Origin of the sequence: Pseudomonas plecoglossicida NBRC 103162 = DSM 15088, assembly GCF_000730665.1 — a bacterium.
Lineage (GTDB): Bacteria > Pseudomonadota > Gammaproteobacteria > Pseudomonadales > Pseudomonadaceae > Aquipseudomonas > Aquipseudomonas plecoglossicida.
Window position 1 is genome coordinate 56,666 of the sequence record NZ_BBIV01000007.1, and the last position, 42,395, is coordinate 99,060.

At 62.0% G+C, this 42,395-nt stretch carries 39 protein-coding genes, 5 tRNA genes and 1 pseudogene (1 of these 45 cut by a window edge); 30 read left to right on the top strand and 15 right to left on the bottom strand.

Going from position 1 to position 42,395, the window contains the following annotated elements; translation table 11 throughout:
* On the top strand, positions 1-493 hold the final stretch of the coding sequence (locus PPL01S_RS05515) for a sigma-54-dependent phenylalanine hydroxylase transcriptional regulator PhhR (RefSeq protein ID WP_028625153.1). The gene continues 1,067 nt to the left of window position 1, outside the view; 493 of the gene's 1,560 nt are visible here — the last part of the coding sequence; the start codon falls outside the window, past its left edge; the stop codon is at positions 491-493.
* 108 nt (positions 494-601) lie between these two features.
* Here the strand turns inward: PPL01S_RS05515 and PPL01S_RS05520 are convergent, their stop codons facing one another.
* The gene (locus PPL01S_RS05520) at positions 602-856 is read right to left on the bottom strand and encodes a DUF2790 domain-containing protein (RefSeq protein ID WP_016393894.1); all 255 of its coding nucleotides are present in this window, start codon (positions 854-856) and stop codon (positions 602-604) included.
* Between the two features lie 416 nt (positions 857-1,272).
* On the opposite strand from PPL01S_RS05520, the gene acs reads away from it, so the two are divergent.
* The 21 genes from acs (at position 1,273) to mgtE (ending at position 22,932) form a co-directional block, all read left to right on the top strand.
* Positions 1,273-3,234 (top strand): acetate--CoA ligase, encoded by a 1,962-nt coding sequence (acs, locus tag PPL01S_RS05525; RefSeq protein ID WP_028625152.1) that lies wholly within the window; start codon positions 1,273-1,275, stop codon positions 3,232-3,234.
* A gap of 527 nt (positions 3,235-3,761) precedes the next feature.
* Positions 3,762-4,550 (top strand): ABC transporter substrate-binding protein, encoded by a 789-nt coding sequence (locus PPL01S_RS05530; RefSeq protein WP_016393892.1) that lies wholly within the window; start codon positions 3,762-3,764, stop codon positions 4,548-4,550.
* A gap of 88 nt (positions 4,551-4,638) precedes the next feature.
* Entirely contained in the window at positions 4,639-5,328 is a 690-nt protein-coding gene (locus tag PPL01S_RS05535; protein WP_016393891.1) for an ABC transporter permease, read from the top strand.
* The gene (locus PPL01S_RS05540; protein ID WP_016393890.1) at positions 5,325-6,023 is read left to right on the top strand and encodes an ABC transporter permease; all 699 of its coding nucleotides are present in this window, start codon (positions 5,325-5,327) and stop codon (positions 6,021-6,023) included. Before PPL01S_RS05535 ends, PPL01S_RS05540 begins: the two co-directional genes overlap by 4 nt.
* A gap of 22 nt (positions 6,024-6,045) precedes the next feature.
* Positions 6,046-6,810, top strand: coding sequence for an arginine/ornithine transport ATP-binding protein AotP (aotP, locus tag PPL01S_RS05545; protein ID WP_016393889.1), 765 nt, complete (start codon positions 6,046-6,048; stop codon positions 6,808-6,810).
* Between the two features lie 100 nt (positions 6,811-6,910).
* Positions 6,911-7,891, top strand: a complete 981-nt coding sequence (argR, locus tag PPL01S_RS05550) for a transcriptional regulator ArgR (protein WP_016393888.1) — start codon at positions 6,911-6,913, stop codon at positions 7,889-7,891.
* Between the two features lie 287 nt (positions 7,892-8,178).
* Positions 8,179-9,399, top strand: a complete 1,221-nt coding sequence (locus tag PPL01S_RS05555; protein ID WP_016393887.1) for an aspartate aminotransferase family protein — start codon at positions 8,179-8,181, stop codon at positions 9,397-9,399.
* 129 nt (positions 9,400-9,528) lie between these two features.
* Positions 9,529-10,548, top strand: a complete 1,020-nt coding sequence (gene aruF, locus PPL01S_RS05560; protein ID WP_016393886.1) for an arginine/ornithine succinyltransferase subunit alpha — start codon at positions 9,529-9,531, stop codon at positions 10,546-10,548.
* A 55-nt stretch (positions 10,549-10,603) separates the two neighbouring features.
* A complete protein-coding gene (gene astA / locus PPL01S_RS05565) occupies positions 10,604-11,632 on the top strand; it encodes an arginine N-succinyltransferase (protein ID WP_016393885.1) in 1,029 nt (342 codons plus the stop codon).
* Positions 11,633-13,096 carry a succinylglutamate-semialdehyde dehydrogenase gene (gene astD / locus PPL01S_RS05570; protein WP_016393884.1) on the top strand — a complete coding sequence of 488 codons (1,464 nt, stop codon included), beginning with the start codon at positions 11,633-11,635 and terminating at the stop codon, positions 13,094-13,096.
* A gap of 23 nt (positions 13,097-13,119) precedes the next feature.
* Complete coding sequence (gene astB, locus PPL01S_RS05575; protein WP_016393883.1) at positions 13,120-14,469, top strand: N-succinylarginine dihydrolase; 1,350 nt, start codon at positions 13,120-13,122, stop codon at positions 14,467-14,469.
* 14 nt (positions 14,470-14,483) lie between these two features.
* Positions 14,484-14,774: a hypothetical protein gene (locus PPL01S_RS05580; RefSeq protein WP_016393882.1), complete on the top strand. Its 291-nt coding sequence runs from the start codon at positions 14,484-14,486 to the stop codon at positions 14,772-14,774.
* A 10-nt stretch (positions 14,775-14,784) separates the two neighbouring features.
* Positions 14,785-15,792, top strand: coding sequence for a succinylglutamate desuccinylase (gene astE, locus PPL01S_RS05585; protein WP_016393881.1), 1,008 nt, complete (start codon positions 14,785-14,787; stop codon positions 15,790-15,792).
* Between the two features lie 377 nt (positions 15,793-16,169).
* Positions 16,170-18,794 carry an alanine--tRNA ligase gene (alaS, locus tag PPL01S_RS05590; RefSeq protein ID WP_028625151.1) on the top strand — a complete coding sequence of 875 codons (2,625 nt, stop codon included), beginning with the start codon at positions 16,170-16,172 and terminating at the stop codon, positions 18,792-18,794.
* An 83-nt stretch (positions 18,795-18,877) separates the two neighbouring features.
* Entirely contained in the window at positions 18,878-20,113 is a 1,236-nt protein-coding gene (locus PPL01S_RS05595; protein ID WP_028625150.1) for an aspartate kinase, read from the top strand.
* Positions 20,114-20,280: 167 nt separating this feature from the next.
* Positions 20,281-20,469: a carbon storage regulator CsrA gene (csrA, locus tag PPL01S_RS05600; protein WP_003254503.1), complete on the top strand. Its 189-nt coding sequence runs from the start codon at positions 20,281-20,283 to the stop codon at positions 20,467-20,469.
* Positions 20,470-20,541: 72 nt separating this feature from the next.
* Positions 20,542-20,632: transfer RNA gene (locus PPL01S_RS05605), tRNA-Ser, on the top strand.
* Between the two features lie 107 nt (positions 20,633-20,739).
* Positions 20,740-20,816, top strand: a tRNA-Arg gene (locus tag PPL01S_RS05610).
* A gap of 72 nt (positions 20,817-20,888) precedes the next feature.
* Positions 20,889-20,965 (top strand) — tRNA-Arg (locus PPL01S_RS05615).
* A gap of 71 nt (positions 20,966-21,036) precedes the next feature.
* Positions 21,037-21,113 (top strand) — tRNA-Arg (locus PPL01S_RS05620).
* A gap of 376 nt (positions 21,114-21,489) precedes the next feature.
* Positions 21,490-22,932 carry a magnesium transporter gene (gene mgtE, locus PPL01S_RS05625; protein ID WP_016393878.1) on the top strand — a complete coding sequence of 481 codons (1,443 nt, stop codon included), beginning with the start codon at positions 21,490-21,492 and terminating at the stop codon, positions 22,930-22,932.
* A 103-nt stretch (positions 22,933-23,035) separates the two neighbouring features.
* Here mgtE and PPL01S_RS05630 read toward each other — a convergent pair whose 3' ends face one another.
* Both PPL01S_RS05630 and PPL01S_RS05635 read right to left on the bottom strand, forming a co-directional pair.
* Positions 23,036-23,272, bottom strand: coding sequence for a hypothetical protein (locus tag PPL01S_RS05630; protein WP_016393877.1), 237 nt, complete (start codon positions 23,270-23,272; stop codon positions 23,036-23,038).
* A gap of 177 nt (positions 23,273-23,449) precedes the next feature.
* Positions 23,450-23,776, bottom strand: a complete 327-nt coding sequence (locus tag PPL01S_RS05635) for an Arc family DNA-binding protein (RefSeq protein WP_003254499.1) — start codon at positions 23,774-23,776, stop codon at positions 23,450-23,452.
* 344 nt (positions 23,777-24,120) lie between these two features.
* Here PPL01S_RS05635 and phnN point away from each other — a divergent pair, with 344 nt between their 5' ends.
* Positions 24,121-24,708, top strand: coding sequence for a phosphonate metabolism protein/1,5-bisphosphokinase (PRPP-forming) PhnN (gene phnN, locus PPL01S_RS05640; protein WP_028625149.1), 588 nt, complete (start codon positions 24,121-24,123; stop codon positions 24,706-24,708).
* Positions 24,709-24,817: 109 nt separating this feature from the next.
* Positions 24,818-24,894: transfer RNA gene (locus PPL01S_RS05645), tRNA-Arg, on the top strand.
* 106 nt (positions 24,895-25,000) lie between these two features.
* On the opposite strand, the gene PPL01S_RS05650 is transcribed toward PPL01S_RS05645, so the two are convergent.
* Both PPL01S_RS05650 and PPL01S_RS05655 read right to left on the bottom strand, forming a co-directional pair.
* Entirely contained in the window at positions 25,001-25,972 is a 972-nt protein-coding gene (locus tag PPL01S_RS05650; RefSeq protein WP_016393875.1) for an endonuclease, read from the bottom strand.
* An 89-nt stretch (positions 25,973-26,061) separates the two neighbouring features.
* Entirely contained in the window at positions 26,062-26,298 is a 237-nt protein-coding gene (locus tag PPL01S_RS05655; protein WP_244212848.1) for an AzlD domain-containing protein, read from the bottom strand.
* Positions 26,299-26,395: 97 nt separating this feature from the next.
* Between PPL01S_RS05655 and PPL01S_RS25610 the strand changes: the two are divergent.
* A pseudogene (locus tag PPL01S_RS25610) lies at positions 26,396-26,752 on the top strand (PAS domain-containing protein); the annotation flags it as partial.
* Positions 26,753-26,996: 244 nt separating this feature from the next.
* On the opposite strand, the gene lpdA reads toward PPL01S_RS25610, so the two are convergent.
* Genes lpdA through PPL01S_RS05680 form a run of 4 tightly spaced genes read right to left on the bottom strand, consistent with a single transcriptional unit; the run spans position 26,997 to position 31,946 of the window.
* Entirely contained in the window at positions 26,997-28,376 is a 1,380-nt protein-coding gene (gene lpdA, locus PPL01S_RS05665; protein ID WP_016393872.1) for a dihydrolipoyl dehydrogenase, read from the bottom strand.
* A 2-nt stretch (positions 28,377-28,378) separates the two neighbouring features.
* Positions 28,379-29,653 (bottom strand): dihydrolipoamide acetyltransferase family protein, encoded by a 1,275-nt coding sequence (locus PPL01S_RS05670; RefSeq protein ID WP_016393871.1) that lies wholly within the window; start codon positions 29,651-29,653, stop codon positions 28,379-28,381.
* A complete protein-coding gene (locus PPL01S_RS05675; RefSeq protein WP_016393870.1) occupies positions 29,654-30,712 on the bottom strand; it encodes an alpha-ketoacid dehydrogenase subunit beta in 1,059 nt (352 codons plus the stop codon).
* Position 30,713: 1 nt separating this feature from the next.
* Positions 30,714-31,946 carry a 3-methyl-2-oxobutanoate dehydrogenase (2-methylpropanoyl-transferring) subunit alpha gene (locus PPL01S_RS05680; RefSeq protein ID WP_016393869.1) on the bottom strand — a complete coding sequence of 411 codons (1,233 nt, stop codon included), beginning with the start codon at positions 31,944-31,946 and terminating at the stop codon, positions 30,714-30,716.
* A 197-nt stretch (positions 31,947-32,143) separates the two neighbouring features.
* Here PPL01S_RS05680 and bkdR point away from each other — a divergent pair, with 197 nt between their 5' ends.
* The 3 genes from bkdR (at position 32,144) to PPL01S_RS05695 (ending at position 35,565) form a co-directional block, all read left to right on the top strand.
* The gene (bkdR, locus tag PPL01S_RS05685) at positions 32,144-32,629 is read left to right on the top strand and encodes a Bkd operon transcriptional regulator BkdR (protein ID WP_012315571.1); all 486 of its coding nucleotides are present in this window, start codon (positions 32,144-32,146) and stop codon (positions 32,627-32,629) included.
* A gap of 220 nt (positions 32,630-32,849) precedes the next feature.
* Entirely contained in the window at positions 32,850-34,091 is a 1,242-nt protein-coding gene (locus PPL01S_RS05690) for a glutamine synthetase family protein (RefSeq protein WP_171817234.1), read from the top strand.
* A gap of 127 nt (positions 34,092-34,218) precedes the next feature.
* Positions 34,219-35,565, top strand: a complete 1,347-nt coding sequence (locus PPL01S_RS05695; RefSeq protein ID WP_016393867.1) for an MFS transporter — start codon at positions 34,219-34,221, stop codon at positions 35,563-35,565.
* Between the two features lie 103 nt (positions 35,566-35,668).
* On the opposite strand, the gene PPL01S_RS05700 is transcribed toward PPL01S_RS05695, so the two are convergent.
* The 4 genes from PPL01S_RS05700 to flgA all read right to left on the bottom strand — a co-directional run bounded on the left by PPL01S_RS05700 (position 35,669) and on the right by flgA (position 38,222).
* Positions 35,669-36,412 (bottom strand): flagellar brake protein, encoded by a 744-nt coding sequence (locus tag PPL01S_RS05700; RefSeq protein ID WP_016393866.1) that lies wholly within the window; start codon positions 36,410-36,412, stop codon positions 35,669-35,671.
* 80 nt (positions 36,413-36,492) lie between these two features.
* Positions 36,493-36,960, bottom strand: coding sequence for a flagella synthesis protein FlgN (locus PPL01S_RS05705; RefSeq protein WP_016393865.1), 468 nt, complete (start codon positions 36,958-36,960; stop codon positions 36,493-36,495).
* A 49-nt stretch (positions 36,961-37,009) separates the two neighbouring features.
* Positions 37,010-37,318, bottom strand: coding sequence for a flagellar biosynthesis anti-sigma factor FlgM (gene flgM, locus PPL01S_RS05710; protein WP_016393864.1), 309 nt, complete (start codon positions 37,316-37,318; stop codon positions 37,010-37,012).
* Positions 37,319-37,469: 151 nt separating this feature from the next.
* Positions 37,470-38,222: a flagellar basal body P-ring formation chaperone FlgA gene (flgA, locus tag PPL01S_RS05715; RefSeq protein ID WP_028625147.1), complete on the bottom strand. Its 753-nt coding sequence runs from the start codon at positions 38,220-38,222 to the stop codon at positions 37,470-37,472.
* A gap of 79 nt (positions 38,223-38,301) precedes the next feature.
* Here flgA and PPL01S_RS05720 point away from each other — a divergent pair, with 79 nt between their 5' ends.
* Together PPL01S_RS05720 and cheR are read left to right on the top strand one after the other, a co-directional pair.
* Complete coding sequence (locus tag PPL01S_RS05720; protein ID WP_016393862.1) at positions 38,302-39,231, top strand: chemotaxis protein CheV; 930 nt, start codon at positions 38,302-38,304, stop codon at positions 39,229-39,231.
* 50 nt (positions 39,232-39,281) lie between these two features.
* A complete protein-coding gene (cheR, locus tag PPL01S_RS05725; protein ID WP_016393861.1) occupies positions 39,282-40,109 on the top strand; it encodes a protein-glutamate O-methyltransferase CheR in 828 nt (275 codons plus the stop codon).
* A gap of 77 nt (positions 40,110-40,186) precedes the next feature.
* Here the strand turns inward: cheR and PPL01S_RS05730 are convergent, their stop codons facing one another.
* Positions 40,187-40,798 (bottom strand): GAD-like domain-containing protein, encoded by a 612-nt coding sequence (locus PPL01S_RS05730; protein ID WP_028625146.1) that lies wholly within the window; start codon positions 40,796-40,798, stop codon positions 40,187-40,189.
* A 17-nt stretch (positions 40,799-40,815) separates the two neighbouring features.
* Positions 40,816-42,156 carry a DUF6861 domain-containing protein gene (locus tag PPL01S_RS05735; RefSeq protein WP_028625145.1) on the bottom strand — a complete coding sequence of 447 codons (1,341 nt, stop codon included), beginning with the start codon at positions 42,154-42,156 and terminating at the stop codon, positions 40,816-40,818.
* Positions 42,157-42,395: the final 239 nt, after the last annotated feature.

The window sequence follows — 42,395 nt, forward strand, 5'->3', positions numbered from 1 at the left end:
CGCCCGTGGCGAGTTTCGCCAGGACCTGTACCACCGCCTCAATGTGCTGTCGCTGCACATTCCCCCGCTACGCGAGTGCATGGACGGGCTCGAAGGGTTGGTGCAGCACTTTCTCGACCAGGCCAGCCGTCAGATCGGCTGCGCCATGCCGCGCCTGGCGCCGGCGCCAATGGACAAACTGGCGCAATACCACTGGCCGGGCAATGTGCGGCAATTGGAAAACGTATTGTTCCAGGCGGTATCGCTGTGTGAGGGAGGGGTAGTCAAAAGCGAACACATTCGCTTGCCGGATTATGGCGTGCGCCAACCGTTGGGCGAGTTTTCCCTGGATGGGGATCTTTCGCAGATTGTCGGACGATTCGAGAAGGCTGTATTGGAAAGTTTGATGGGGGAATACCCAAGTAGCCGGGCATTGGGAAAAAGATTGGGTGTTTCGCACACGACCATTGCCAACAAGTTGCGGGACTATTCCCTTGGCAAGTCGGCTGAGTGAACTAAACAATATCCGTAATTCAGCGCGATTACTGTGGGAGCCGGCTTGCCGGCTCCCACAGAACCACCACAGCTTTCAAAGCCTGTGGTGTGCCTGGGTTGCAAGCGCTTAGCCGTTGGAGCAGCCGTTCCCCATCACGCGGTATTCAAGAGTGTGCTTCTGGCCCTGGGAGTCCTCGTAGGTCATACGGGCAGGCACGACTTCGCAGACATTGGGTACTTCGCTCATGGAGATGACGCGGGCGATGTCCAGGTGCTGCGAGTAACTGTACTGTTCAACCGGAATCTGCTCGACATCGTTTGCCTCGCCGGCCATCGCCGCGCTGCAAAGACCGCCAAGTACCAATACCAGTAAAGCTTTCATTTTCTATTTACCTGTCTAAGGTCGTGAGGGGGCGCGCGGCGCTTGTGGCGCCGCGAATACTGCCAAGTTTTCAACTATCGGGATTAGAGAGGGATTAACGTTGCCTTCGTGGGGGCTGTTACCAGAAGTTAATCGCCTTGCCGTTGCTGGCGGGGTGAATCTTATGCTTCGGTAACTAAGGGAAACAGATAGTGTTTTGATAAAGTTTTTTTGCCTTTTGACAGAATCTGTAACAATCCCCTGGCAAGATCCCTCCCATTTTCCCTTCGCCCAGGCGCCGGCCGCGGGCTAGAGCCATTGCGCCCAATGCGCGCAGATTTTTTCGCCTCCGCTACTACCATCGTCGAATGGTTTTTGCCGCTCTGGTACAGTTACAAACGATTCCATACAAAAACAATTACACCGAGGTAACACAGATGAGTGCGGCTCCACTGTATCCCGTTCGTCCCGAGGTTGCGGCCACCACCCTGACCGACGAGGCCACCTACAAGGCCATGTACCAGCAATCGGTGATCAACCCGGATGGCTTCTGGCGCGAGCAGGCCCAGCGTCTCGACTGGATCAAGCCGTTCACCAAGGTCAAGCAGACTTCCTTCGACGATCATCATGTCGATATCAAGTGGTTTGCCGACGGCACTCTGAACGTTTCCTCCAACTGCCTGGACCGCCACCTCGAAGAGCGCGGCGACCAGCTGGCAATCATCTGGGAAGGCGACGACCCTTCCGAACACCGCAACATCACCTACCGCGAACTCCACGAACAGGTCTGCAAATTCGCCAACGCCCTGCGCGGCCAGGATGTGCACCGTGGCGACGTGGTGACCATCTACATGCCGATGATTCCGGAAGCGGTGGTCGCCATGCTGGCGTGCGCTCGCATCGGTGCCATCCACTCGGTGGTGTTCGGCGGTTTCTCCCCTGAAGCACTGGCCGGGCGCATCATCGACTGCCGCTCCAAGGTGGTGATCACCGCCGACGAAGGCGTGCGCGGTGGCCGTCGTACCCCGCTCAAGGCCAACGTCGACCTGGCGCTGACCAACCCTGAAACCAGCAGCGTGCAGAAGATCATCGTGTGCAGGCGCACCGGTGGCGACATCGCCTGGCACCAGCACCGTGACATCTGGTACGAAGACCTGATGAAGGTCGCGTCCAGCCACTGCGCGCCGAAAGAGATGGGCGCCGAGGAAGCGCTGTTCATCCTCTATACCTCGGGCTCCACCGGCAAGCCCAAGGGTGTGCTGCACACCACCGGCGGTTACCTGGTGTACGCCGCGCTGACCCACGAGCGCGTGTTCGACTACCGTCCGGGCGAAGTGTACTGGTGCACCGCCGACGTCGGCTGGGTCACCGGCCACAGCTACATCGTCTACGGCCCACTGGCCAACGGCGCGACCACGCTGCTGTTCGAAGGCGTACCGAACTACCCGGACATCACTCGCGTGTCGAAGATCGTCGACAAACACAAGGTCAACATCCTCTACACCGCGCCTACCGCCATCCGCGCGATGATGGCCGAGGGCGAGGCCGCAGTGGCCGGCGCCGACGGCTCCAGCCTGCGCTTGCTGGGTTCGGTGGGCGAGCCGATCAACCCCGAAGCCTGGAACTGGTACTACAAGACCGTGGGCAAGGAGCGTTGCCCGATCGTCGACACCTGGTGGCAGACCGAAACCGGTGGCGTGCTGATCAGCCCGCTACCGGGGGCCACGGCGCTCAAGCCAGGCTCGGCGACTCGTCCGTTCTTCGGTGTGGTGCCGGCGCTGGTGGACAACCTGGGCAACCTGATCGAGGGCGCTGCCGAGGGCAACCTGGTGATCCTGGACTCCTGGCCAGGCCAGTCGCGTTCGCTGTACGGCGACCACGACCGCTTCGTCGATACCTACTTCAAGACCTTCCGAGGCATGTACTTCACCGGCGACGGTGCTCGCCGCGACGAGGATGGCTACTACTGGATCACCGGTCGCGTGGATGACGTGCTGAACGTCTCGGGCCACCGCATGGGTACCGCCGAGATCGAAAGCGCCATGGTCGCCCACTCCAAGGTTGCCGAGGCGGCCGTGGTGGGTGTGCCGCACGACATCAAGGGGCAGGGCATCTATGTCTATGTCACCCTCAATGCGGGTGAAGAGCCGAGCGAGCAGCTGCGCCTGGAGCTGAAGAACTGGGTGCGCAAGGAGATCGGTCCGATTGCCTCGCCGGATGTGATCCAGTGGGCGCCCGGCCTGCCGAAAACGCGCTCGGGCAAGATCATGCGGCGGATCCTGCGCAAGATTGCCACCGGTGAATATGATGCGCTGGGTGATATCTCGACCCTGGCCGACCCCGGTGTGGTGCAGCACCTGATCGATACCCACAAGGCGATGAGCCTGGCGACTGCCTGATGGTGCGGGGCCGCTTTGCGGCCCAATCGCCGGCTTGCCGGCGATTGTCTTCAAGCAAAGAAAACCCCGCCCGAGCAATCGGCGGGGTTTTTGCTTTACTGTTACCCGACAATCATCGGTAACTCTTCTGTCACCGGCTTCGCACGAAAACGAGGCGCCCGGAAACAGTTCACGTCCTCTTCCGGTACATTCCCTGGGGTGTTTTGTGTGGTGCAGCACACTGCACTTGCCGTAGCACAAGGGTTTGCCAATAATAGGCCCATTAATTGCTAGTTCTATGGGTTCTATTTCTTGCGCTCTTGCATAGATTGCAATGGCTGTCAACATCGCCCGCTGCGGTTTCAGGCGCTTCTGTAAGTAGTTGTCGCTTTGAAGAAATATCGACTACCGGGCTGTCGTTAAAATGCCACTCACTCGCTCGTGGTCTGCGACCTTGGTCGAACCCTGCGCGGCTCGCGTTGTACCCATTCGCATATCGGGCAGTCGTTACCCTGCCTTGTAGTGCCCCGTACCGATGGAGTTACCTGATGAAGAAGCTCGCACTGATTGGCGCCCTGGCGCTTTCCGTGTTTTCCCTGGTGTCGCAGGCCGATGAACCAAAGCCGTTGAAGATCGGTATCGAAGCCGCCTACCCACCCTTCGCCTTCAAGCAGCCCGACGGCAGCATCGCCGGTTTCGACTACGACATCGGCAATGCCCTGTGTGAAGAAATGAAAGCCAAGTGCACCTGGGTCGAGCAGGAGTTCGACGGCCTGATCCCGGCACTGAAAGTGCGCAAGATCGACGCCATCCTGTCGTCCATGTCGATCACCGAAGACCGCAAGAAATCGGTCGACTTCACCAAGCGTTACTACCTGACCCCGGCGCGCCTGGTCATGAAGGAAGGCAGCACCGTCAGCGACAGCCTGGACGAGCTGAAGGGCAAGAAGATCGGTGTGCAGCGCGGCTCGATCCACGACCGTTTCGCCAAGGAAGTACTGGCACCCAAAGGTGCCACCGTCGTGCCTTACGGCACCCAGAACGAAATCTACCTGGACGTCGCTGCAGGCCGCCTGGACGGCACCGTGGCCGATGCCACCCTGCTCGAAGATGGCTTCCTGAAGACCGACGCCGGCAAGGGCTTCGCCTTCGTGGGCCCATCGTTCACCGACGTGAAGTACTTCGGCGACGGTGTCGGCATTGCCGTGCGCAAGGGTGACAAGGCCAACGCCGACCGCATCAACGCGGCCATCGACGCCATCCGTGCCAACGGCAAGTACCAGGAAATCGAGAAGAAGTACTTCAACTTCGATATCTACGGTCCGGACTCGAACTAAGACGTCGAGTTTCACCTGTGCAATGGTGCAAACAGCAGAAGTTCTGAGGTTTGCACCATTTTTCATTATCTAGGTCGAGGACCTCATCATGTTGAAAGGCTACGGGGCAGTCATCCTCGACGGGGCGTGGCTGACGCTGCAGCTCGCCCTGTCGTCGATGGCCCTGGCCATCGTGCTCGGCCTGATTGGCGTGGCGTTGCGCTTGTCGCCCGTGCGCTGGCTGGCCTGGTTGGGCGATATGTACGCCACGGTGATCCGTGGTATTCCGGACTTGGTCCTGATCCTGCTGATCTTCTACGGCGGGCAGGACATCATCAATCGCTTGGCGCCGCTGGTCGGCTATGACGATTACATCGACCTGAACCCGCTGGTTGCGGGTATCGGTACCTTGGGCTTCATCTTTGGCGCCTACCTGTCGGAAACCTTCCGCGGCGCCTTCCTCGGTATTCCCAAGGGCCAGGCCGAAGCCGGCGTGGCCTATGGCATGAGCAGCCGCCAGGTGTTCTTCCGCATCCTGGTGCCGCAGATGATCCGCCTGGCGATTCCAGGCTTCACCAACAACTGGCTGGTGTTGACCAAGGCCACGGCGCTGATTTCGGTGGTCGGCCTGCAGGACATGATGTTCAAGGCCAAGCAGGCGGCGGACGCTACCCGCGAGCCTTTCACCTTCTTCCTGGCCGTGGCGGCGCTGTACCTGGTGATCACCAGCGTCTCGCTGCTGGCCCTGAAGTATCTCGAGCGGCGCTACTCGGTGGGCGTCAAGGTGGCTGAACTATGATCTTCGACTACAACGTCATCTGGGAGGCCATGCCACTGTACCTCGGTGGCCTGCTGACCACCCTCAAGCTGCTGGCGCTGTCGCTGCTGTTCGGCTTGCTGGCGGCCGTGCCGCTCGGGCTGATGCGGGTGTCCAAGCATCCGCTGGTGAACATCAGCGCCTGGCTCTACACCTATGTCATCCGCGGCACGCCGATGCTGGTGCAGCTGTTCCTGATCTACTACGGCCTGGCCCAGTTCGAGGCGGTGCGCGAAAGCATCTTCTGGCCGTGGCTGTCGAGCGCGACCTTCTGTGCCTGCCTGGCGTTCGCCGTCAATACCAGCGCCTACACCGCCGAGATCATCGCCGGCAGCCTCAAGGCCACGCCCCATGGCGAGATCGAGGCGGCCAAGGCGATGGGCATGTCGCGCATGAAAATGTACCGCCGCATCCTGCTGCCTTCGGCCTTGCGCCGGGCGTTGCCGCAGTACAGCAACGAAGTGATCATGATGCTGCAGACCACCAGTCTGGCGTCGATCGTCACCCTGATCGACATCACCGGTGCCGCGCGCACGGTCAATGCCCAGTATTACCTGCCTTTCGAGGCCTACATCACGGCGGGCGTGTTCTACCTGTGCCTGACCTTCATTTTGGTGCGCCTGTTCAAGATGGCCGAACGCCGTTGGCTTGGCTACCTGGCGCCGCGCAAGCACTGAACGCTCTGTGAGAACCGACAGCATGTACAAACTCGAAGTCCAAGACCTGCACAAGCGCTACGGCAGCCATGAGGTGCTCAAGGGCGTTTCCCTGGCGGCCAAGGCGGGTGATGTGATCAGCATCATCGGCTCCAGCGGTTCGGGCAAGTCGACCTTCCTGCGCTGCATCAACCTGCTCGAGCAGCCGCACGCGGGCAAGATCCTGCTCAACAACGAAGAGCTGAAGATGGTCGCCGGCAAGGACGGCGCGCTCAAGGCGGCCGACCCGCGTCAGCTGCAGCGCATGCGTTCGCGTCTGTCGATGGTGTTCCAGCATTTCAACCTGTGGTCGCACATGACCGCGCTGGAGAACGTCATCGAAGCCCCGGTGCACGTGCTCGGCGTGAGCAAGAAGGAAGCCCTGGAAAAAGCCGAGCACTACCTGGCCAAGGTCGGTGTCGCGCATCGCAAGGACGCCTTCCCGGGGCACATGTCCGGCGGTGAGCAGCAGCGCGTGGCGATTGCCCGGGCCCTCGCCATGGAGCCGGAGGTGATGCTGTTCGACGAGCCGACCTCGGCGCTCGATCCCGAGCTGGTGGGCGATGTGCTCAAGGTGATGCAGGCCCTGGCCCAGGAAGGCCGCACCATGGTGGTGGTGACCCACGAGATGGGCTTTGCCCGTGAAGTGTCCAATCAGCTGGTGTTCCTGCACAAAGGCCTGGTAGAAGAAACCGGTTGCCCTCGCGAAGTGCTGGCCAACCCGCAATCCGAGCGGCTCAAGCAGTTTCTCTCGGGCAGCCTGAAGTAAAGGCTGCATCTTTGCACCAGAATAGGGCATGCTGCGCAGCGAGCGCAGCCTGGCCTTGGCGCCACAGACTCGAACGACCTCAGGTTCCGGACCTTACCCTATGACCACCCAGCGAATCGGTTTTCTCATCTGGCCAAGCACCAAGCCCTTGACCCTGGCGCTGGCGGAAGAGGTCTTGCAGGTGGCCCAGCGGGTGCATCCGGATGTGGTCTACGAGCTGGCCTTCCTTCAGGCCGAGCCTGCCCAGGAAGGAAGCTGGCGCCTTCCGGGCGAGCCTTGGAGTGGCCGTCTGGAGGGGTGTCAGAAGCTGTTCCTGCTGGCCGACGATTTACCACAGGCCGTGGGTTCGGCGCTGTCGACGGCGCTCAAGCAAGTGGCGCGCAGTGGCTGCATGCTGGGTGGGCTGTCTGCCGGCGTGTACCCGCTGGCCATGCTCGGCCTGCTCGATGGCTACCGCGCCGCCGTGCACTGGCGCTGGCAGGACGACTTTGCCGAGCGCTTCCCCAAGGTCATTGCCACCAGCCACCTGTTCGACTGGGACCGTGATCGCCTCACCGCCTGCGGCGGCATGGCGGTGACCGATCTGCTGCTGGCAGTGCTGGCCCGCGACCACGGGGCCGAGCTCGCGGGTGCGGTGTCCGAGGAGCTGGTGGTCGAACGCATTCGCGAAGGTGGCGAGCGCCAGCGTATTCCGCTGCAGAATCGCCTGGGTTCCAGCCATCCGAAGCTGACCCAGGCGGTGCTGTTGATGGAGGCCAATATCGAAGAGCCGCTGACCACCGACGAAATCGCCCAGCACGTGTGCGTGTCGCGGCGCCAGCTCGAGCGCATCTTCAAGCAGTACCTCAATCGCGTGCCAAGCCAGTATTACCTTGAGCTGCGCCTGAACAAGGCGCGGCAGATGCTGATGCAGACCAGCAAGTCGATCATCCAGATCGGCTTGTCCTGTGGATTCTCCTCTGGGCCGCATTTCTCCAGTGCCTACCGCAACTTCTTCGGTGCCACGCCGCGTGAAGACCGCAACCAGCGACGCAGCAGCAGCCCGTTCGAGTTGAGCTCGGCGCCTGCGGAGAAGGGCTGAAACTTCCGCTGTTGGGTCGGGCCCTATCGCTGGCAAGCCAGCTTGCCGGCGATAGGGCCGGTACAGACAACATCCTTTCTTATGTGAACACCCGTTCACCCAGCCCCCCGCTGCCGTTACACTGCGCGATTGCGACAGTGTTTGTCGCATTGCCGAAAGCCTTGGTAAAACTGGGTTTTGCGCTGTAACAAGTTGTCGCTTGGCCGCAAGGACAGGCGCGGATCAGTCCTTACAATCCCCCCATCGCTCGCCATATCCAGGCCAGCGTTCCTCTTCAGGAGACTCAGATGTCCGTTGAGCAAGCCCCGGTGCAACGTGCCGATTTCGACCAGGTCATGGTTCCCAACTATTCTCCGGCGGCCTTCATTCCTGTGCGAGGCGAGGGGTCACGCGTGTGGGACCAGTCGGGCCGCGAGCTCATCGACTTTGCCGGCGGCATCGCGGTGAACGCCCTGGGCCACTGCCACCCGGCACTGGTCAAGGCCCTGACCGAGCAGGCCAATACCCTCTGGCACGTTTCCAACGTCTTCACCAACGAGCCGGCCCTGCGCCTGGCGCACAAGCTGGTCGACGCCACCTTCGCCGAGCGTGCCTTCTTCTGCAACTCCGGCGCCGAGTCCAACGAGGCCGCCTTCAAGCTGGCACGTCGCGTAGCCCACGACCGCTTCGGCCCGGACAAGCACGAAATCATCGCCACCGTGAACAGCTTCCACGGCCGCACCCTGTTCACCGTCAGCGTCGGTGGTCAGCCGAAATACTCCGACGGTTTCGGCCCCAAGATCACCGGCATCAGCCATGTACCGTACAACGACCTGGAAGCGCTGAAGGCGCAGATTTCCGACAAGACCTGCGCCGTGGTCATCGAGCCGATCCAGGGCGAGAGCGGCGTAGTGCCGGCCGACAAGGCCTACCTGGAAGGCGCGCGCAAACTGTGTGACGAACACAACGCCCTGCTGATCTTCGACGAAGTGCAGACAGGTGTCGGCCGTACCGGTTCGCTGTATGCCTACCAGCACTACGGCGTGACCCCGGACATCCTCACCAGCGCCAAGAGCCTGGGCGGTGGTTTCCCGATCGGTGCCATGCTCACCACCAGCGACATCGCCAAGCACCTGGCCGTCGGCACCCACGGCACCACCTATGGTGGCAACCCGCTGGGCTGCGCCGTGGCCTGCGCGGTCCTGGATGTGATCAACACCCCTGAGACCCTGGCCGGCATCAAGGCCAAGCACGAGCGCTTCAAGACCCGCCTGGAGAAGATCGGTCAGCAGACCGGGCTGTTCACCCAGGTGCGTGGCGTCGGCTTGCTGATCGGTTGCGTGCTGAGCGATGCCTGGCAGGGCAAGGCCAAGGACATCCTCAACGCCGCCGAAAAAGAGGGCGTGATGGTGCTGCAGGCGGGCCCCGACGTGGTCCGCTTCGCACCGAGCCTGGTGGTCGAGGATGCCGACATCGACGAAGGTCTGGATCGCTTCGAGCGCGCCGTGGCCAACCTGATCAAGGGCTGATTCGCCTGCGATCCCTTCGCCGGCCGGTTGCGTCGGCGAAACCTGATTCCAGTGCGGGTGCGTGCGTGCAGGCACCCGCCGTTTTTTCGCGCCGTCGTGAACGGCCCGTTTTTCCAAAGGAGTGACACCATGCTGGTGATGCGCCCCGCGCAAATGGCTGATCTGAACGAAGTGCAGCGCATGGCTGCAGACAGCCCCGTTGGTGTCACCTCGCTGCCGGATGACGCTGCCCGCCTGGGCGACAAGATCGCCGCCTCGGAAACCTCGTTCGCCGCCGAAGTCAGCTTCAATGGCGAGGAGAGCTATTTCTTCGTGCTCGAGGACAGCGCCACCGGCAAGCTCGCCGGTTGCTCCGCCATCGTCGCCTCGGCCGGCTACTCCGAGCCGTTCTACAGCTTCCGTAACGAGACCTTCGTGCACGCTTCGCGCGAGCTGAAGATCCACAACAAGATCCACGTCCTGTCGCTGTGCCACGACCTCACCGGCAACAGCCTGCTGACCAGTTTCTACGTGTTGCCCGAACTGGTCGACAGCGGCTGGGCCGAGCTCAACTCGCGCGGTCGTCTGCTGTTCATGGCGTCGCACCCCGAGCGCTTTGCCGAGTCGGTGGTCACCGAGATCGTCGGCTACAGCGACGACCAGGGCGAGTCGCCATTCTGGGATGCCATCGGGCGCAACTTCTTCGACCTCAACTACGCCCATGCCGAGCGTCTGTGCGGGCTGAAGAGCCGTACCTTCCTCGCCGAGCTGATGCCGCATTACCCGATCTACGTCCCGCTGCTGCCGGACGCTGCGCAGGAGGCCATGGGCCAGGTCCACCCGCGTGCGCAGATCACCTTCGACATCCTCATGCGCGAAGGTTTCGAGACCGAGCATTACATCGACATCTTCGACGGTGGCCCGACGTTGCACGCACGGGTGTCGGGCATTCGCTCGATCGCCCAGAGCCGCGTGGTGCCGGTGAAGCTGGAGGAGGCGCCGGTCAAGGGCGGTCGCCCGTACCTGGCATGCAACGGCCAACTGCAGGACTTCCGCGCAGTGCTGCTGGAGCTGGACTGGGTGCCAGGCAAGCCGGTCGCCCTGAGCCTTGCGGCGGCCGATGCCCTGGGTGTGGGCGAGGGCGCCAGTGTGCGCCTGGTTGCGGTCTGAGTTCTGGGAACAGAGAGTTTTTGCGGCGGCGCTCGCTGCCGCTCAAGGAGATAGCATGATCGTTCGTCCTGTACGCAGCAGCGATTTACCCGCGCTGATCGAATTGGCTCGCAGCACTGGCACCACCGGGCTGACCACTTTGCCGGCCAACGAGGAGCGCCTCGGGTATCGCGTCGGCTGGGCCGAGAAGAGCTTCCGTGGCGAAGCCGAGCGTGGTGATACCGACTACCTGTTCGTACTGGAGAACGACGAAGGCCTGGTGGTCGGCATCAGCGCCATCGCCGGCGCCGTTGGCCTGCGCGAGCCTTGGTACAACTACCGGGTCGGGCTGACGGTGAGTGCCTCCCAGGAACTGGGCATCTACCGCGAGATCCCGACCCTGTTCCTGGCCAATGACCTTACCGGCAACTCCGAACTGTGCTCGCTGTTCCTGCGTGGCGATCACCGCTCCGGGCTCAATGGCCGCTTGCTGTCGCGGGCGCGCATGCTGTTCATCGCCGAGTTCCCGGAGCTGTTCGGCAACAAGATCATCGCCGAGATGCGCGGCATGTCCGACGAGCATGGGCGCTCGCCATTCTGGGAAAGCCTCGGTCGGCACTTCTTCAAGATGGAGTTCAGCCAGGCCGACTACCTCACTGGCGTGGGCAACAAGTCGTTCATTGCCGAACTGATGCCCAAGTTCCCGCTGTACACCTGCTTCCTGTCGGAGGCGGCGCGTAATGTCATCGGCCGCGTGCACACCGACACCGAGCCTGCGCTGGCCATGCTCAAGCAGGAAGGCTTCAGCTACCAGGGCTTTGTCGACATCTTCGACGCGGGCCCCGCCATCGAATGTGAAACCTCGAAGATCCGTGCCGTGCGTGATAGTCAGACCTTGGTGTTGGCCATCGGCACGCCTGGCGATGACGCCACCCCCTACATCATCCACAACCGCAAGCGCGACGACTGCCGTATCACCGCCGCACCCGCGCGACTGGCTGCCGGCACCCTGGTGGTCGACCCCTTGACCGCCAAGCGCCTGCGCATGGGCGCAGGCGACAACGTGCGCGCCGTACCACTGTCGGCAAGCCGGGAGGCCCAGTAAATGAGCACGCACTACATCGCCGGCCACTGGCAGGCCGGCCAGGGCGAGGCCCTGCAGTCGTTCAACCCGGTGTCCCAGGCCGTCATCTGGCAAGGGCAGGGAGCCACCGCCGATCAGGTCGAAGCCGCCGTGCAGGCTGCGCGCCAGGCTTTCCCGGCCTGGGCGCAGTTGAGCCTGGAGGCACGTATCGACGTGCTGGAAAAATTCGCCGAGCAACTGAAGCAGCATGCCCAGGCGCTGGCCCACTGCATTGGCGAGGAAACCGGAAAGCCCTTGTGGGAGTCGGCCACCGAAGTCACCAGCATGGTCAACAAGGTGGCGATCTCGGTGCAAAGCTACCGCGAGCGCACAGGCGAAAAAAGCGGGCCACTGGCCGACGCCACGGCGGTGCTGCGGCACAAGCCCCATGGCGTGGTAGCGGTGTTCGGCCCCTACAACTTCCCCGGCCACCTGCCCAATGGGCATATCGTGCCTGCACTGCTGGCGGGCAACTGCGTGGTGTTCAAGCCCAGCGAGCTGACACCCAAGGTCGCCGAGCTGACTGTCAATTGCTGGATCGCCGCAGGCTTGCCGGCCGGTGTGCTGAACCTGGTGCAGGGCGCGCGCGAGACCGGCGTTGCGCTGGCCGCCAGCCCCGGAATCGATGGGCTGTTCTTCACCGGCTCCAGCCGTACCGGCAACCTGTTGCACCAGCAGTTCGCCGGGCGTCCGGACAAGATCCTTGCCCTGGAAATGGGCGGCAACAATCCGCTGGTGGTCGATGAGGTCAAGGACCTCGACGCGGCGGTGTACACCATCATCCAGTCGGCGTTCATCTCCGCAGGCCAGCGCTGCACGTGCGCCCGTCGGCTCCTGGTGCCGGCAGGTGCGTGGGGCGATTCGCTGATCGAGCGCCTGGTCGAGGTGAGCAAAAGCATTACCGTCGGGGCCTTCGACCAGCAACCGGCGCCTTTCATGGGGGCGGTGATCTCGCTGCAGGCCGCACAGGCCCTGGTGGCGGCCCAGGCCGAACTGCTCGGCAAGGGCGCTGTGGCGTTGTTGCCGCTGACCCAGCCCCAGGCCGATGCGGCGTTGCTGACCCCGGGCATCCTCGATGTCACTGCCGTGGCCGAGCGTCCGGATGAAGAGTTCTTCGGCCCGTTGTTGCAGGTGATCCGCTACGCCGACTTCGATGCCGCCATTGATGAGGCCAACAACACCCAGTACGGCCTGGCCGCCGGCCTGCTGTCCGATTCCCGCGCGCGCTACCAGTACTTCTGGCTGCGCAGCCGCGCCGGCATCGTCAACTGGAACAAGCAGCTGACCGGCGCCGCGAGCAGCGCGCCGTTCGGGGGTGTGGGCGCCAGCGGCAACCACCGCGCCAGTGCCTATTACGCGGCCGACTACTGTGCTTACCCCGTGGCTTCGCTGGAGACCGCCAGCCTTGCCTTGCCGGCGTCGCTGACGCCGGGCGTCACCCTATAACAACAGGTCACGGAGCCTAGCCGATGAAATCCTATGAAGTGAATTTTGATGGCCTGGTGGGGCCTACCCACAACTACGGCGGCCTGTCCTACGGTAACGTGGCTTCGCAGAGCAACAGCCAGCAGGCGTCCAACCCGCGTGAAGCGGCGCGCCAGGGCTTGGCGAAGATGAAGGCGCTGGTCGACATGGGCTTCAAGCAGGGCGTGCTGGCGCCACAGGAGCGCCCTGACGTAGCGGCGCTGCGCCGCCTGGGCTTTGCCGGTAGCGACGCCGAAGTGATCCAGCGTGCGGCCAAGGAGGCCATGCCACTGCTGGTTGCCAGCTGCTCGGCGTCGAGCATGTGGGTGGCCAATGCCGCCACCGTCAGCCCCAGCGCCGACACCGCCGATGGCCGCGTGCATTTCACCGCCGCCAACCTCAACTGCAAGTACCACCGCAGCATCGAGCACCCGACCACCAGCCGCGTGCTGGCGGCCATGTTCAATGACGACAAGCACTTTGCCCATCACCCGGCACTGCCTGCGGTGGCGCAGTTCGGCGACGAGGGCGCGGCCAACCACACGCGCTTCTGCCGCCGCTACGGTGAGGCGGGCGTCGAGTTCTTTGTCTACGGGCGCAGCGCCTTCGACAGCCGCTATCCGGCGCCGCAGAAATACCCGGCGCGCCAGACCCTGGAAGCGTCCCAGGCCGTGGCACGGCTGCACGGCCTTGGCGATGACGGTGTGGTCTACGCTCAACAGAACCCGTCGGTGATCGACCAGGGCGTGTTCCACAACGATGTGATTGCGGTGGGCAACGGCGAAGTCCTCTTCTATCACGAGGATGCCTTCCTCGAGACCGACGCGGTGCTTGGCCAACTACAGGCTAAACTGGCCAGCAAGGGCGGCCGTTTCCAGCCCATCCGCGTGCCGCGCGCGGCCGTGACGGTAGAGGATGCAGTGCGTTCCTACCTGTTCAACAGCCAGTTGCTCACGCGCGACGACGGCTCCATGCTGCTGGTGGTGCCGGAAGAGTGCCGCAACAACGAGCGGGTCTGGACCTACCTGAGCCAGTTGACCACCCAGGGCGGCGCGGTGCAGGAGGTCAAGGTATTCGACCTCAAGCAGAGCATGCAGAACGGCGGTGGCCCGGCTTGCCTGCGTTTGCGCGTGGCGTTGAAGGAAACGGAACTGGCGGCGGTCAATCCAGGCGTTATCATGACCGCCCCGCTGTACGACACGCTGCTGCAGTGGGTCGACAAGCACTACCGCGATCGCCTTGGCGAAGCGGATCTCGCCGACCCGCAGTTGCTGGTGGAATGCCGTACCGCGCTGGATGAATTGACCCAGATCCTGAAGTTGGGTTCGGTGTATCCGTTCCAACGCCAACCTTGAAGAGAGAACCTGTAATGACCGACGCCATGCGCCTGATCCTCGAAGACTCCGACGGCACCCAGCTGGAAACCTCCTGCACGCGCTTTGCCGTGGTCTGGCAAGGCAAGGAAGTGTGGATTCAGCAGGATGGCCGCGGCCAGTTGCTGATCGGCGTGGATGTCGAGGAAGACGACACCGAGTACGCCAACCTGTTGCTGCGCCCGATGGCCACCAACCTGGTCAGCCTGCAGCTGGAGATGGAGCCGGCGCAAGTCGGTGAAGGCGACGATCACGTCCATGGCCCTGATTGCGGCCACCACCACTAAGGAAGTGCCTATGCTCGCCCTTGGCAAACTGCTTGAGCTGACCCTGACCGATCACGAACCGGCCGAGAAGACCCAAGTGACACCCAAGGGCGCGCGTCTGCGCTGGCTGGGGGAGGGCGCGCTTGAAGTGCGTCCGCCCGAGAACGAGGATTGCGGGTTGGACCTGTTGCTCTCGGCCGGCATTCATGGCAACGAAACGGCGCCGATCGAATTGCTCGAACGGCTGCTGCACGGTGTGGCCAACGGCAAGATCAAGCCGAAGGCACGGGTGTTGTTCCTGTTCGGCAACCCGGCGGCGATTCGCAAGGGCGAGCGCTTCATCGAGCAGGATATCAACCGTCTGTTCAACGGCCGCCACGAACTGTCCAGCGGTTTCGAAGCGCTGCGGGCCGCCGAGCTCGAACAGTTTGCGCGGGTGTTCTTCAGCAAGCCCGATCGCACCCGCCTGCATTACGACCTGCATACGGCCATCCGTGGTTCGAAGATCGAGCAGTTCGCCCTTTACCCCTATAAGGAGGGGCGCAAGCATTCCCGTCGCGAACTGGCCCGTCTGGCCGCGGCCGGCATGGAGGCGGTGCTGCTGCAGAGCAAGTCGTCGATCACCTTCAGTGCCTTCACCTATGAACAGCTAGAGGCCGAAGCATTTACCCTTGAGCTGGGCAAGGCGCGGCCGTTCGGGCAGAACGAGCAGGTCAACCTCGACAAGCTCGAAGAGCGGCTGATCCGTATCATCGAAAACACCGAACCCGAGAACGATGGTTCGCTGGACGGGCTCAAGCTGTTCAGCGTCGCCCGCGAGATCATCAAGCACAGCGACAGCTTCCACCTGCACCTGCCGGCGGATATCGAGAACTTCTCGGAGCTGAGCAAGGGGTATCTGCTGGCCGAGGACCTGGCGGAAATGCGCTGGGTGGTCGAGGAGGAGGGGGCGCGGATCATCTTCCCCAATCCCAAGGTCAAGAATGGTTTGCGCGCCGGGATTCTCATCGTGCCTGATTCGGGGCAGCGGCTGGGTTGACTTTCAAGGTCCTGTCGCCGGCAAGCCGGCTCCCACAGGTACAGCAGCGCCCACGCCCTTTGTGGGAGCCGGCTGCCCGGCAATAAGGGCCAGAACGGCCACCATTGGATCCCAACTCATCCATTAAAAGTATTTAATTCACCGCCTGTTCCATTTTCCCTTCCCTTGGGCGGTAATTGGCTTGCCAGCGGCAAAAGCCAGCATTTAGCATCCGGTCATGTATTTTTCGTTTGCCTGAGCTGAAAAGCCGTCCAATCGACGCTTTCCATCACATAAACACACTGCATCGAACTTGCAGGACCGATATAATGCGGCCCTTTGCCGTCGTTTCGTCGACGCGTTTGCCCCCAAGGGCTGCCGTTTCCGTGGAAGAACCTATGAAAAGCGCAGAAATCCGTGAAGCCTTCCTTCGCTTCTTCGAAGAGCAGGGCCATACCCGAGTCGCCTCCAGTTCGCTGATCCCGAACAACGACCCGACCCTGCTGTTCACCAACGCAGGCATGAACCAGTTCAAGGACTGCTTCCTCGGTGCAGAGAAGCGGGCCTACACCCGCGCGGTCAGCAGCCAGAAATGCGTGCGCGCCGGCGGCAAGCACAACGACCTGGAAAACGTCGGCTACACCGCGCGTCACCACACCTTCTTCGAAATGCTGGGCAACTTCAGCTTCGGTGACTATTTCAAGCGCGACGCGATCACCTTCGCCTGGACCTTCCTGACCTCCGACAAGTGGCTGAACCTGCCCAAGGAAAAGCTCTGGGTCACCGTCTACGCCAGCGACGACGAAGCCTACGACATCTGGACCAAGGAAGTCGGCGTGCCGGCAGAGCGCATGGTGCGCATCGGTGACAACAAGGGCGCCCCGTACGCCTCCGACAACTTCTGGACCATGGGTGACACCGGCCCTTGCGGCCCGTGCACCGAGATCTTCTACGACCACGGCGCCGACATCTGGGGCGGCCCACCCGGCTCGCCGGAAGAAGACGGCGACCGCTACATCGAGATCTGGAACAACGTCTTCATGCAGTTCAACCGCACCGCCGACGGCGTGCTGCACCCGCTGCCAGCGCCGTCGGTGGACACCGGCATGGGCCTGGAGCGCATCAGTGCGGTCATGCAGCACGTGCACTCGAACTACGAGATCGACCTGTTCCAGAACCTGCTGTCTGCCGCGGCCAAGGCCATCGGCTGCAGCAACGACGGCCAGGCCTCGCTGAAGGTGGTCGCCGACCATATCCGTTCCTGCGGCTTCCTCATCGCTGATGGCGTGCTGCCATCGAACGAAGGCCGTGGCTACGTGCTGCGTCGCATCATCCGTCGCGCCTGCCGTCACGGTAACAAGCTGGGTGCCAAGGGCAGCTTCTTCTACCAGATCGTCGCGGCTCTGGCGGCCGAAATGGGCGAGGCCTTCCCTGAGCTGAAAGGCCAGCAGGCGCACATCGAGCGCGTCCTCAAGGCCGAAGAAGAACAGTTCGCCAAGACCCTGGAGCAGGGCCTGCGCATCCTCGAGCAGGACCTGGCGCAACTCGAAGGCAAGGTGGTTCCGGGCGATGTGGTGTTCAAGCTGTACGACACCTATGGTTTCCCCATGGACCTGACCGCCGACATCGCCCGTGAGCGCGAGCTGAGCATCGACGAAGCCGGCTTCGAGCGCGAGATGGACGCCCAGCGTGAGCGTGCCCGCTCCGCCAGCGCCTTCGGCATGGACTACAACAGCGTGGTCAAGGTCGACACCGCCACCGACTTCCTCGGCTACAACGCCACCGAAGGGCAGGGCAAGGTCATCGCCCTGTACAAGGATGGCCAGTCGGTCGACCAGCTGGGTGAAGGTGAGCAGGGCGTGGTAGTCCTCGACCGTACCCCGTTCTACGCCGAATCCGGTGGCCAGGTCGGTGACGTCGGCTACCTGCAGTCCGGTGCCGTGCGTTTCGACGTGCGCGACACCACCAAGACCGGTGGCGCGTTCCTGCACCATGGCGTGGTCGCCAGTGGCGCGCTGGTCATCGGCTCGCCGGTCGAAGCCAAGGTCGATGCCGAGGTGCAACACGCCACTTCGCTGAACCACTCCGCCACCCACCTGCTGCACGAAGCGCTGCGCCAGGTACTGGGCGAGCACGTGCAGCAGAAGGGCTCGCTGGTCGACAGCCAGCGCCTGCGTTTCGACTTCAGCCACTTCGAGGCGGTGACGCCTGCGCAGATCAAGGCCCTGGAAGACATCGTCAACCGCGAAGTGCGCAAGAACACGCCGGTCGAGACTGAACTGACCGATATCGAAACCGCCAAGCGCAAGGGCGCCATGGCCCTGTTCGGCGAGAAGTACGGTGATACCGTGCGCGTGCTGAGCATGGGTGGCGATTTCTCCGTCGAGCTGTGCGGCGGTATCCACGCCAAGCGCACCGGTGATATCAGCCTGTTCAAGATCATCAGCGAAGGCGGCGTGGCCTCTGGCGTGCGTCGTATCGAAGCGGTCACCGGCGCCGCTGCGCTGGCCTACCTGAACGCTGCCGAAGAGCAGGTCAAGGAAGCTGCGCAGTTGATCAAGGGTAACCGTGACAACCTGATCGACAAGCTGTCGGCGGTGCTCGAGCGCAATCGTCAGCTGGAGAAGCAGCTGGAACAGCTGCAGGCCAAGGCCGCCAGCGCCGCCGGGGATGATCTCTCCAACGCGGCTGTTGAGGTCAAGGGGGCCAAGGTGCTCGCCGCCCGCCTGGATGGGCAGGATGGCAAGGCCCTGCTGGCCCTCGTCGATCAGCTGAAGAACAAGCTCGGCCACGCGGTGATCCTGCTGGGCAGCGAGCATGAGGGCAAGGTCGTGCTGGTGGCCGGCGTGACCAAGGACCTCTCCAGCCAACTCAAGGCTGGCGACCTGATGAAACAAGCCGCAGCAAAAGTGGGTGGCAAGGGCGGTGGCCGTCCGGACATGGCCCAGGGTGGTGGCGTCGACGTCGCTGCGCTGGACCAGGCCCTGGCGCTGGCCGTGCCGTTCGCAGAGCAGGGACTTTGAGATGAGGGGGCGGCGGTCTAGTCGTCGCCCCTTCATGTTGGATGGTTTTTTTGGGGCCCTGTATGGGCTGAGGCACCATTGAAATGGCGTTGATCGTACAGAAATTTGGCGGTACCTCTGTCGGTTCCATCGAGCGGATCGAGCAGGTTGCCGACAAGGTCAAAAAACACCGTGAAGCGGGCGACGACCTGGTGGTTGTGCTGTCGGCCATGAGCGGCGAAACCAATCGCCTGATCGACCTGGCCAAGCAGATCACCGATCAGCCGGTTCCGCGCGAGCTGGACGTGATCGTCTCCACCGGCGAGCAGGTCACCATTGCCCTGCTGGCCATGGCCTTGATCAAGCGTGGCGTGCCGGCGGTTTCCTATACCGGCAACCAGGTGCGCATTCTCACCGACAGCGCGCACAACAAGGCGCGCATCCTGCAGATCGACGACCAGAAGATCCGCGCTGACCTGAAAGCCGGGCGCGTGGTGGTGGTGGCAGGTTTCCAGGGTGTCGACGAGCACGGCAGCATCACCACCCTCGGCCGTGGTGGTTCTGACACCACCGGCGTGGCGCTGGCCGCCGCGCTCAAGGCTGACGAGTGCCAGATCTACACCGACGTCGACGGCGTCTACACCACTGACCCGCGTGTCGTGCCGCAGGCGCGCCGCCTGGAGAAGATCACCTTCGAAGAGATGCTGGAAATGGCCAGCCTCGGTTCCAAGGTGCTGCAGATCCGTTCGGTGGAATTCGCCGGCAAATACAACGTTCCGCTGCGCGTGTTGCACAGCTTCAAGGAGGGTCCGGGTACCCTCATTACCATTGATGAAGAGGAATCCATGGAACAGCCGATCATTTCCGGTATCGCCTTCAACCGTGATGAAGCCAAGCTGACCATTCGTGGCGTGCCGGACACCCCGGGCGTCGCTTTCAAGATCCTCGGCCCGATCAGCGCTTCGAACATCGAAGTGGACATGATCGTGCAGAACGTTTCGCACGATAACACCACCGACTTCACTTTCACCGTGCACCGCAACGAGTACGAGAAGGCCCACGCCGTGCTGGAAAACACCGCGCGTGAAATCGGTGCCCGTGAAGTGATCGGCGACATCAAGATCGCCAAGGTGTCGATCGTCGGCGTTGGCATGCGCTCCCACGCGGGTGTCGCCAGCCGCATGTTCGAAGCCTTGGCCAAGGAGAGCATCAACATCCAGATGATCTCCACCTCCGAGATCAAGGTATCGGTGGTGATCGAAGAGAAGTACCTGGAGCTGGCCGTTCGCGCGCTGCACACCGCGTTCGAACTCGACGCTCCGGCCCGACAGGGCGAGTAAGGCCTTGCCAGGAGGGCGCGGCTTAGCCGCGCCCTTCGCGTTTCTGGTCGCCGCGCAGGCCCTGTCCTGCCGGTGCGGCGACCATTTGGGTCCTGTGCTGTCGTCCGCAGCCAGGCCCTGCCATTCCCAGACTGTTATCCCTGAATGTTTTGCGTAAGGAGAAAGGTATGTTGATTCTGACTCGTCGGTGCGCCGAGAGCCTGATCATAGGAGACGGCGAGATCACCGTGACGGTGCTCGGCGTCAAAGGCAACCAGGTGCGTATCGGTGTCAGTGCGCCCAAGGAAGTGGCCGTTCACCGCGAGGAAATCTACCTGCGGATCAAGAAAGAGAAGGATGAGGAGCCAAGCCTTTAATTTTTTTGAAGTTTTTTTCAAAAAAAGGGTTGCAAACGAGGAAGAGCCTGTTTAATATTCGCCTCGTGTTGCGGTGAGGTGGCCGAGTGGCCGAAGGCGCTCCCCTGCTAAGGGAGTATACCTCATAAGGGTATCGGGGGTTCGAATCCCCCCTTCACCGCCATTATTCGCTTAGGGCGCTGTAATCGGTAAGAACGCTAAGTCGTTGAAATTAAACGGAAAAAGTTCTTGCAAAAATGATTTAGCGACCTATAATGCGCGGCAAGACACGGACTCATAGCTCAGCTGGATAGAGTACTCGGCTACGAACCGAGCGGTCGCAGGTTCGAATCCTGCTGAGTCCGCCACTTTTGAAGTGGCTTTGAATGAAAGGCTGCTTCAAATCAACCAGTGGTAATCTGGTCTAAAACTACCACCACGGACTCATAGCTCAGCTGGATAGAGTACTCGGCTACGAACCGAGCGGTCGCAGGTTCGAATCCTGCTGAGTCCGCCACTTTTGAAGTGGCTCTGCTTGCAAAGACGCTTCAACAACCAGTGGTAATCTGGTCTAAAACTACCAACCACGGACTCATAGCTCAGCTGGATAGAGTACTCGGCTACGAACCGAGCGGTCGCAGGTTCGAATCCTGCTGAGTCCGCCATACATCAAGAAGCCCGCTCATATGAGCGGGCTTTTTGTTTTCCGATTCACTGAATTGTCAGTGATGCCCGACTAGACTCCAAACAAACCGGCCCGGCATTCTCTTGCACGGCGGATGTGTTGTTTGCCTTGCGCCCACCGTCGCACTGATGGCTTCGAGCGTTGTCCCAGCTTTATCACGCAAACGATTGTTCTGGCCAAAATTTTAAGCGATCTGACCGCTCAGGCAGTGTATGATTGCGCCCGTCAGCCCCGCCGGGGCTTGTGGAAAACCACCATGGACTTACCCAGTAGTTACTCCTTAACAAGTTTCTTACAGCTAGATCTGACCGATTGATTCCCCCGGCGTGCTCCGCTGCTGGGAGTGGAGTTCGCCTATGACTGAAGTAGAAGTAAAGAAAGCGCAAGAAAGCCTGCAGGATCGCCTGGCCCAGGTGGTCGAGTTGCTGCAGCGTCAGCGCGTGGTAGAGGACCTGACTCACCGTCAGGAAGGTCATCACCATGACCTCGTGGAAAACCTCGTCCACCGGCAGAATCTGGTCGAGCTGCAGCGCAAGCTCGACGACCTTCACCCTGCCGACATCGCCTACATCCTCGAAGCCTTGCCCCTGGAAGACCGCCTGACGGTCTGGCAGCTGGTGCGCTCGGACCGTGACGGCGACATTCTCCTCGAAGTATCGGACTCCGTCCGTCAATCGCTGATCGCCGACATGGACGATCACGAAATCCTCGCTGCCGCGAAGGAAATGGACGCCGACGAACTGGCCGACTTGGCACCTGAGCTGCCGCGTGACGTCGTTCACGAGCTGATGGAAAGCCTCGATGCCCAGCAGCGCGAACGTGTGCGTTCGGCGCTGAGTTACGACGAGGAGCAGGTCGGTGCGCTGATGGACTTCGAGATGGTCACCATCCGCGAAGACGTCAGCCTGGAAGTGGTGTTGCGCTACCTGCGTCGCCTCAAAGAGCTGCCCAACCACACCGACAAGCTGTTCGTGGTCGACTATGACGGCCTGCTCAAGGGCGTGTTGCCGATCAAGCGTCTGCTGGTCAACGACCCGGAAAAGAAGGTAGCGGAGGTCATGGCGACCGACCCTGTGTCCTTCCACCCCGAGGAAGATGCCTACGACGCTGCGCAGGCCTTCGAACGTTATGACTTGGTTTCGGCACCAGTGGTGGACAAGAGCGACCGTCTGATCGGCCGCTTGACCATTGACGAGATGGTCGACCTGATCCGTGAGGAAAGCGAGAGCGAAGTCCTCAACATGGCCGGTCTGCGTGAAGAGGAAGATATCTTCGCTTCGGTCTGGCGTTCGTTGCGCAACCGTTGGGCCTGGCTCGCCATCAACCTGATCACGGCCTTTGTCGCCTCGCGCGTGATCGGCCTGTTCGAAGGCTCGATCGAGAAATTGGTGGCACTGGCGGCGCTGATGCCGATCGTTGCGGGTATTGGCGGCAACTCCGGCAACCAGACCATCACCATGATCGTCCGCGCCATGGCGCTGGACCAGGTCTCGCCGGGCAATACCAGTCGCTTGATGCGCAAGGAGCTGGCGGTATCGCTGCTCAATGGCCTGATCTGGGGCGGGGTGATCGGTGCGGTGGCGTTCTGGTTGTATGGCAGCTGGTCGCTGGGGCTGGTGATGACCGCGGCGATGACCTTGAACCTGCTGTTGGCGGCTCTCATGGGCGTGTTGATTCCCATGACCCTGACGCGGCTGGGGCGTGACCCGGCAATGGGCTCCAGCGTGATGATCACAGCGGTAACCGACAGCGGCGGCTTCTTCATCTTCCTGGGCCTGGCCACGGTCTTCCTGCTGTAGCACTTGTTCAATCTGGGGCTGCTGCCGCAGCCTGTCGCCGGCGATGAGGGCGCACAGGCAAAACAAAAAAGCCAGCTTACGCTGGCTTTGCTTTGTCTGCTCGTCAGTCGGTGAAGCCAAAGCCGGTGATGATGCAGTCTTTGTCGGTGTGGACATAGAGTTGGTAAGTCATTACCGGCGCATCGTCAGGGCCAACGACATTGTCTGGATCAAAGCCACTGACTGCGGCGACAGTACTCTTCATCGCCATGCTGTATCGGCTGCCAACGAGATGCTGCAAGGCATCGAGAATGGCTTTTTCCTTGGCGAGAGTGGCGGCGCTTTTCTGTAGGTTCTGCATGCTGTTTCTCCTGAGCAATGAAGCGAAGTGGTGTGCTCATTCTGTTGCCAGGAGTCAGAGCAATGTGGTGCAGGGTTATGGATGCAAAAAAAACCCGATGCAAGGCATCGGGTTTTTTGACGCTTCAAGCTCTGCCTGAAGCGCAGAGCCTTTGGCTGTGCGGGCTGGAAGAAAGCCTCAGGAGGCGTCTGCAGCCATTTCCACATCATGAGCGATGAGGGCCACCAGTGCGTTCTGCTGGCGGTGGGACAGCTGGCGGAAGCGCTGCAGCAACTCGCGCTCGTGCAGCGACAGCTCAGGGCTGTCCAGGCGCATGCTCAGCTCGTCGCCCAGCGCGCCTTCCTGGATAAGGCTTTGTTCCAGGCGAGCGATGATCTCGGAGTTCATGCTGCGGTGATGGTTGCGCGCTACCTCGGCAATGCGCTCACGCATCCCGTCTGGCAGGCGGACGACGAACTTGTCAGCGGTACGGCTCGAATAAATAGCCTGTTTCATTGGGCGCATATAAATTGACCGGTTTTTGGTTCAGGGGAGGCGGTTCTCAAATTGGCCGCACGGGATGGAGGTACGACCGTGGCAGCAACAAAATGTTCAACCGACAAGAAAATTTGGTGCTCATCTTGCCTCATGGCTGCCGTTTCCTTGGCGTCAATTCTGTGACAAATAGTGAGCCGGATAAAGGCTTTTTGCCAGTACCAATTATCAGAAATGAGTACTGGTTTGAAAAGTTTTACACGTTCCAGTTCACCACGGCGTCAGCCCCTTGCCGTCAAAAACCCGTAAAACGCAGCAAAGGGTAGAGAAAACGCCTAAAATGCGCGCGTTTCCTTCCATAGAGCATAGTGGCTATGCAATATGACGCAAGCGCCCACGATAATGCCTCAGGCCGCCTGATATTTCTGATAGGACCCTCGGGTTCGGGAAAAGATTCCCTGATCGATCAGGCCCGTGAACAACTGGCGGCGGCGGGGGTGGAAATTGCTAGCCGGGTGATCACCCGCTCCGCAGAAGCCAAGGGAGAAGCGGCCCATGCCGTCACGCCTGAGCGATTCGAGGCGATGCTCAAGGCGGGGGAATTTGCGATGCATTGGCGGGCCAATGGCTTGGATTACGGCATCCCGACGCAGGTAGACCACTGGCTGGCGCAAGGGCGCTCTGTGCTGGTCAATGGTTCTCGTGGCTATCTGCCCCAGGCGCGCCTGCGCTACCCGGACTTGCTGGCCGTATGCCTGGTGGTGAAGCCCGAGGTCTTGCGTGATCGCTTGCTCGCAAGAGGGCGGGAGACGCCTCAGGAAATCGAGGAGCGCCTGGCGCGCAACGCCAGGATGCAGCTCGATCAGGATTCGACGGTGCACCTGTTGGACAACTCGGGATCGTTGCCTGCCGCTGTGGATGCACTGGTCCAGCTGCTGCGTGATGAAAAGCTGATCGTGTGACGGCCTGAAAAATCCTACATGCAAAAAGCCCGATTGAGGCTGACAAACGGCAGCCCGCTGGTTAACATGCTCGCCGTCCTGCTGTGCAACATTCGTTGCCGGTTCTTGCGTCTCAGTAGCTCAATTGGATAGAGCATCCCCCTCCTAAGGGGAAGGTTGGCAGTTCGAACCTGCCCTGGGACGCCATTCATTCAAGTCAGTACCATTCCATAGATCAGACCTGCCGTCAGTTCACCGGTTGCCAAAAGCCACCGCCAGTGTCGGACGGTGGCAGGCGTCGAGCCCAGGTTCGTTACTTGCAGTTGCCCGCCTTGCGATAGCCGGCAGCCTGTGCTTGCGCTTCGCTGTCGAAGGCTACCTGGTTCTTTTGCGAGACCTGGGCGTAGCCGGGGCAGCCACTGGCGAGGTGGTACACATGGCTATTGCGGTTGCCGATGATCGCACCGTCTATCGATGCGCTTGCCAGGGTCGGGCGGGCCTCGGTCTTCGCTGGCGTTTTCGGCGTTGGGGCCGTCACGACGTCTGTGCTGCCCACAGGCTTGTAGCCAAGGGTCCAGGTGCGCTCACCGGTGACGAACGGGTTGGAGTGCCCCATGATTCTGGCGATCCGTTGATCACGTTCCCTTTCCCAGGCAGACACCGGATGCTGCTTGTCCCAGGCCATGAGCAACTGTTGCTGCTGGCGCGACATGCTCAGTCGGTAGCGGTCGAACATGTAGAACGTGGTGCGTGCCACCAGCCCCTTCACCTCGTCACGCGGCTCTGCGGCTTTCTGCTGGAAATCCACCTTGGTCGTGCATTGGCCGTATTGGGGGGCAATGCCTGAGACCATGCCGTAATTGAAGTTGCTGCGATCCCCGTTCACCTCGCCCACGGAAGGGTAAAGATTGAACAGGTCGGCTTCCATGGCGCGGAAGGTGGGGTCCGTGTCGACGCATTGTTCGCGCCCGCCGTTCTGCCAGCACTGGCGCTGATGGCCAAAGGTCCAGGCCGGGACGATGTGCTCCCACTCCGTGCGTTCGGCGCGGGTTTTCAGCTTGCGGGTTTCATACCCGCAGGACGCGAGGTCGACGCGGCCACCGGACTTGCCGACCCAGGTCCACTTGCAGCCGCAGTACAGGTCGCCCATGGCGCTGTTGGCCTGGTCCAGATAGACCTTCTGCTTGGCGATGACCTTGGCTTCGGTGAATGTCGCGGGAGGGGTGGCGAAGGCGCTGGGGATGGCGGCGAGGGCGAGGGTTACGACGTACAGCAGTTTCTTCATGAGAAAACAATCATCGGAGAGTGGGCGCGGGATTATACGGTCTACCGATGATGAATGAGGAAACGTCCCACGAACTTCAATTCATGCGCCTATAGCAACCAGTGCTTGAATGCCCACAGCGTCGCCATCCCGACCGCCAGGGTCAGCAAGGTGCTGCGCGTGCGCCAGGCAACCACGCCGGCAACGATCGCTGCCGGGATCTGCGGATTGCTCCAGGCGAACCCGGCCTGTGGGTCCTGCAGCACCACGGCCGGCAACACCAGCGCGGCCAGTACGCTGGCTGGCACATACACCAGTAGGTGCGGAGCCAACGCAGCGCTGTACATCAGGAAGCGCAAATTGATCACCAGTGCGGTGGCGATCATGGTCAGGGGCAGCGGGGCCCAGGGTTCTCCCAGTACTCGATCGCGGTGCAGCGGGAAACTGCTCGGCTATCCCAACCGTTCGATGGGCAACACCGTGCTGACCTGGGAAGGCGTGATCCACCCTGAGGATCATCCACGGGTGAAGGCGCAGTTCCAGGCGTACATCGATCGGCGCGCCGAGCGTTACCAGGTCGAATACCGTTGCCTTTGCCACGATGGCAGCTATCTCTGGGTCGAAGACCGCGGCTATATCATCGACCGTAACGAAGACGGCTCGGTGGCACGCATGCTCGGTGCGCAGCGCAATATCGACGCGGGCAAGCGTGAGGTGGTCGAGTTGCAACAGAGGAATCAGTCGTTGGAAGCCCTGGTGGCCGAGCCCACCCGCGAACTGTCGTGGGCCAATCAGCAGTTGCACGGCGATGTACCGGGCAAAGGGCGCTGGCAAGGATACGATCAGCGAGTGATGCGACCCTTGGTGCTTCGTGCAGGCAGTTCGGGCCTCATCGCCGGCAAGCCGGCTCCTACAGGATTTTTGCCATCTCTGTGGAAGCCGGCTTGCCGGCGATGAGGTCGGGGCAGGCAAAAGAGGGCTGAAAAAAAGACCCGCGATGCCCTTCAGGCACCGCGAGCCAAAATCGGCCACAGCCGCTTCAGTGTCAGATATGCAAAGCGTGTCCCAGCGCGCGTAGTGCTGCTTCCTGTACCGCCTCACCCAGCGTCGGATGGGCATGAATGGTGCCGGCCACATCTTCCAGCCGCGCGCCCATTTCCAGCGATTGGGCGAAGGCCGTGGACAGCTCGGAAACCGCGACCCCCACCGCCTGCCAGCCCACGATCAAGTGGTTGTCCCGCCGCGCCACCACCCGCACGAAGCCGCTTTTCGACTCCAGGCTCATGGCCCGTCCATTGGCGGCGAACGGGAACTGCGCAACGATGCAATCCAGGCCTTGCTGGCTGGCCTGCTCGGGCGTCTGGCCAACCACCACCACTTCGGGGTCGGTGAAGCACACCGCTGCGATGGCGCTCGGCTCGAAGCGCCGCGCCTTGCCGGCAATGATTTCCGCGACCATCTCGCCTTGGGCCATGGCCCGGTGGGCCAACATCGGTTCGCCGGCGACGTCGCCGATGGCCCAGACGTTGCGCATGCTGGTCTGGCAACGCTCATCGATGGCGATGGCGGCGCCGTTCATCTTCAGGTCCAGGCATTCCAGGTTGAAGCCATGGGTGCGCGGCCTGCGGCCAACGGCCACCAGCACCTGGTCGGCGTCCAGGCGCAATTGCCTGCCCTGGCCATCGCGGGCCAGCAAACTGCCGTCGGCGTAGCCTTCGACGCTATGCCCCAAGTGCAGGGCGATGCCGAGTTTCTTCAACGACTCGGCCACCGGCGCGGTGAGCTCGCTGTCATAGGTCGGCAGGATGCGCTCGCGCGCTTCCACCACGCTGACCTGGGCGCCCAGCTTGCGGTAGGCGATGCCCAGCTCCAGACCGATGTAGCCACCGCCCACCACTACCAGGTGCTTGGGCAAGGCCTTGGGTGCCAGTGCTTCGGTGGATGAAATGATCGGTCCGCCCAGCGGCAGCATCGGCAGTTCCACACTGTTCGAGCCGGTGGCCAGCAGCAGGTGTTCGCACTGGATGCGCTGACCGTCGACGTCGACGTGCTTGCCGTCGAGGATCTTCGCCCAGCCGTGGATGACCTTGACCCCATGCTTTTTCAACAGCGCGGCCACGCCGGTGGTCAGGCGGTCGACGATGCCGTCTTTCCACGCCACGCTGCGGCCGATGTCCAGGTGCGGCGAGGAGACGCTGATACCCAGTTCGGACTCGCCGCTGTAGCGCGAGGTCTGGTGGAACTGCTCGGCCACATGGATCAGCGCCTTGGACGGAATGCAGCCGATGTTCAGGCAGGTGCCGCCCAGCGCCTGGCCTTCGACCAGCACGGTGGGGATGCCCAGTTGCCCGGCACGGATGGCGGCCACGTAGCCGCCGGGGCCGCCGCCGATGATTAGCAGGGTGGTGTCGATTGTCTGGTGCATGCTCACTCCACGAACAGGCAGGCGGGTTGTTCAAGCAGGCCACGTACGGCCTGGATGAACAGCGCGGCATCCATGCCATCGACCACCCGGTGGTCGAACGAGCTGGACAGGTTCATCATCTTGCGAATCACGATCTGGCCATCGATCACCATCGGCCTCTCGACCATGCGGTTGACACCGACGATCGCCACTTCCGGGGTGTTGACCACCGGCGTGCTGACGATGCCGCCCAACGCCCCGAGGCTGGTCAGGGTGATGGTCGAGCCGGACAGCTCCTCGCGGCTGGCCTTGTTGTTGCGCGCGGCATTCGCCAGGCGGGAAATCTCGCCGGCGTTGCCCCACAGGCTGCCGGCTTCGGCATGGCGCAGCACCGGCACCATCAGGCCGTTGTCACCCTGGGTGGCGATACCCACGTGCACCGCGCCGTGGCGGGTGATGACCTGGGCTTCGTCGTCATAGGTGGCGTTGATCTGCGGGAAGTCGCGCAAGGCAACGACCAGGGCGCGCACCAGGAACGGCAGCAGGGTCAGTTTGCCGCGGCTGTCGCCGTGCTTGCTGTTGAGCTGCTGGCGCAGGGCTTCGAGTGCAGTGACGTCGATTTCCTCGACATAACTGAAGTGCGCCACGCGGCGCTTGGCATCCTGCATGCGCTGGGCGATCTTGCGGCGCAGGCCGATCACCTGCACCTGCTCGCTGTCGGTACGCTTGGCGTAGCCGCTCGGTGCCTGGCCCGCCGCGCTCTGCGGCTTGCTCATGAAGGCGTCGAGGTCTTCGTGCAGAATCCGCCCGGCCGGGCCGCTGCCATGCACGTAGCGCAGTTCGATACCGGCATCCAGGGCGCGCTTGCGCACGGCCGGGGAGGCCAGTGGTTTCTCGTTGGCCTGGCGCGGCACGATCGGCGCGGCGGCGTACGCAGTCGTACTCGGCTGGCTGGCCACCGGTTGCGTTTCGACGCGCGGTTGCGGCTTGGCGGCGACCGGGGCGGCCTGCGGCTCCACCGGTTTGGCCTGCGGCACATCCACATGGTTGCCGCTGCCTTCCACCTCGATACGGATCAGCTCGCTGCCGACCGCCATCACTTCGCCTGGCTGGCCACCCAGGGCCAGCACCTTGCCGCTGACCGGCGAAGGGATCTCAACCGTGGCCTTGTCGGTCATGACATCGGCCACCACCTGGTCCTCGGCGATCATATCGCCGACCTTGACGAACCACTCCACCAGCTCGACCTGCGCGATGCCTTCGCCAATGTCCGGCATCTTGATGACGTGCGTGCCCATTCAGACCTCCATGACCCGTTTCAATGCCGCACCTACCCGCGATGGGCCTGGGAAGTACGCCCATTCCTGTGCATGCGGGTAAGGGGTGTCCCAGCCGGTGACGCGCTCGATCGGTGCTTCGAGGTGATGGAAGCAATGCTCCTGCACCAGCGACACCAGTTCGGCACCGAAACCGCAGGTGCGGGTGGCCTCATGGACCACGACGCAGCGGCCGGTCTTCTTCACCGACTCGACGATGGTTTCCAGGTCAAGCGGCCACAGGCTGCGCAGGTCGATGACTTCGGCATCGACGCCGGTTTCCTCGGCGGCCACCTGGGCCACGTAGACCGTGGTGCCGTAGGTCAGCACGGTGACGTCATTGCCGGGGCGGGTAATTGCCGCCTTGTCCAGCGGCACGGTGTAGTAGCCGTCCGGTACCGCGCTCTGCGGGTGCTTGGACCACGGTGTGACGGGGCGGTCGTGGTGGCCATCGAACGGGCCGTTGTACAGGCGCTTGGGCTCCAGGAAGATCACCGGGTCGTCGCATTCGATCGAGGCGATCAGCAGGCCCTTGGCGTCATACGGGTTGGACGGCATCACCGTGCGCAAGCCGCACACCTGGGTGAACATCGCCTCAGGGCTCTGGCTGTGGGTCTGGCCGCCATAGATGCCGCCACCGCAGGGCATGCGCAGGGTCAGCGGAGAGATGAACTCGCCGGCCGAGCGATAGCGCAGGCGCGCCATCTCCGAGACGATCTGGTCGGAGGCCGGGTAGAAGTAGTCGGCGAACTGGATCTCCACCACCGGCCGCAGGCCATAGGCGCCCATGCCCACCGCGGTACCGACGATGCCGCTCTCGGAGATCGGCGCGTCGAACACCCGCGATTTGCCGTACTTGTTCTGCAAGCCTTCGGTGCAGCGGAACACGCCGCCGAAGTAGCCGACGTCCTGGCCGTAGATCACCACATCGTCGTCGCGCTCGAGCATCACATCCATGGCCGAGCGCAGGGCCTGGATCATGGTCATGGTGGTGGTTGCCATGGCGGTTTCCGGTTTGATGCTGTTGTTGTGGTCGTTCATCTCAAACCCCCAGTTCCTGGCGCTGACGGCGCAGGTGGTCGGGCATTTCCTTGTACACGTCCTCGAACATCGAGGCCGCGCTCGGGATATGCCCGTTGGCCAGGGTGCCGTACTGTTCGGCTTCCTTCTGCGCGGCGATGACCGCGGCCTCGAACTCGGCGGTGACCGCCTGGTGTTCTTCCTCGGACCACTGGCCGATGTTGATCAGGTGCTGCTTCAGGCGGGCGATCGGGTCGCCCAGCGGGAAGTGGCTCCAGTCGTCGGCGGGGCGGTACTTGGACGGATCGTCCGAGGTCGAGTGCGGGCCGGCGCGGTAGGTGACCCACTCGATCAGGCAAGGGCCCAGGCCACGGCGAGCGCGCTCGGCGGCCCAGCGCGAGGCGGCGTACACGGCGACGAAATCGTTGCCGTCGACGCGCAGGGAGGCGATGCCACAACCCACGCCACGACCGGCGAAGGTGGTCGATTCACCGCCAGCGATAGCCTGGAAGGTGGAGATTGCCCACTGGTTGTTGACCACGTTGAGGATCACCGGCGCGCGGTAGACGTGGGCGAAGGTCAGTGCGGTGTGGAAGTCGGACTCTGCGGTGGCGCCGTCGCCGATCCAGGCCGAGGCGATCTTGGTATCGCCCTTGATCGCCGAGGCCATGGCCCAGCCGACTGCCTGCACGAACTGGGTCGCCAGGTTGCCGCTGATGGTGAAGAAGCCGGCCTCGCGCACCGAATACATGATCGGCAGCTGGCGCCCCTTGAGCGGGTCGCGCTCGTTGGACAGCAACTGGCAGATCATCTCCACCAGCGACACGTCGCGGGCCATCAGGATGCTCTGCTGGCGATAGGTGGGGAAGCACATGTCGCTGCGGTTCAGCGCCAGCGCCTGGGCGCTGCCGATGGCTTCCTCGCCCAGGCTCTGCATGTAGAAGGACATTTTCTTCTGGCGCTGGGCAACCACCATGCGGCTGTCGAAGATGCGCGTCTTGAGCATGGCGCGCATGCCTTGGCGCAGGATCTGCGGGTCGATGTCCGCGGCCCAGGGGCCCAGGGCATTGCCGTGCTCGTCGAGCACGCGGACCAGGCTGTTGGACAGGTCGGCGGTGTCGGCAGCGTCGACATCGATCGGGGGTTTGCGAACTTGACCTGCATCGTTCAGACGCAGGTAGGAGAAATCGGTCTGGCAGCCTGGCCGGCCGGTAGGCTCGGGCACATGCAAACGCAGGGGGGCGTACTCGTTCATGCTTTTTACGCTCGCTCGGGTTTTGTTTTTGTGAGCTCTGAAGCGGTCGCCGCTGAGTACCGGCTCGTGACTGGCAGGTCAGCGTCAATTACATAGTAGAGACAGACCGGGAGAATTTTTCTCTCAAGTTGATTGCCTTTGGCGCGCACTGAAGATAAACATTCTGAATAAACACAAAAAACCGGTGAATTTGTCTCATGCGCAAACTCGATCGTACCGATATCGGCATCCTCAACAGCCTGCAGGACAACGCCCGCATCACCAACGCGGAGCTGGCGCGTTCGGTCAACCTGTCGCCCACGCCCTGTTTCAACCGGGTCAAGGCCATGGAGGAACTGGGCGTGATTCGCCAGCAGGTGACCCTGCTCTCGCCTGAAGTGCTGGGGCTGGATGTCAATGTGTTCATCCATGTCAGCCTGGAGAAGCAGGTGGAGCAGGCGCTGCACCGCTTCGAGGAAGAGATTGCCGAGCGGCCCGAGGTGATGGAGTGCTACCTGATGACGGGGGACCCGGACTACCTGTTGCGCGTGCTGTTGCCGAGCATTCAGGCGCTGGAGCGGTTTCTCGATTACCTGACGCGGTTGCCGGGGGTGGCCAATATCCGTTCGAGCTTTGCCTTGAAACAGGTGCGGTACAAGACGGCGTTGCCGTTGCCTTCGAATGGGATGACTTTGCGGGAATAGGTGTCGTGGTTGCTGGCCTCATCGCCGGCTTGCCGGCGATGAGGCCAGTGAGCTGCTTGATATTTTAAACACCCCCAGCCTATGTTGTTGCCAGCCGATAACAACAAGGACAAGCGTCATGACCACCGCCGCCCCACGATCCCTTGCCGATCACCTCAAGGGTATCGACCAGATCGAATGCGTCACCCCCGACCTCAATGGCGTGCCCCGTGGCAAGGTAATGACTGCCGAAGGCTTCCTCGAAGGCCGCCGTCTGCAGATGGCGCGCGGCGTGTTGCTGCAATGCATCATGGGCGGCTATCCGCCGGCGCGCTTCTACGGCAGCGATGATGGTGACCTGGCCCTGGTGGCAGAGCCTGCGCAAATCCACCGACTGCCGTGGAACGAGCAAGGGCTGGCCCTGGCCATCTGTGATGCCGTCGAGCTCGATGGCAGTCCTTCGGCATTATCCACCCGTGGCCAGCTCAAGGCCGTGATCGCCCGGTATGCGGCCCTTGGCCTGGCGCCGGTGGTGGCGACGGAGCTGGAGTTCTTTGTCTTCGCACCCAACAGCGACCCGCACCAGCCGTTCCAGCCGCCTCTGGGCAAGGACGGGCGCCGCGAGCTCGGCCACTCGGCCTTCAGTGTCAGCTCCAACAGCGGCCTGCGACCGTTCTTCCAGGAGGTTTACCAGTGCATGGCGGCACTCGGCCTGCCGCGCGATACCTTCATGCACGAGATGGGCGTCAGCCAGTTCGAGATCAACCTGCTGCACGGTGACCCGCTGCTGCTGGCCGACCAGGCGTTCCTGTTCAAGCACCTGCTCAAGGAAGTGGCGCTCAAGCATGGCCTGATCGTGGTATGCATGGCCAAACCGCTGGCGCACACGCCGGGCAGCTCCATGCACATCCACCAGAGCCTGGTCGATATCGCCAGCGGGCAAAACGTGTTCAACGACGAACAAGGGCAGGCGACCGACACCTTCCATCACTTCATCGGCGGCCTGCAGGCGTGCCTGGCCGATTTCACCGCGCTGTTCGCCCCCAACGTCAATTCGTATCAGCGCCTGTGCCACCCCTACGCCTCGCCGAATAATGCCTGCTGGTCGCACGACAACCGTGCCGCCGGGCTGCGCATACCCGCCAGTGCCCCGGCGGCAAGGCGTGTGGAAAACCGCTTGCCGGGTGCCGACGCCAACCCTTACCTGGCGATCGCCGCCAGCCTGGCTGCCGGCCTGCACGGCATCGAGCAGCGCCTGCAACCCGCGCCAGCCATCCAGGGCGAGTTCGAGGTGCCCGAACCACTGAGCCTGCCCTGCACCTTGCACGCCGCGCTGGAGCGCCTGAAGCGCAGTGCCCTGGCCAGGCAATTGTTCGGCAGCGAGTTCATCGATGGCTACGTGGCCAGCAAGACCCTGGAGCTGTCTGATTTCTTCGACGAGATCACGCCTTGGGAGCGGCGGGTACTGGCGGCGCAGGCCTGATCGCGACACGAGCGCCACTGGACACGCCTCAGGCCAAGTATTTCAGCGCAGGGGGCCTGCGCCGCGGCGCATTTGCTCTTATGCTTGCCAGGTCAACGCCACCTGACCAGGGAGTTCGAGGGGAAGTATGCGAAACATCTGGAAGCCCTTTCAGTCGCTGTATTTCGCTGCCTTGATGATGCTGATCGGCTCGGGCCTGCTCAGTACCTACCTGGCACTGCGCCTGGCGGCCGACCACGTCGACAGCTTGTGGGTCGGTGCGCTGATGGCGGCCAACTACTTCGGCCTCGCCGTGGGCGGCAAGGTCGGTCACCGGCTCATCGGCCGGGTAGGGCACATCCGCGCCTATGCCACCTGCGCCGGCATCGTCGGCGCCGCAGTGCTTGGCCATGGCTTGACCAGCTGGCTGCCGGCCTGGGTCGGGCTGCGGATGATCGTCGGCCTGGGGATGATGTGCCAGTACATGGTCATCGAGAGCTGGCTGAACGAGCAGGCCGATGCCAAGCACCGGGGCGCAGTGTTCAGCGGCTACATGATCGCCTCCTACCTGGGGCTGGTGCTCGGCCAACTGATCCTGGTGGTGCATCCACAGCTTGGCCCTGAGTTGCTGATGCTGGTCGCGATGTGCTTCGCCCTGTGCCTGGTGCCGGTGGCGATGACCCGGCGCATCCACCCGGCCCCCCTGCGCCCGGCGCCCATGGAACCGAAGTTTTTCATCAAGCGGGTGCCGCAGTCGCTCAGCACGGTGCTGGGCTCGGGGTTGATCGTCGGCTCGTTCTACGGCCTGGCGCCGCTGTATGCCTCAAGCCAAGGGCTGAGCACCGAGCAGATCGGTCTGTTCATGGGCTGCTGTATCTTCGCTGGCCTTGTGGTGCAGTGGCCGCTGGGCTGGCTGTCGGATCGCTACGATCGGGCCGTGCTGATCCGCAGCGTGGCGGGGGGCCTGGCACTGGCCTCGGCACCGCTGGCGTTCTTGCCCAGCGTGCCGCTGGAGCTGCTGTTCGGCATTGGCTTTCTGATTTCCTTGTTGCAGTTCTGCCTGTATCCGTTGGCGGTGGCGTTTTCCAATGACCATGTGGAAAGCGAGCGGCGGGTTTCGCTGACGGCCATGCTGCTGGTGACCTATGGCGTGGGCGCCTGTATCGGGCCACTGGCGGCGGGGGTGCTGATGAAGATGCTAGGGGCGCAGATGCTCTATGCCTTCTTCGCGTTCTTCGCTCTGGTGCTGGTATGGCGTATCCGGCCGAAGGCGGTTACCGGGCTGCACCAGGTGCAGGATGCGCCACTGGGCCACGTGGCGATGCCGGCGGCGGGTTCGCCGTTGTCGGCTGCGCTCGACCCACGGGTGGACGAGCAGACCGTGCAGGATGTGATGCAGACGCCGGTGGCGGCCGAGGATACCGAGGTGGAAGAGAAGGCCGCGCCGGAGGAGGACGCAGAGGCTGCGGATTCGGTCGAGATGAACAGGAACTAGGTTGCCTGCACCGGCCCTGTTGCCGGCTTGCCGGCGATAGGGCCAGCACTGGCACAACAAAAAACGCCACCCAATGGGTGGCGTTGTTGCACTCGGCAGGCGATCAATAGTCGTCTTTGTCGAACCGCCGCGCTTCACGCTGCAGCTGGTACACGAAGCTCTCGATCTTGCGCTGGGCCTGGCCACTGAGGTTGTGGAAGCGCACGCCGGCGAAGGTGGTATTGATCCGCTCTTCGTAATGCAGGTGGCGCAGTTCCACCATGCAATCCACCAGCCCCAGAGGGTTGCCCGCCTTGAAGCGCTCGTACACCTGGCCCAGTTGCAGGCGCTCTTCGACATTGCCCTCGAAGCGCAGCTTGCAACCGGTGGCCGAGATGTCCAGCAGCTTGCCGCGCAGGGCACCATTGCCCTTGAGGTGGCTGCCGTCGAGGATGATGTCCACCAGTTGCGACAGTTTCAGCGCGGCGCGGAAGGCATTGCGGCGCTGGTGATAGGTCATTTCTTCCGGCATGGCACCGCGGTAGGAGCGGTGGCCGTCGACCTCGGTGATCCTCAGCGAGTGATTGCATTCCCAGGCGATACGCACGCCATCATGGAAGCCCTCGACGCGGAACGCTTCACCGTTCTCGATGAACTTCTCGCCGTCGCGCGGGATCATTTCGTCCAGTGCCAGGGTATTGCTCTCGCGGTCCACGTGCACCACATAGCTCTGGAACCGCTGGCTACGCTCGTGGAAGGTGATGATCAAGGGATCATGGCTGTCCTGCAGCTGGCGCAGGTTGGCGGTGATCTCCAGAGGAGTGTTCAGCACCTTTGGCGGCTGCGGGGCATCGGTTTCATTGAACACGGGTTATCAATCTCCAGGCAAAAACGGCACACGCAAGTAATGGCATTTTGCCAGTATGTTCCGTGCCTTGATAGAAATAATCACACTTGGCTGAGCGCCCGGGGCTTGGCCAGTGGCGAAGTGGCGCCGCGGCTGTCGTAGAGAGATGGAGAATCGCCGCCCATGAGGATTCTGACCTGGTTGGCCGTGACGTGCTGCTGTACCTGGATGATCCGGCCATTGGTCTCGTTGACCTTCTGGCAGGTGTCCATCAGCTGCGTGAGCACGTTCAGCTGCTGCATGATCACTTCGCCGTTGGGCGACTGCGCGGCCACTGCCTGCACCCCGGCACGATCCGCGCTGAGGCCGAGGCTGGTGAGCAGGTTGTTGCGGCGCAAGCCTTGCTGTTCGAGCAGGACGATCAGCGATTGCTTGCGCGCGAGGATACCCTCCAGCGGCGCGAGGTCACGACTGTGCAGGGCCACGGCCTCGTTTTGCAGGAGGTCGAGCAGTTCCTGGGTCGGGGCGATGTCGTCTTCGATCAGTTGCAGCAAAGTGATGTCGTGCATGGCTAACTCTTGGCTTTTCTAGCGTCCGTGAAGTCAGCGCGCCGAACGGTCAGCGCTGAGCTTCGAAATCGAGCAGTTTGCTGGCGACCCGGCCGGCATCGACCTGGTAGCTGCCATCGGCGATCGCCTGCTTCAACTGCGCCACGCGGGCACTGTCGACAACGGGCTGGTCGCGCAGCTTGTCGTTGATCTTCTGCAACTGCTGTGCCTCCTGGCTGAGGTGTACCGCCTCTCCGCTGGCGCTTTTCGTCGCCTCTGCAGGCGCGCCGGCCTTTTCGGCGCTGCTCGGGGCGGCCGTGCCGCGAACGCCGCCGGTGACCGACGGAGAGTTATTCAAACGACTGAAGTCGATGACCATGATCAGAAACCTCTGGGTAATTGGACGCTTGCCTTGTTTTCGGCCAACCCGAAAGAAACTTTAGGCACAAATGCTCAGCCGCCTGTCGGCAAGCCCGCGAACCCGTTTCCGCCACAGTTTAGAAAAACCTCCCGCGCACCGCCAGCGTAATCTACATGGCCACCTCGACCTGCCCAGGGCCGATGACCCGGGCCTTGACCACCCGTTGCGAATTGAGATTGCGCACGCGAATCTGCTCGCCCTGGCCACCCTTGGCCAGCGCCTCGCCGGGCATGCGCACGCTGAGGCTGCCGCTGCGGGCGGTGATGACCACGTGGTCGCCCTTGCGCACCACTTCGGCCTGTTCCAGGTGCTGCGGCGTGAGCACCTGGTCGATCACCGTGGAGCGCACCATCTTCATGCCCACCGCCTGGTCCAGCTCGCTGAGAAAGCCCTGGGTCAGGGTGCCGACATCACGTTCGCGCATGGCCACGTCGTTTTCGCCAATCACGTTGTCGCGCCTGAGCGGGCGGGTCACCACCACCACGTCGCGAAACAGCCGCACCGTCGCCGGTACGAACAACGTCCAGGGTGCGCTGCCATCGCAACGCACCCGCACGGTCACCCGGCCCAGTGGCTGCGACGGACTTTCCAGGGAGGCGTCCAGCTGCTGGCTGCACAGCGGCATGCGCAGGCGTGGGTCGAGCGGGCTGACCTGGATTTCGTAGCGCCCGGGCGTCTGGGTGGTGGCCAGGTAATCCTCGACGGCGAATTCAAGAAACCCTTGGGTGATGCCGATAAGTTGTTCAGGCAAGGTAACGGCGTCCGCGAGCGTGCGAGCGCCCGGTGCCAGCAGGCAGAGGGCGGCCAGCGAGCCGCTCAGCAGCTGCGTCAGTTGTCGGAAAGTTGTCGTTTTCGTGTACATGGCGCTCAAAAAAGCAAAGCCCGTGCCGACTCGCTGGTCGAGTGGTTATCCAACAGGCAGAAAACAGAAGGAGTCAGGCATGGCGGGGATAATGGATTCAGTCAACCAGCGCACCCAGCTGGTTGGGCAGAATCGCCTGGAATTGCTGCTGTTTCGCCTCAATGGCCAACAGCTCTACGGCATCAACGTGTTCAAGGTGCGCGAAGTGCTGCAGTGCCCTGAACTGACCGTGCTGCCCAAGTCGCACCCGGTGGTGCGCGGCGTGGCCAACATACGCGGGGCGACCATCCCGATCCTCGACCTGTCGATGGCCACCGGCCTGCCAGGGTTGCAGGAAGAGACGCGCAACAGTTTCGTGATCATCACCGAATACAACACCAAGACCCAGGGCTTTCTGGTGCATTCGGTCGAGCGCATCGTCAACATGAACTGGGAAGAGATCCAACCGCCACCCAAGGGCACTGGCCGCGGCCACTACCTGACCGCGGTCACCCGGGTGGACAACCGTATGATCGAGATCATCGACGTGGAGAAGGTGCTGGCCGAGGTGGCGCCGTCTTCCGAGCAGGTGTCCGCCGGTGTGGTGGATGCCGAGGTGCAGGACAAGGCCGTGCTGTTGCGGGTGCTGACCGTCGACGATTCGTCGGTGGCGCGCAAGCAGGTCAGCCGCTGCCTGCAGACGGTGGGCGTGGAAGTGGTGGCGCTCAACGACGGCCGCCAGGCCCTGGACTACCTGCGCAAGCTGGTGGACGAGGGCAAGCGGCCGGAAGAAGAGTTCCTGATGATGATCTCGGACATTGAAATGCCAGAAATGGATGGCTATACGCTGACCGCGGAGATCCGCAGCGACCCGCGTATGCAAAAATTGCACATCTGCCTGCATACTTCCCTGTCCGGGGTATTCAACCAGGCGATGGTCAAGAAGGTCGGTGCCGATGGTTTCCTGGCCAAGTTCAGGCCGGACGACCTGGCCCAGCGCGTGGTCGACCGGATCAAGGCAGCGCATTGAAGCAGCCGGGACAGGCTCCCGGCACCATTGATTGGAAAGAGGCGGCAGTAGTGTCTACGGGTAATTTGGAGTTCGAACAGTTCCGGGGCTTCCTGGAGAAAGCCTGTGGCATCCTGCTGGGGGAGAATAAGCAGTACCTGGTTTCCAGCCGTCTCAACAAGCTGATGGAGCAACAGGGCATCAAGAGCCTGGGCGAGCTGGTGCAGCGCATCCAGACCCAGCCGCGTGGCGGTTTGCGCGAGTTGGTGGTCGACGCCATGACCACCAACGAAACCCTGTGGTTTCGCGATACCTATCCGTTCGAAGTGCTGAAGAACAAAGTCATCCCTGAGTTCATCAGGAACAATCCCGGCCAGCGCCTGCGCATGTGGTCGGCGGCGTGCTCGTCGGGTCAGGAGCCGTATTCCATTTCCATGGCCATCGACGAGTTCGAGCGCAGCAACCTTGGCCAGCTGAAGATGGGCGCGCAGATCGTCGCCACCGACCTGTCGGGCTCGATGCTGAACAACTGCAAGACCGGCGAGTACGACAGCCTGGCAATCGCCCGCGGCTTGTCCCAGGAGCGTCTGCAGCGCTACTTCGACACCAAGGCGCCGGGGCGTTGGGCAGTGAAGCCGGCGATTCGCAGCCGGGTCGAGTTCCGCTCGTTCAACCTGCTCGACAGCTATGCGGCGCTGGGCAAGTTCGACATCGTGTTCTGCCGCAATGTACTGATCTACTTCTCGGCGCAGGTGAAGAAGGACATTCTGTTGCGGATTCACAGCACCTTGAAGCCGGGCGGGTATCTGTTCCTGGGGGCGTCCGAGGCGCTCAATGGGTTGCCGGACCATTACCAGATGGTGCAGTGCAGCCCGGGGATCATCTACCAGGCCAAGTAGGGTTTTTAAAATGAGCCGAGGGCAGCGATGCAGCCCTCGGCTCATTTTTCGTGGGGCATTCCGGAATATTCTTTCGGTTAAAAGTCCGAAAAGCTGTAGGGCTCAAGGGGCGCAATCTGGGATAAAAAAATGAGGTGCTCTTGAGCTTTTACCTTTTCAACATGGTCAAGCCTGGCTGTTCCTCCAAGCGGCAAGGCGGGAACAAAAGCATACATTTCATCGTGCTTAACTATGCCGAGTCTTTTCTTTATAGGCTCAAACATATCGTCAAAGTCATCAGTTTCTCGATCGCGCATCGCAAAGAAGTTTTGTACATGCCGATCCATGTTGGCGATTTTCCTGTCTTTTCCTATGTAGCTTGACAGGTAGCCAATGATTTTCAGTGAAAACCCGGTTTGCTCTCCAAAAAAATAAAGATCGCCAAAAGCGCTTCGTGCAATCAAATGGTATGTGTCTCTAGCGGCAAGCGCAGTACCCTCAATCCATGAGGCCGCCACTCCTTCGTAATCCTGCGGGTTAACAGTCCAAAATAGTCCGTCAGCATACCCACACCAGCCATGTTCTGCCCAGTATTCAAGCAATTGATTTGGTAGTCTATTTTTGTAACGTTCTAGACTTGACGGTGGAACTTCCTGTCGGTATGCAGGTTGTCCCATTGATTCAGTAAATATGGAGAATGCTTCGTCCATCGAGATTCCACCTTAAGTCAACATTTGTGCAGTTTTACGTTCATGAGGGCTGAGTGGTCATCTGGGGCCATTCGCTCAGCGGCATTTTTCATGCCTTCTAACTTGCTCTTCCATTGAGGCCCAATAGTGGAGTTTACTTGCCTGTCGCCAAAGTCCGAAATGAGATCCTTGCCGCCGGCGCTTAGGTCCGGATTGTGCAGCGCGGCGAGGGTTGCAATTGTCTCCTTTGCTTGCTTTGTAGCCTCTCTCTTGGCTTCGGCCGGACTCATTACCTGTGATAGCTCTTCCTGAATCCTCTCTTCCAAATCTTTTTGCAGTTCCCTGCGAGCCTTTCGTGCAACGCCTGGATCTCGCTTTACTGGATTGACAACATTCTCCAGAAACTCTTTGACTGTCAGCCGGTTCAGCCCATCCTGCTGCCCTTTCAGCTGCCGTTCAAACTCACCATGCTTGGAGGTCGGCAATTTGTCCGCTTTGAAGCACGGCACCGTATGCAGAGGCATGCTACCGGGCTTGCCCTTCGAAGGCTCCTTGTCTTTCCCTGCAGGCCGATTCGGCTGCTGAGGCTGCGCATCATCCACCGCCCCCTTGCGCCGCTCCGGCACCTGCAAGTCAGACCGCTTCTTCAACCCCTCCTCATGCTTGAGCATCCATTGCCCCAGCCGTGCTCCCTTGCTGCTGGCCGCCATCTCCTGCGCCAGTACCCGAGCATCGCCACGCCCCCGCGTGAGGTACGAGACGATCGCCCCCAACAACAGCACCACCACTTCCACATGCCCCAAGGCAATCTGGTGAGCAGCACGGGAGACCGTATCCGGGTGCTCCTGGCTGAACGGGTCGAGGCCATCGCTGCGCGTCCCTTCCCAGGCGATACGGATGCCATCGAGGTAGTACTCGCCGATGCGCGGCAGGCCTTCGACGAAGAACTCGGCGATGGAGGCAAGCCCCAGCGCGCCAAGGATCCAGCCACTGACCTTTAGGCCCATCGCCGCGCCAGCACCGGCGAAGGGAATGGCCCCCGCACCGCCAGCAAACGCCCCGAACCCGGCGCCGATGGCGCCGCCGGTGAGGGTGCTGGCGGCGACGATCATCGCCATGTCCCTCACCACCCTCAGCAGGTCATCGACGATGCTGGCGATCTCAAGCTCGGCAAAGCGTTGGCGCAGCATGACGCTGGCTTGCCACTCGGCCTGGTTGAAGGCCGAGCGCACCGCCTTGACCCGGTTCAGGTTGAGTGAAAGCGAGGGGGCGGCCTGGTTGAGGTGATCGATAAAATGGGCGCCTCCTTGATAGCCCATTGCGTCAATGATGCGTGATTCGATCTCGAACCAAGACGGCACGAGGTAATCCAGATACATGAGGTGTCTCCCTGACAGCGTGTGCAGGGGGAAATCACACCACATATCAATTTAGGAATTTTCCGCAATGCCTGTGGGATATTTCCTAAATTTCGGCAAATAAGACTGAAGATCGTCGATTTAGAGAATTGGCCGCGGCCTTGGGTGCGTGGGGTCGCGTTGCGGCGGCCTTGAGATCGAGCGCCGCCCGCGCGGCGCATCGCGAGCTCTGCTCGCTCCTACAGTTGTTGAAACGTACC

Bases quoted from the DNA above. Each gene is read 5' to 3' on its own strand.
- PPL01S_RS05520 (WP_016393894.1), bottom strand. From the start codon at position 856: ATGAAAGCTTTACTGGTATTGGTACTTGGCGGTCTTTGCAGCGCGGCG.
- acs (WP_028625152.1), top strand. From the start codon at position 1,273: ATGAGTGCGGCTCCACTGTATCCCGTTCGTCCCGAGGTTGCGGCCACC.
- PPL01S_RS05530 (WP_016393892.1), top strand. From the start codon at position 3,762: ATGAAGAAGCTCGCACTGATTGGCGCCCTGGCGCTTTCCGTGTTTTCC.
- PPL01S_RS05535 (WP_016393891.1), top strand. From the start codon at position 4,639: ATGTTGAAAGGCTACGGGGCAGTCATCCTCGACGGGGCGTGGCTGACG.
- PPL01S_RS05540 (WP_016393890.1), top strand. From the start codon at position 5,325: ATGATCTTCGACTACAACGTCATCTGGGAGGCCATGCCACTGTACCTC.
- aotP (WP_016393889.1), top strand. From the start codon at position 6,046: ATGTACAAACTCGAAGTCCAAGACCTGCACAAGCGCTACGGCAGCCAT.
- argR (WP_016393888.1), top strand. From the start codon at position 6,911: ATGACCACCCAGCGAATCGGTTTTCTCATCTGGCCAAGCACCAAGCCC.
- PPL01S_RS05555 (WP_016393887.1), top strand. From the start codon at position 8,179: ATGTCCGTTGAGCAAGCCCCGGTGCAACGTGCCGATTTCGACCAGGTC.
- aruF (WP_016393886.1), top strand. From the start codon at position 9,529: ATGCTGGTGATGCGCCCCGCGCAAATGGCTGATCTGAACGAAGTGCAG.
- astA (WP_016393885.1), top strand. From the start codon at position 10,604: ATGATCGTTCGTCCTGTACGCAGCAGCGATTTACCCGCGCTGATCGAA.
- astD (WP_016393884.1), top strand. From the start codon at position 11,633: ATGAGCACGCACTACATCGCCGGCCACTGGCAGGCCGGCCAGGGCGAG.
- astB (WP_016393883.1), top strand. From the start codon at position 13,120: ATGAAATCCTATGAAGTGAATTTTGATGGCCTGGTGGGGCCTACCCAC.
- PPL01S_RS05580 (WP_016393882.1), top strand. From the start codon at position 14,484: ATGACCGACGCCATGCGCCTGATCCTCGAAGACTCCGACGGCACCCAG.
- astE (WP_016393881.1), top strand. From the start codon at position 14,785: ATGCTCGCCCTTGGCAAACTGCTTGAGCTGACCCTGACCGATCACGAA.
- alaS (WP_028625151.1), top strand. From the start codon at position 16,170: ATGAAAAGCGCAGAAATCCGTGAAGCCTTCCTTCGCTTCTTCGAAGAG.
- PPL01S_RS05595 (WP_028625150.1), top strand. From the start codon at position 18,878: ATGGCGTTGATCGTACAGAAATTTGGCGGTACCTCTGTCGGTTCCATC.
- csrA (WP_003254503.1), top strand. From the start codon at position 20,281: ATGTTGATTCTGACTCGTCGGTGCGCCGAGAGCCTGATCATAGGAGAC.
- mgtE (WP_016393878.1), top strand. From the start codon at position 21,490: ATGACTGAAGTAGAAGTAAAGAAAGCGCAAGAAAGCCTGCAGGATCGC.
- PPL01S_RS05630 (WP_016393877.1), bottom strand. From the start codon at position 23,272: ATGCAGAACCTACAGAAAAGCGCCGCCACTCTCGCCAAGGAAAAAGCC.
- PPL01S_RS05635 (WP_003254499.1), bottom strand. From the start codon at position 23,776: ATGCGCCCAATGAAACAGGCTATTTATTCGAGCCGTACCGCTGACAAG.
- phnN (WP_028625149.1), top strand. From the start codon at position 24,121: ATGCAATATGACGCAAGCGCCCACGATAATGCCTCAGGCCGCCTGATA.
- PPL01S_RS05650 (WP_016393875.1), bottom strand. From the start codon at position 25,972: ATGAAGAAACTGCTGTACGTCGTAACCCTCGCCCTCGCCGCCATCCCC.
- PPL01S_RS05655 (WP_244212848.1), bottom strand. From the start codon at position 26,298: ATGTACAGCGCTGCGTTGGCTCCGCACCTACTGGTGTATGTGCCAGCC.
- lpdA (WP_016393872.1), bottom strand. From the start codon at position 28,376: ATGCACCAGACAATCGACACCACCCTGCTAATCATCGGCGGCGGCCCC.
- PPL01S_RS05670 (WP_016393871.1), bottom strand. From the start codon at position 29,653: ATGGGCACGCACGTCATCAAGATGCCGGACATTGGCGAAGGCATCGCG.
- PPL01S_RS05675 (WP_016393870.1), bottom strand. From the start codon at position 30,712: ATGAACGACCACAACAACAGCATCAAACCGGAAACCGCCATGGCAACC.
- PPL01S_RS05680 (WP_016393869.1), bottom strand. From the start codon at position 31,946: ATGAACGAGTACGCCCCCCTGCGTTTGCATGTGCCCGAGCCTACCGGC.
- bkdR (WP_012315571.1), top strand. From the start codon at position 32,144: ATGCGCAAACTCGATCGTACCGATATCGGCATCCTCAACAGCCTGCAG.
- PPL01S_RS05690 (WP_171817234.1), top strand. From the start codon at position 32,850: ATGACTGCCGAAGGCTTCCTCGAAGGCCGCCGTCTGCAGATGGCGCGC.
- PPL01S_RS05695 (WP_016393867.1), top strand. From the start codon at position 34,219: ATGCGAAACATCTGGAAGCCCTTTCAGTCGCTGTATTTCGCTGCCTTG.
- PPL01S_RS05705 (WP_016393865.1), bottom strand. From the start codon at position 36,960: ATGCACGACATCACTTTGCTGCAACTGATCGAAGACGACATCGCCCCG.
- flgM (WP_016393864.1), bottom strand. From the start codon at position 37,318: ATGGTCATCGACTTCAGTCGTTTGAATAACTCTCCGTCGGTCACCGGC.
- flgA (WP_028625147.1), bottom strand. From the start codon at position 38,222: ATGTACACGAAAACGACAACTTTCCGACAACTGACGCAGCTGCTGAGC.
- PPL01S_RS05720 (WP_016393862.1), top strand. From the start codon at position 38,302: ATGGCGGGGATAATGGATTCAGTCAACCAGCGCACCCAGCTGGTTGGG.
- PPL01S_RS05730 (WP_028625146.1), bottom strand. From the start codon at position 40,798: ATGGACGAAGCATTCTCCATATTTACTGAATCAATGGGACAACCTGCA.
- PPL01S_RS05735 (WP_028625145.1), bottom strand. From the start codon at position 42,156: ATGTATCTGGATTACCTCGTGCCGTCTTGGTTCGAGATCGAATCACGC.